The sequence below is a fragment of the Pseudomonas laurylsulfativorans genome (assembly GCF_002906155.1).
In the GTDB taxonomy this organism is placed as follows: domain Bacteria; phylum Pseudomonadota; class Gammaproteobacteria; order Pseudomonadales; family Pseudomonadaceae; genus Aquipseudomonas; species Aquipseudomonas laurylsulfativorans.
Map to the genome: position 1 here is coordinate 685,788 of NZ_MUJK01000002.1, position 54,444 is coordinate 740,231.

Sequence of the window (54,444 nt, forward strand, 5' to 3'; positions counted from 1 at the left end):
TCGGCCTCCCTCGGCATACCCCAATCCGCCCACGGCAATGGCGCCAAGCATCAGCAAGTCACCGGCCTGGATACTGCCGGCGCCGCTGATCAGTGCATAACCGAGCACCAGCGCGCTGCCCAATGCGGCGCAGGCCCAGAAGGCTTTCGAAGGCCGTTCATGGGACAGCCATGCGGCGTACAGCGCTACGCACAGCGGTTGCAAACCGTTGACCAGCGCGCCATGGGATGCCGGCAAGGTTTGCATGGCCCATGCCGACAATACCGGGAAGCCGAGGATCACCCCGGCCATCACCAGCGTGAGGCCTTTTACCTGCTTCCAGGTCGGCCATTTTTCCCGGCGCCACAGCAACAGTAACGCCGCAGGAACCGCCGCAAACAATGCCCGGCCCAGGCCGTTCAGCAGGGGGTGGAGTTCCTGCACGACAATCCGGGTGAAGGGCAGGGTGAGGCTGAAGATCACAACGCCGAGCAGGCCCAGGGCCATGCCGGTGTTTTCGCGCGAGGACATGATGGCAACCAGAATCGTGGGTGATGGGGGATGTCGTTATATAGCCATAAACCTGGTGTAAGCCGCTGTTACAGCTAGGTGCAGAGTTATCCGTACAGTTGCAAACAAACCTTTGTGGCGAGGGGGCTTGCCCCCGTTGGGCTGCGCAGCAGCCCCTTTCCGGTTTCATCAATCGAACCGTGGTGTCCGATTTTGCGCCTGCTTCGCAGGCGAACGGGGGCAAGCCCCCTCGCCACAAGGTAGTAGCCGGTTGTTACCCACCCAGCCGGATAAGGACTACCTTGAATACTCCTGCACGCCCACTTCCAGAGGAGTCCTCCCCATGGCTGCGAAAAAGATCCTGATGCTGGTCGGTGACTATGTCGAAGACTATGAAGTGATGGTGCCGTTCCAGGCGCTGCTGATGGTCGGCCATACGGTGCACGCCGTTTGCCCGGACAAAACCGCCGGCCAGACCGTGCGCACAGCGATCCATGACTTTGAAGGCGACCAGACCTACAGCGAAAAACCCGGTCACCTGTTTGCCCTCAACTTCGACTTCGCCAGGGTTAACGCCGCCGATTATGACGCCGTGCTGATTCCGGGTGGCCGTGCGCCGGAGTACCTGCGCCTGAACGAAAAGGTCCTGGAACTGGTGCGCGCGTTCGACCAGGCCGGCAAGCCGATCGCCGCCGTCTGCCATGGCGCGCAGTTGCTGGCGGCCGCGGGTGTACTCGAAGGTCGCGAATGCAGCGCTTATCCAGCCTGCGCACCAGAAGTGCGACTGGCGGGCGGTACGTACATCGACATCCCGGTGACGGACGGCCATGTTCAGGGCAATCTGGCCACGGCGCCGGCCTGGCCTGCGCACCCGAACTGGCTGGCCGGCTTCCTGGGGTTGCTGGGTACCAAAATCACGCTGTAACGAGGGACATGTCCATGTGCGAGCTGTACGTCAAAGCCGACCCGATACTCTACGAATCGCGCTCCCGCTCGCTGCGCATCTGCGGGGTGGTGACCACTCTGCGGCTGGAGAATCAGTTTTGGGACATCCTCAGCGAAATCGCCGAAGTCGACGGCATGACCACCAATCAGTTGATCGCCAAGCTGTATGAAGAGGTGATGGACTATCGCGGCGAGGTGGTCAATTTCGCTTCGTTCTTGCGGGTCAGTTGTACGCGCTACCTGAGTCAGCGGCGGACGTCAGCGCCGGAGTTGTCGGTGGTGCGGGCTGCGGCGAAGTAAGGAAGGTCCTGTCGACGCCATCGCGGGCAAGCTCGCGATGGCGATGGTGCAGGCGACAGAAATCCCGGCTTGGTCTTTACTCTGATGCGCGCAACCTCTCAATCGCCAAGGAGAATCAGCATGTCCGGATGGTATGAAGTGAGCAAAAGCAGCAATGGCCAGTTCAGGTTTGTCCTCAAGGCGGCCAACGCCGAGACCATTCTGACCAGCGAGCTGTACACCACACACGCCGCCGCCGACAAAGGCATCGCCTCGGTCCAGGCCAACAGCCCGCTGGATGAGCGTTACGAGAAGAAAACCACCAAGGATGGCCACCCGTATTTCAATCTCAAGGCGGGCAATCACGAAATCATCGGCAGCAGCGAGTCCTATTCCTCTGATGCCGCCATGGAGAAAGGCATTGCTAGCGTGAAGGCCAACGGCTCGACAAAGGTGGTCAAGGACAAGACGTTGCCGGTGCTTTGATCGCTATCTTCAAATCCAGTACAAATCCCTGTGGGAGCGAGCTTGCTCGCGATGAGGCCATAACATTCAACATTGATGTTGACTGGAAGACCGCCATCGCGAGCACAGGGGTAATGAACTCCAAAGCGGGAGCGAGCTGGCTCCGGGCGGCGTTCCGACGAATGCGTCAGATCAGTCGCCGCTAAACCTCGACGGGAACCGTGAGCTTCGGACCACCCAACGCATGGCTCTTGGAATCAAAAAACCGCAACTCAACCCCCGTTCCCTCAAACACCTTCGCGTAATGCCGCTTTTGATGCTGGATGAACGCCTTGCTGCGCGGATAAATCGAGATCGCCACCACCTGCGGTTTCGCCAGGCGCAAGGCGTGGATGATGTGGCTGTCCTGCTCCCCCAGTGCATGGCCGAAGATGCACAGCGCCTGGCCGTGACCGAGTAATTGCTCGTAGCAGAACGACAGATAGTCCGAACTGCGAATGGTCTTGAGCTTGTCCGCGCTCGGCCCTTCGTTGACGAACAGCGGCACGTCGTCGAGGGTCTTGATCGTGTTGTTGATGGCGAAATTGCCCAGCAGCGTGCCCTCGGTCGACATCAGCTTGCGCGCCGTGCCGTCCTGGTTGCGCACCAGGTGCAGACCGCCGTGCAGGTACAGCAAACGGGTCTTGTCGGTGGCCGTTTCGCTCAGGTCGAAAGCGGGTTCGGCGCCGTGGAACAGATCGGTAATCGCCTCAGGCTGGTGTTGCACCGCCCAGTAGTTGAGCAGATCGTAATTGGTGGTGAACACCGTGCGATAGCTGGCCAGTTCCTGATTGATCGTCGCCAGCGTCGAAGGCACCACCAGCCGCCACGGGATATGCACCGCATGCACGGTGTTGATCAGCGCTTCCTTGATCGCGTAGTAGCGATTGCGCGGGGCGGCGGAGCTCACAGCCAGGGCCTTGTTGACCCGGCTGGTGGTTTTCAGGGCGCTCAGTACCTGCTCGAAGCTGCGGGTCTGCATCGCATCGAATACGCTCAGCTCGGACGGGCTCAGGGGTTTTTCTTCAACAGAGCGGGCGTTTTCGAACAGCGACTCGTAGCCGAAATCGTCCCACACCGCGCGACTGGCGCCGTTGCCCACCAGCAATCCACTGAACGAAGCGCTGCTGCGCAAGGCGTCCCAGTCTTCAAGTTGGGCATCGACATCCAGGAAATCGGTCATTGCGGTCTTAGTCTCACGGCAAAAGGTCTACGGGCGGCGACTTTATCACGACCGGGTGCCCGGACCACGGCACGACTCGGGCAAAAACCGGCGAAGCCATTGCCGGCGCGGCGGCGTGCAAACGCTTGATGGAGCTGGAGGAGGCGCTGGGCATCAGCTTGTTGGGCGCGGCGGGCGGGATGCGGTGATCAACACCCTGGGCCAGTGCGGCGGCAACTCCTGCTCGGAACACGTATCCTCTCAGCACCTGCCGCCTGGCGATGTCCGACTATGGCGCTGCCATCGTTCTGCCGGGACTGATCCGAACCTTGCGCAGCGAAAGCGCCGGGCATCGACCTGCCAACCTACCTGGCAAGACCTCACGTCCTGCTGGAGATGCGCGGCAGTGGCACCCTGGAAATCGAGCGGGCGCTGACGGCATTGCGCGAGCGTCGCCGCGTTGCCATCAGCCTGCCGCACTGGAGCGTGGACCCGGAATTCATCAGCGGCACTGATCTGATCCTGACGGTGGCCTCGCGTGGGCTGCGCGATATTGATGAACAGTCGTTGATCGTCGTGCTGCCACCCTTTGATATTCCGTCGTTCACCTTTGTGTTGGCGTGGCATGAACGGCGGGGTGGGGATCAGGCGTTGAATTGGCTGAATGAGCGGATCGTGCAGGGGACCCACCGTTGAAGAGTTTCTGTCGCGATCAGGCAGTCGGCAGCTGAAGACCTGATATAGACTGGCGACCATTCACCAAGTAGTTCAAAAGGACTTCCCATGACCCCATCGTTGCTAATGGCCGTGCTTGCCTCGGGTTTTATCTACGGCATCACCCCGGGGCCGGGTGTGCTGGCGGTGTTCGGCATTGGCGCGGCCCATGGGCGACGTGCCGGGGCGGGGTTTCTGTGCGGGCATTTGCTCGGCGATGTGGTGTGGTGCAGCACGGCGCTGGTCGCGATTGTCGGTGCGCGGGAGATCGGCAGTACCGCGTTCGACGTGCTCGGCGTACTCAGCGGCCTGTACCTGTTCTGGCTCGGCTGGCGTGCGGTGCGCGCCCGGCGCAGCAACGGTGATGCGCCGCAGGGCCCGGCGCGGCAACCGTTCTGGCACGGCATTCTGTTTGGCCTGACCAATCCCAAGGCCTATCCGGTGGCGGTGGCGACGTTCACGGCGCTGTTGTCGAGCCGCGCAGAACTGCTCAACTGGTCGATGCTGCCAGCGCTGATCGGTCTGAGCTTCGTCGGTGGATTGCTTGCCTACGCTATTCTCATCGGCATCGTCGGTGCGCGGCGAGTGCGCACCTTGTACCAGCGTCATGAACTGGCAATCACCCGGTTGTGTGGGGTGATGTTCATCGGTTTTGCCATCAACGCGCTGGTCCATGCGCTGCCGGGGCTGATGCCGAACAAAGCTTGAATGTGATGACAAGGAGGCAAGGCCGACTGGGCAGGGATGATTGATGAGCGCTGCATTATCGGGACACCCACGCTGAACCATGGAAAACCGGAATTCCGCGCCACTGGCGAGCTATATCGATCTGTTGCTGGATGCCGTATGTGCGGTGGACAAACAGGGCCGCTTTGTCTTTGTCAGTGCGGCATGCGAGCGTATTTTCGGCTACAGCGCCGATGAGATGATCGGGCGGCTGATGATCGATATGGTGCACCCGGGCGATCGCCAGCGCACCCTCGACGCCGCCCGGGAAATCATGGGGGGCGAACCCAAGCTCAACTTCGAAAACCGCTACCTGCGCAAGGATGGTCGCGTCGTGCACATCCTCTGGTCGGCACGTTGGTCCGAGGTCGACCAGTTGCGCATCGCCGTGGCTCGCGACATCACCGAGCGCAAGCAGGCCGAATCCCGACAGGCCGCGCTGTATGCGATTTCCGAAGCGGCTCACGCGGCGGAGGATCTGCTGGCGTTGTTCAAACGCATCCACATGATCATCGGCGAATGGCTGCCGGCACTGAATTTTTCCGTGGCGCTGTACGACGAGCACTGCGCGCAGCTGAATTTTCCTTATCACGTCGATGACCACGAGCCACAGCCCGAACAGCCCGGAACCATGACCGGGCGCCTGTGCGCCGAAGTGATCCGCACGGGGCAGCCGATTCTGTTGACCCCGGACCAATGCACGCCTCCTGCCGGCTTCGAAGTTCTGGTGACCGAGCAGAACGCACCCTGTTGGCTGGGTGTGCCGCTGAACTCGCAAAACGGCACCATCGGCGCATTGATCGTCAAAAGCATTCCGGGTGGCGAGCGTTACACAGAGCAAGACAAGGAACTGCTGCAATACGTCTGCGCCCAGGTCGCGACCGCCATCGAGCGCAAGCAATTGCACGCCCGTCTGCAACACATGGCCCAGTACGATCAACTGACCCAGTTGCCCAACCGCGAGCTGCTGCGTGACCGGCTCAAAGACTCACTGCAAGTGGCCCGGGAGGACGGCGGGTACATGGCGCTGTTGTATGTCGACCTCGACCGCTTCAAGCAAGTCAACGACACCCACGGCCATGCGGTCGGCGACATGCTGCTGCAAGCGGTGGCCAACCGGCTCAAGGGCTGCGTGCGGGAAACCGACACTGTGGCCCGCATTGGCGGCGATGAATTCGTGGTGCTGCTGCACAGCATTCACGCGGCGCACGATACCGACATCGTGGTCGAGAAAGTTCGTCAGGTCCTGGCCCAGCCCCTGCGGCTGGACGGCCTCAGCCTGAACATCCAGCCCAGTATCGGCGTCGCCCGATACCCAGATCACGGCACCGAAGAGAAGCAACTGTTCCGGCATGCCGACGACGCGATGTACTGCGCTAAACGCGAGAACCACCTGCGCCTGGTCTGAAAGCCCGGGCACCGTTCGTCGTACTAACCACGCTTTTTTTTAAACCTTTTGGGACGCGCAAATTCAGATTCTATGCGGGCGCAAGCTCGCCGCGACTACCACCAAGAGGAAGAGAATCATGCCTAACTCAAGAAACTCGAACTCGGGGAACTTCGCCAACGATCGAACGAAGGCCTCTGAAGCCGGTCGCAAGGGTGGGAAAACCACCACCACGACCGTCGAAAAAGAACCGGCGAAACCCGATATGAGCCGTAAGGGCGGTCAGAAATCCCGCTAAAGGATGCAGGTGGTTTTGATTGAGAAGCGGGGGCGAAAGCTCCCGTTTGAATTTGAGAAGAGGAGGGCGCGACCATGAAACGGATGGCCACCCGATTATGTAATGCCAGTATTGCCACGTTACTGGGCCTGTTTGCTGGCGGCGCCTTTGCCCAGTCGCCCGCTGAATTCATCGACGAGGCCTCGGCCCAAGGCATGGCCGACATCGAGGCCAGTCGCCTGGCGCACCAGAAATCCGAGTCCAAGGAGGTCAAGGACTACACCATTGTCGTCATCAATGACCGCACCACCGCCAACCAGCACCTGGCGAAAATCGCCAAACAACTGGATTTGCCCGTGGCCCCGCGGGAAGAAATTGTCGAAAAAGCCAAAGCCCTGATGCCACAAGCCATGGATGGGGCGACCTTCGATGAAGCCTACGCGGCCAGTCAGGTGAAGACCACGCAGGAAACCATCGATCAGTTGCAACAAGTCGCTCACACCACTGACGTGCCGCAGATCAAGGCGTTCGCCGAAGAAACCCTGCCGAAACTGCAAAATCATCTGCAAATGGCCAAGGTGTTGCAGGCCAGAAGTTGAGCGCAAGGTTTGAACACAAACGGCGCGGGGCTTCAGTCACGCGCCGTTTTTCTATTCAGCACTGATCCGGATGCGGCTTGGGATTGCGTGTTGGTTTTTCATAAAACGGCGGGAAAGTGAAAATTCGAAATGACCGAAAAGGTGATTTTCTGAAACCTTTGGCGGTGCTCGCCGCGGTATCGTAGCGACCCGAGGACAACACACCGACAGGAGAACGCAATGAGTTGGTCCGCCAAACAGTACGTCGCTTTTGAAGATGAGCGCACCCGTCCCGCCCGTGACCTGCTGGCGGCCATCCCCGCCGGGGACGTGCGTTCGGCCATCGATATCGGTTGTGGCCCCGGTAACTCCACCGAGTTGCTGGTCGAGCGTTTTGCCAATGCCACGGTGCGTGGGCTGGACAGTTCGAGCGACATGATCGACGCCGCCCGCAAGCGCCTGCCGCAGGTGCAGTTCGATATCGCCGGTATCGACACCTGGAACGACAACGGCCCGTTCGACGTGATATTCGCCAACGCGGTGTTGCAGTGGCTGCCTGATCACGCAGCGTTGCTGCCTTCACTGGTTAGCAAACTGGCACCGGGTGGCAGCCTGGCGATCCAGATGCCCGACAACCTCAATGAACCTTCACACCGTTTGATGCGCGAAGTGGCCGGTGACGGCCCATGGGCTGGCAAACTGGCAGGCGCTGCCAGGCAGCGCACGGAAATGGACAGTGCCAGCGGTTACTACTCGATCCTCAAGGCCTGTTGCACCCGCGTCGATGTGTGGCGCACCACCTACCATCATCCGCTCGAGGGCGGTGCGTCTGGTGTGGTGGAGTGGTTCAAGGGCAGCGGTTTGCGGCCATTCCTCGAACCGTTGGACGAGATGGAGCGGGCGCAGTATCTGAAGCAGTATCAGGCGGCTGTCGAACAGGCGTATCCGGCCTTGGCCGATGGTTCGGTGCTGTTGCCGTTCCCGCGACTGTTTATCGTCGCGACCCGCTGATGCGATCTCCTGTAGGAGCTGGCTTGTCGGGTCGCCGCATCGCAGCGATGGTCGTTAACGATGACGAGTATGAACTGGATAAACGCGGCGCCCTTGAGTCCATCGCCGGCAAGCTGGCTCCTACAGTTTGGCGTTCACACCATTTCGACCAGGACTCGGTCCCTTGTAGGAGCCCGCTTGCGGGCGATGGTCGTTAACGATAACGCGTGTGAACCGGATAAACGCGGCGCACTTGAGTCCATCGCCGGCAAGCCGGCTCCTACAGTTTGGCGTTCACATCATTTCGACCAGGACGCGGTCCCTTGTAGGAGCCCGCTTGCGGGCGATAGTCGTTAACGATAACGCGTGTGAACCGGATAAACGCGGCGCACTTGAGTCCATCGCCGGCAAGCTGGCTCCTACAGTTTGGCGTTCACATCATTTCTACCAGGACGCGGTCCCTTGTAGGAGCTGGCTTGCCAGCGATGGTCGTTAACGATGACGAGTATGAACTGGATAAACGCGGCGCCCTTGAGTCCATCGCCGGCAAGCCGGCTCCTACAGGTATTGCGTTATCGGTGTTTCCCGGGATTGCGCGAAGAGTTTTTTTACCGTCTGTTCTTTTTCGAGCGCCGGGCACTCAGGTATTCAAAAGCAAACGAGGCAAAGCCGAACAACCCGATCATTGAAATGATCATGATTCCCAACTCTGAATTGTGCATGTTGATCTCGGTGCGAAGGGTGAGCCTGGATCATAAGGGAGCAATTGCCTGGCTCAACGCTGCGCTACGGCTTCTTTATTCGCGTAGTGGGATCCATACGCAAAAGATACGAGCGTACAGGCGATGGGGGCAGCGCTGAGCGCGAACCTACATCATCAGCGATTTCCACCAGTGCCCACGTGCAACCTGCGTACTTTGGATTTGCTGCATGCAGGGCAACGCTGCTGGCTGAAGGGAAGGGCGCACCATCCACAGCGAGCATCTCGAAATGCCCCTCAATGGCTTGTTGAACCATGGCTATTGCATCTTCCAGATCTTCACCGGCGCTAAAACAACCCGGCACATCCGGGACTTCCACGCCCCACGCCTGTTCGTCGTCTCCCATGGAAATCGCAATCGGGTAAAACATGTTCATCGTCCTCCATGGAAAAGGCTGATGGGGTATGTAACGCACAAGGCGCCTGAATAGGCGCCTTGTGGTTCGTCAAGATGGCTCTGCGATTACATCCAGCACATCGCAACCGTCACGCAACGGCACGCAGCAGAGCAACGCGAAGTCACTGAGTACAACGGCGTCAGAGGTCAGGTCGCCGCGAATCGCGAGGTTTTCAAGAAGCTGCGTCACGGCGCGAATTCGGTAGCTGGCGGTGCTGAGCAGGGAGTGCAGGGGTTGTGTGGTGTTGACGAAGAGGGAGGGGGAGATCGTCGGCGATGCTGGTTAAAGCCATGAATTCTTTCATGAGTGAGTTCCAATTGTAGGTGGAAGACCTACCACTCAATTGTCGCCAAACAATAGGGTGGTAGCTGTACGCGGGTTGGCGAACCGGACAATGGTGAAACCGGCAGACCCGAAGGTCTCCCACGCACAGCTACCGAAAAAGCAGCCAAGCGTGATCAAAAGTGCTCCGAGAAATCCTCGGAGCCTTCTGTACCGTTGTTACCGAGTCGCCAAACCCGACACGCCATTTGGGCGCGGTCGGACTATAGGTCTCATGACAAAGGCACAGCAATGCGCAAGTGTACGGACAATTCCCAGCGTAGTGTAGGACGTTGCTTGTTCTCGTGTTGATCTCCGTTGGGCCCTTAAAAGTGGGCCTTGGCACTAACTTTGGCAGGCGCATCACCAGATCCCGCGCACAAAAAAACCGGCCACTTGGACCGGTTTTTTTTTCTCTACATCCCCCGTCAAAACCACCCTGACGTGAGATCAAAATTCGATTGGAGCGGGTGAAGGGAATCGAACCCTCGTTATCAGCTTGGGAAGCTGGAGTAATGCCATTATACGACACCCGCTCAGAGCGGTGACTTTGTACCAGATGTGCGCGTGGAAATGAAGTTTTTCTTTGCGCCAGATGGGTTTAGCGCAGGTGAAACCAAGTCTCGACCGCATGACGGTCGATCGCGGGCAAGCCTCGCGCCTGCGGAATACGTTTAATCCGGCAGGGCAGGGCTTGCTCGCGATGACTCTCTTTCAGCTTGCCAATGCATGGTGGTCCTGGACGTAGTGGTAACGCGGTCGGCTTTCGTATTGCGCAGGTTTCAGGAAGCCCATCAGTGCGTTGCGGCTGTCCCGGCAGGCGGCTTTGTGTTCCATGTCGAGAAAGTGGCCGGTGGCCTGAAGGGTACTGAACGTGCTGTGTTGCACGTGGTTGGCGAACAACCGGGCGTCGTCGGCGGCGGTGTATTCGTCCCATTCGCCGTTGAGGAACAGCACTGGCACATCAATTTTCTTCGCCGCGTGCAGGTAGCACTGGCGGTCGCTGTGCAGCACGTCGTTGATGTGGAAGTGCATCTGCCCGTACTCATGTTCGGCCAGGGAGCTGACGTGGCGATAGTTGAAGCGCTTGAACAACGACGGCAGGTGTTTGCCGATGGTGTCGTTCACCAGATGTCCGACGCGGTCACCATCCAGGTTGCCGAGGTGTTCGACGCCGCGTTCGAGGTAATCGAGCATGTGCGCGTTGATCACCGGGGAGAACGAGCTGATCACGGCTTTTTCGATGCGCCGTGGCCGTTGCGACAACGCCATCATGGTCGCCGCGCCACCCCAGGAAAACGACAGCACGTGTTCGGCGGCGAAGTGGTCGATCAGCTCAAGAAGGATCTGCCCTTCGATTTCCTTGGTGAGCATTTTTTCATGCAGGTTGTGGGCTTTTGACCGACCCGCGTAGGGCTGGTCGTAGCAGACGACGTTGAACTGCGGATGGAGGTTTTTCACGGTTTGTGCAAACGACGCAGTCGTGGCCATCGACCCGTTGACCAAGATAATGGTCTTCTCTGCGGCGTCTGCGCGATAGAACTCCGTGTAGACCCGATACTGACCCTGTATATCCAGCACAGCGATTTCTGGCCTCATGTCATAAGACTCCTGGCAAGCGGGTATGCGCGCAATAGAGATTGCACGAGCTTTGTGACAGGTAGGCATACGCCTGGAATTTGAGAGGCCCATGTCGATCCATTGCAGTCCGGTCGACGGGTATTGTTATTGGCGGGCAGTCTGCCGGATGAGGCCGGAACCCTTGGGTTCCTACCGGCAAAAAGTTTCTTAGAAGTATGGGGTGACTCGTCGGTCACATTTCGGCCGACGTCCTGATTCAAGCAGGGGTCACGTCATCGCGCAAGTGCCGTTGGTAAATTGTTCGACAACTTCTGCTCAGCGGTCGCGTGTTTAGATCAATCCGATCTCTTCTACGGTCAGTGGGCGGTATTCGCCCGGTTTCAACGCATCGTCGAGCACCAGCGGCCCCATGCGTTCGCGATGCAGGCGCATCACCTTGTTGTTGAAGTGGCCGAACATGCGCTTGACCTGGTGATAGCGGCCCTCGACGATGCTCAGGCGTGCGCACTTTGTCCCGAGCAGCTCTAGCCCGGCCGGTTGCGTGGTGAGGTCTTCGAAGGCGAAGTACAGCCCCTCGCTGAATTTGATCGCGTATTCGGGGCCGATGGCATGCTCGGTTTCGACGTAGTAGACCTTGGGCAGCTTGGTCTGCGGTTGGGTCAGACGGCGCGACCAGCTGCCGTCATTGGTGATCAGCATCAAGCCGGTGGTGTTGAAATCCAGGCGTCCGGCGATGTGCAGTTCGTCCTTGTCCGGCTCGTGGATCAGATCGAGTACGGTGGGGTGCTGCGGGTCTTTGGTGGCGCTGACGCAACCAGCGGGCTTGTGCAGCATGAAGTGGCGCAGCGGTTTGCCGACTTGCAGCACATCGCTGTCGACTTCGACGCGGCTGAATTCGCGGACTTCGCTGTGCGGGTCGCTGACGACTTTTCCGTCAATCCTGACGCGCTTTTCCACCAGCAACAGGCGTACCTGCTTACGGTTGAAGCACGGCAGGTTGCTGAGGAAACGGTCGACGCGCATGACTCAAGGATCAGTGAAGTTAGGGGCGCGCATCTTACTTGATCGATTCGGGCGCTGCTTGCAACTGTGCCTCGACTTCGGCGCAGCGTGGGCACAGGCACGAGGCGTTGCGCAGTTCAGCCGGCAGCGCCTGGAGCACGGCCGGGTCGATGCTGACGCCGTAGCACCAGCAGGCGCGGTCGGCTGTTCGCGGGTCGGCCAGGGTGCAGTCGTTGGGCGCGCCGCAGGCGGGGCAGAGGTCAGGCTGGTTCATGGACAGAGTGAGACCTTTCCACGCAGGTTCGGTTACGGCCAGTTTGCTTGGCCCGATACATCGCATGATCCGCCCGCGACAGCAGGCTGTGCAAGGTGTCATCGGGCTGCAGGGTCGTGAGACCGATGCTGACCGTCACATGCAAGGCTTGACCGTTGTAGGTATAGCGCTGCTGTTCCACGTGCAGGCGAATTTTCTCGGCAATCATCAGACCGGTCTTGCCGTCGGTGTCCTTGAGCAGCACGATGAACTCTTCACCGCCCCATCGGCAGACGATGTCGGATTGACGCAGACAACTTTCCAGATCCCGGGCGAAACCGATGAGTACCTGATCGCCGGCCAGGTGGCCGTAGGTGTCGTTCAGCGCCTTGAAGTGGTCGAGGTCCAGCAGCAAAGCGGTCAGCGGCTTGGGTTCACGCTGGGCTTCTTGCAAGGCCTGCGCGGCCAGCAGGTCGAAGCCGCGACGGTTGGGCAGTTCGGTCAGGCTGTCGAGGATGGCCTGGACCTGGATCTTGTCTTGATAGCGCTTGACCACCCGGTTGAGCAAGGCCAGCACGATCAACGTGACCAGCAGGCAGATCAGCAGATTGAGGTACAGCGACTGGCGGATTTCACCGAGGGCGCTGTCTTCGCGTTTGTCGACGAACAGGTACCAGTTCAGCTCCGGGATAAACCGCACGTTGAGGAAATGCCCCTGGCCCTGCACGGAGTATTCATAGCTGCCGCTGTGAGGCTTGGGCAGTCGGCTGATCAGGTCTTTCATGCTGTCGAGTTCGCCGAGTTTCTGCCCGATGTGTGCACCCTGCGGACCCCCTTCGGCGCCGGTGAGCACCAGGCGTCCGAAGTTGTCGACGAAATATACGCTGCGCTGATAACGCTGCTGGTACTTGTCGATCAGCTTGATCACAGCGTCGACGGTCAGGCCGACGCCGGCCGCGCCGATGAACCGGTCGTTGTAGTCGTAGACCTTGTAGTTGATGAAGAAGGTCAGGTTGTCCTTGTTGGCGAGGTCCGGGTCGACGTTGATCTCGTACGGGTCCTTCATGTCGCGCACGCGAAAGTACCAGGCGTCGCGGGGTTCGGTGGCCTTGACCTGTTTGAGCACACCTTTGGCGTGGTAGTAGGTCAGGCTGGTGTTGGAGACGAAGAACGCGGTGTAGGCGCCGTAGTGGGTCATGACTTCGTTGAGGTAACGGGTCATCTGGTCGGAGTCCTTTTCACCGTTGACCACCCAATCGCGCATGAAGGTGTCGCGGGCCATCATCGAGGAAATCAGGATCGGCCTGACCAGGTCTTTCTGGATTTCCGAGTAGACGGTGTCCGACGTCAGCGGCAGTTCGGTGTTGACGATGTTGTCGCGGATCGATGCCCGAGAGGCGTAGTAACTGAGAAAGGAGGTAGCGAGAAAACCTGCGCCCAGCAATGCGACCAGCGTGAGGACCAACGAGCGTTGAGAATACAGCGGCGAGCGAAGCGGCATGGCAGTTCCATTGGCAGTCATCCGATGGCAAGCATTCTAAGGGTACTGCGGGGAAATAACTGCTCCATGTGCGCCGCGAATGGTCGCTCCTATGTTCCACGGAGGTTGCGCGTGGTCATTGTGGGAGCGGGCTTTTGTGGCGAGGGGGCTTGCCCCCGTTGGGTCGCGAAGCGACCCCCCAACGCCCAGGCCCGGTTTGTCTCAGGCAAACCGCATGGCAGGATTTGGGGACTGCTGCGCAGTCCAGCGGGGGCAAGCCCCCTCGCCACAAGTGCTCCCACAGGGTTGAGTGCGTTTAAGCCAGTGTTTTCAGATACATCCGCCACCCGCCCAAATGACTGATATTCACCGCGCCCTCCAACCCATACGCCTCGCAGATAAACCCGCTCTCCCAGCGGCCGTCCGCCAGTTGCACCTTGCCCAACCCCAAGGGTGCCGGAATCCCGGTCAGGAACGAGCCCAACTCGCTGCTCGGCAACTCCCAGACTTCCACCGCAATCGCCACGCCGCCATCCTTCACGCGGACCATGCCCGGACGAAACGGCGGGCCGCCGGCCAGGGCATAGAGTTGGTAATCCGGCGAGCTGACGGTCGACTCCAGCAAACGGGCGCCGCGCTGCTTGAGTTGCCAGTTCAACGCCAACCCGTCCAGGTGCGCGCCGCAGACCACCAGCCGCGCCCGATCATGACGTGCCGCCGTCGCCGGTTCTGGCGCGGCCAAGCCTTGTTGACGCTGCAAGGCATCCGCCACGCTCAACAGATATTGATCGGTAAAGGCCCGGCCAAACAGCGTCACGCCCCAAGGCAGGCCGTTGTCCATGAAGGCGCTGGGCACGGCGACGGCGGCGTAGTCGAGCAGGTTCATGAAGTTGGTGTAGTAACCCAGTTCCGAATTACGCAGTACCGGTTCGGCCTTGAGCTGCGCCAGCGTCACCGGCCGGCCGATGGTTGGCGTGACCACACAATCGAGGCCTTCCAGCGCTGTGTCGCACAGGGCTTTGAGCGCTTGCAGGCGGTATTGGGCGCGGAAGGTTTGCACGCCGTCGACGGCGGGAGCCTTGGCCAGTACGGCGCGAATCACCGGCAACACAGCCTCGGGATTTTGCGCCATCAACTCACCGGCCACGCTGTAGCGCTCGGCTACCCACGGGCCTTCATAGAGCAAGCGGGCTGCCTCCAGAAAGGGCGACAGATCCAGTTCCACCGCTTCGCCACCCAGGGCCTTGAGGCGGTCGATGGCATCACCGAACAACAGCGGGCCTTCAGGGCAACCGAAAAATTGCAGGTCCTGTGCACGGGGTACGCCGAAACGGAATGGGCGTGGTGTGCCGAACGCTGAGCCGTCGTTCCACAGCGGGTTGCTGCGGCTGTATTCGTCCCGTGGGTCCAGGCGTGCGGTGAGCGCCAGCAATTGACTGGCCTCCCGCGCCGTGGCGGTGAAGGTGGTGACGCAATCGAGCGTACGACAGGCCGGAACCACGCCGGCTGTCGAAATCAGGCCCTTGGTGGCCTTCATGCCGACCAGATTGTTCAACGCCGCCGGCACGCGCCCGGAGCCGGCGGTATCGGTGCCCAGCGCAAAGCTCGCGACGCCGAGCGCCACCGCCAGCGACGAACCGGCGCTGGACCCCCCCGACGGATACTCCGGCAACACGCTGTTGGGGCAGGCGCCGTAGGGTGAGCGGCTGCCGTTGAGCCCTGTGGCGAACTGGTCGAGGTTGGTTTTGCCCAACGGAATCGCACCGAGGGCCAACAGTTGCTCGACGATGGTCGCCGAGCGCTCCGGCACGTAGGCAAATGCCGGGCACGCCGCTGTGGTCGGGATGCCGGCCAGGTCGATGTTGTCCTTGATCGCGAACGGCACGCCATACAGCGGCAGGCTGTCGGGGTCGCGACCGTCGAGGGCGGCGAGGTAAGGCTCCATTTCCTCGGCGCTGAGCAAGTGGATGAACAGGTGATAGTCCGGGTTCAGGGCGGCGGCTTTGTCCCGCAGTTGCAGCAGCAACTGCCGTGGCGTGGTGCGGCCTTCGCGATAAGCGCTGCGCAGGGCGTCGAGTTGCAGATTGATGTTCATGGTGTCAGTCCTTTTCAAAATGGGCTCAGTCGAGTTCCAGCACCACGACGCGCTGTCCGGCGCGCACCGCCGAACCCGGTTGCACGCGAATCTCGCGCACCACGCCGGCCATCGGTGCGAGCAGGGGGATTTCCATCTTCATCGACTCCAGGATCACCAGCACATCACCGGCCTCGACGCGGCTACCGGTCTCGACCTGGACCTGCCAGAGGTTGCCGGCAATGTGGCTGTCGACGCTCTGTTGGCCGCTCGCCAACGGTGCATCTTCGGTGGCCTCCGGGGCCAGTTCTTCACTGTCGAAATGCGCCTGGCCGCTGGCGATCCAGCGTTCGCGTTCGGCGTTGAACGCCCCTTGTTGCTGCGCACGAAAAGCGCCGATGGATTCGGCTTCCCGGGCCAGAAATGCCTGGTAATCCGCCAGGTTCAACTGACTGTGCTCGATGTTCAGGTCGAAGCGCCCGAGGGGGAAATCCCGGCGGATGCGCAGCAGTTCATCGGCGCTGACCGGGTAGAAACGGATCTGGTCGAAAAACCGCAACAGCCACGGTTTGCCATCGAACGCGGCCACTTCGCGATAGCGGTTCCACATCTGCAGCGTGCGTCCGACAAACTGATAACCGCCGGGGCCTTCCATGCCGTAGACGCACATGTAGGCGCCCCCGATGCCCACCGAGTTTTCCGCGGTCCAGGTGCGCGCCGGGTTGTACTTGGTGGTCACCAGGCGATGGCGCGGGTCGAGCGGGGTGGCGACTGGTGCGCCGAGGTAGACGTCTCCCAGCCCCATCACCAGGTAGCTGGCGTCGAACACAGTGCGTTGTACTTCATCGAGGTTCGGCAGGTCGTTGATGCGGCGGATGAACTCCAGGTTGCTCGGGCACCACGGCGCGTCCTTGCGCACGGTGGTCATGTATTTCTCGATGGCCAGCTGGCACGCCGGATCATCCCAGGACAGCGGCAGATGAACGATGCGCGACGGTACTTGCAGGTCTTTGGCGGCGCACACCGCGTCCCATTCGCCGGCGACTATGCCGAGCAGATCGGACAGCGGCAGTTGCTCGGGCTGGTAGTGGATTTGCAGTGAGCGGATGCCGGGGGTGAGGTCGATCACGCCGTGCAGGTGTTTGCTTTCCAGGGCTTGCATGAGGGCGTGGGCGCGGAAGCGCAGGACCAGGTCCAGTTCCGGGGCGCCGATTTCAAGCAGCAAATGCGTATCGCCCGACAGCCGTGCAACCAGCCGCGTATCCCCCTGCTCGATATCCAGCACCACAGGCGACACAAGACCTTGTAGGCGCTGGCTTGCCAGCGATGAAGTTGATGCGGTGTCTGGTCGGGCCCCATCGCTGGCAAGCCAGCTCCTACAGAGTTTTCGCGCGTCCTCGATATTGACGGGCAGGAACTGGATTTTGTCTCCCGCCTTGAGTTGCCCCAACTGCCAAAGATCCGCCTCGATCACCGTCACCGGGCACACGAACCCGCCGAGGCTCGGGCCGTCCGGACCGAGGATCACCGGCATGTCACCGGTAAAATCCACCGCACCGATCGCATAGGGATTGTCGTGGATGTTCGACGGGTGCAGACCCGCCTCGCCACCGTCGGCGCGCACCCACTCAGGTTTCGGCCCGATCAGGCGTACACCGGTACGGCTGGAGTTGAAATGCACTTCCCACGGCGTGGCGAAGAAGGTGCCGATGTAGTTTTCGGTGAAGTATTCCGGGGCGCCGTGGGGGCCATAGATCACTCGAATTTGCCGAACCGTCGGCAACTCGGCGATCTGTTCTTCAGCCAGTTGTTGACCGGCGCTGCGGTCAATCAGGGCTGGCACATGCAATACGTCACCGGCGCGCAAGGCGCGGCCACCGTGGCCACCAAACTGACCCAGGGTGAACGTGCTTTTACTGCCCAGATAATCCGGAACCTGCAGGCCGCCGCGCAGGCACAGATAGCTGCGGGCACCCGCACCGGCAATCGTGCCGAGACTCAATGTGGCGCCTGCCGGAATCAGCAGCGCAGTGCTCATCGGCACGGCTTCACCGTTAAGCAGTAATGGAATCACCGCCCCGGTCACCGCCACCACCGCCTCGCAATTGAAGCGCAGCAGGGGCCCGCTCATGGTGATTTCCAGCGCTGCCGCGCCTTCGTCATTGCCCAGCAACCGGTTGCCCAGACGCAGCGCGCGACTGTCCATCGGCCCCGATGGCGGCACGCCCACCGCCCAGTAGCCGAGACGGCCGGGGTAGTCCTGAACGCTGGTCTGGGTGCCTGCACTGAGCACCTCGAACGTGTTGGCCTGATAGACCAGTCCTTCCAGACACCGGGTCCATGGCTGCCCGCTGGCGAAAGGCGTATCCAGCAGAATCTGCCGCAGATAATCGCGGTTGGTTTCCACGCCGTAGAGCACGCTGGCACCCAGCGCTTGATGCAGTTGCGCAGTCGCTTCTTCGCGAGTCGGCGCCCAACTGATGACCTTGGCGATCATCGGGTCGAAATACGGCGGGATCTCGCAGCCAGCCTCGACCCAGGTGTCGATGCGCAGTTGCATGCCATTGGCCGCCGGGAAGTCCACGGCGGTGAGCAGGCCTGGGCTCGGTTGAAAATCGCGACCCGGATCCTCGGCATACAACCGCGCCTGAATCGCATGCCCCTGCGGTTTCAGATCCTGTACCAGATCGCTAAGCGACGGTAGATCACCGGCTGCCAGTTGCACCATCCAGCGCACCAGATCGACACCCCATACCTGTTCGGTGACACCGTGTTCCACCTGCAAGCGGGTGTTCACCTCAAGGAAATAGAAACGCTGGGCATCGCTGTCGAATACGAATTCGACGGTGCCGGCACTGCGGTAATTCACCGCTTTGGCCAGTTTGATCGCCGCCGCGCACAGTTCATCGGCCATGCCGTCGGGCAGGTTCGGCGCCGGGGTTTCTTCGAGGACTTTCTGGTTGCGTCGTTGCACCGAGCAATCACGCACGCCGAGGGCGATCACCTCGCCGCGACCGTCGCCGAACACCTGAACTTCCAGATGGCGGGCACGCTGGATGTACTTTTCGATGAACACTCCGGCGTCGCTGAAGTTGTTCTGGCCCAGGCGTTTGACTGCCTCGAAGGACTCGCTCAACTCGGCCGCGCTGCGGCACACGCGCATGCCGATGCCGCCACCGCCGGCGGTGCTCTTGAGCATCACCGGATAGCCGACCTGTTCACCGGCCAGCAGCGCGGCGTCGAGGCTGTCGAGCAGTTCGGTGCCTTCGAGCATCGGTACGCCGTGTTGCTTGGCCAGTGCGCGCGCTGTGTGCTTGAGGCCGAACACCCGCAGTTGCTCTGGTGTCGGGCCGATGAAGGCGATATTGGCGGCCTCGCAGGCTTCGGCGAACGCGGCGTTTTCCGAGAGAAAACCGTAGCCGGGGTGGATCGCCGTGGCACCGGTGGATATGGCGATAGCGAGGATTTTATCGACCGCCAGGTAAGTGCCGGCGGCCGCGCCCTCACCAAGGCTGTGGGCCTCGTCGGCTTGCAGGATGTGCAGGCTGGCGGCATCGGCTTCGGAGTACACGGCAACACCCTGCACGTGCAGTTCGCGCAAGGTGCGCAGGATGCGGCAGGCAATGGCGCCACGGTTGGCAATCAGGACTTTTTCGAACATGGCATAACCCCCGGAGGCGATAGCGCATCAGCCTCGACTGGGATGCGGGCCGTCCCGCAGTTTTTCGAAATGCGCCAGGGTCGTCCCCGACGGCAGAATCACCAGATTTGAAACGCCGGGCCCTTGTAGGAGCGAGCTTGCTCGCGATGGTCGTTAACGATTACGCGTAAACCCAGATGCCCAGCGGTGCTCTTGGGTTTTTCGCGAGCAAGCTCGCTCCTACAGGGGGTGGTGGTTTTTACTTTTTCAGGCACTGGCCAGAACGGGCCTGGCACAAGGCAAACAACCAGCGGCGCAATGTCGGGAGTTTCAGTTCCATACCAGCAGCTCCGCCGGGGTCGGGTTGTAGGCATTGCACGGGTTGTTCAGTTGCGGGCAGTTGGAGATCAGCACGATCACGTCCATCTCGGCCCGCAGGTCGACGTACTTGCCCGGCGCGGAAATGCCGTCTTCGAAGGTCAGCCCGCCGTCGGCAGTGACCGGTACGTTCATGAAGAAGTTGATGTTCGGCCCTATGTCGCCCTTGCCCAGTCGACCATCGTGAACACAGGCGCGCAGGTAGTTGTCGCGGCAGCTGTGCATGTAGCGTTTCTCCAACGCATAGCGCACGGTGTTGCTCTCTTGCGCACAGGCGCCACCCAGGGTGTCGTGGCGCCCGCAGGTGTCGGCGACGATGGTCAGCATCGGCTTGCCGAGGTTGGAATACAGCACGCTGCCAGTGCTCAGGTACACGCTGTTCTGTCGGCGCAGGGTACGCTGCACGTCGTAGCGTTCCTTGGGATTGGCGACGCTGTAGAACAAGGTGTCGACAGCCTGGTTGCCCTCAAGATCGAGGATGCGCAGGGTCTGGCCGGCCTTGACCTCCATCAGCCAGGGTTCACCGGCGGGGATGGTGGCGCGGTAGACCGCGGTTTCAGGCAACGGTTGTGCAGTGGCGATTGCGAGTGACATGGCAGCGATCCTCAGGCGAACAGGCGGTCGGTGTTGATGAAGCCGCGCTCGTTTTCCGGGCGCGAGGTGCGGCAGTGTTCGGCGACGCTTGGGTCGGCGTTCATCCAGCTGAGCTTCAGCGGTTTCGGTGCGTATTGCGGCGACGGGTCCATCGGATGCTGCAGGGCGGTGAGCACCACCAGGGTGTCCATCGGCGCGTACAACTCGATGTAGTCACCCGCCCTGGAGTGGTCTTCGACAAAGTGAAAACGCCCGGCGTCATCGACGTTCACGCGGCTGAACAGGTTGAGGGTCATCAGCAGGTCGGACAGGCCCAGCCCCCACTTGCCCAGCTCCACCAACAGGTTGTCGGTACCGTTGCGCAAGAAGCCGTTGCGCAGTTCCTGATAGCGGCCGGCGCCGTATTTTTCCGCCACTTCTTCAGCGCAGAGCACGCCGCCGAGGCTGTCGCTCCAGCCGCAAGTGTCGGCGGTGATGGCGGCCAGCACGCGACCCATGTCCGAGTACAGGCAATGGCCGGTGGTGAGCTTGGCGGTGTGTTGGCATTTGAGGCTGTCGGGCAGGTTCAGCCGTTCGGTTTTTTCATTGGCGTTGAGCAACGTCAGGCTGACGTTGGCGCCGCCACGCAGGTCGGTCAGGCGCAGCAGTTGGCCGCGTTTGAGCACGAAGGAACGATGGCCGCCACCGGGGAGCATTTCTTCGGCGAAGGGCGGGAACAGTTGGGTCGAATCAGTCATGGGCAAAACCCTCTCAAGCGGTTCGAAGTGAGCCCGCCAGTTGCACTGGCAGAGCGTCGACGGCGGCACGTTCGGTGCGGCGGTCGCTGTTCAAAGGGATGTCGTAGGTGATGCGTGCGCCATAGGCACCAGGGGCATGCGGATCGAGACGGACCTTGTCGAACACCAGCAGGCGTGTGCCGAGGCTGAACCCTTCGGACAGGTCATGGGTGACCATGAACACCGTCAGGCGGGTCTCGCGCCACAGCTCCAGCAGCAAGGCGTGCATGTCTTTGCGGATGCCCGGGTCGAGGGCGCCGAACGGTTCGTCGAGCAACAACACTCGGGGCTTCATGATCAGCGCCTGGGCAATGGCCAGGCGTTGTTGCATGCCGCCGGAGAGTTGCGCCGGGTATTTGTCCAGCGAGTGGCCGAGGCCGACTTTGTGCAGCAGCACCGAAGCCTGTTCGCGAGCCTCTTTTTTCGCACTGCCAAACAGGCGTCCAAGCAAACGCGAGCGGGGCAGTTCGAGGCCGAGGGCGACGTTGTCCAGCACGCTCAAGTGCGGGAACACCGAATAGCGCTGGAACACCACGCCACGGCTGGCATCCGGCTCAGCGGCCAGCGGTTGGCCGTCGAGCAGGATCTCGCCGCGACTGGCGCACTCCTGGCCCAGCAGCAGGCGCAGGAAGGTCGATTTACCACAACCGGACGCACCCACGAGCGTGCAGAACTCACCCTCGTTGACGTTCAGGTTCAGGCCTTCGAGCACCACCTGATCGGCGTATTGTTGCCAGACGTTTTTCACCGTGATGAAGCTCATTTGGCCGCTCCTTCATACCAGGGGAACGCGCGGCGGGTCAGGTACTTGAGCCCCCAATCCATCAACCAGGCGAGCAGGGTGATCCACACCACGTAGGGCAGAATCACGTCCATCGCTAGGTAGCGGCGCACCAGGAAGATCCGGTAGCCGAGGCCGTCGGTGGAGGCGATGGCTTCGGCGGCGATCAGGAACAGCCACGCCGAGCCGAGCATCAGGCGCAGGGAAATCAGCAGTCGTGGCAGCAGTTGTGGCAACACCACCCGCAGCATCAGGGTCCAGGTAGACGCGCCGAGGGTCTGGGCCTTGATCAGCAACTCCACGGGAATTTCCCGGGCGCGCTGTTCCAGGTCCCGCGCCAGCGCCGGGGTGATGCCGATGACGATCAGCATCACTTTCGACAGTTCCCCCAGGCCGAAGACGATGAACAGGATCGGCAGGATCGCCAGCGGTGGCACCATCGACAGCACCGTCAGCAAGGGTGACAACGGCGCACCGAACAGCGGCAAGGTGCCGGCGGCGATGCCCAGGCACAACCCGGCCAAAGCGCTGATACCCAGGCCAATGGCCAGCCGCTGCAGGCTGGACGCCGTGTCCTGCCAGAGCAGGTATTCGCCGGTGCGGCTGTCGGCCACGAAGGCCAGGCGTTTCACCGCATCGGTCATCTGCACGGCGCTGGGCAGCAGCTTGTCGTTGGGGTTATCCGCCAGTCGCTCGGCCGAGCCCATGAAGTAGGCGAACAGCACCAGGGCGAACGGCAGGATCACCAGCAGCAGGCGACTCGGGCGATCCGGGTGACGGTTGATCAGGCGCATGGCCAGTTCTCCTGATTACAGCTTGGCGTCGGCGGCCATCTGCACGTAACTCGGGTCGAAGCGCAGTTTCAGGTTGCCCTTGTCACCACTGGTCACGCCGTTGGCGAAGGCCATGCCGACGGCGCTGGTGTCCTTGGCGCCTTCACCGAGCAAGCCGTGCTGGAAGGAGAACTCGGCGACCTTGCGCATGGTTTCCGGCAGTTGCTTGCTGGTGGAAAACGCCAGGGCTTCCTTGGGCGTGGCGAACAATCTGGTGGTGTCCAGTTGCGCCTGAAAACCCGCCAGGTCAGTGCCCGAGGCCTTGGCCATGTGCTCCAGGGCAGCTTTGCTGGCGGCGTTTTTCGCGTTCATCAACTCGACCACTTCGAACCAGGCGCCGGTCAGTGCCTTGCCGAGGGCCGGGTTGTCTTTGAGGGTGGCGCTGTTGACCACCATCATGTCCATGATTTCGCCGGGGATCTGGCTGGAGTTGAACACTTCGGTCACCGCAGGCTTGGCCTTGATGTCCGAGAGCATCGGGTTCCAGGTGGTGACGGCGTTGACCTGATCAGTGTTGAAGGCGGCCGAAATATCGGCGTCGGAGGTATTGACCACTTTCAGGTCTTTCTCGGTGAGGTCCACCGAATCCAGGGCCCGGGCCAGCAGGTAGTGGGAGACAGAGAGCTCCACCAGGTTGACGTCCATGCCCTTGAGGTCGGCGACTTTCTTGCCTTCGCCCTTGAGCACGATGCCATCGTTGCCGTTGGAGAAATCGCTGACGATCAGTGCAGTGCTGTCGACGCCGCCAGCGGCCGGAATGGTCAGCGCGTCCATGTTGGTCATGGTGCAGCCATCGAACTGGCCGGCGGTGTACTGGTTGATCGATTCGACATAGTCATTGAGTTGCACCACGTCGATCTTGATGCCGTACTTCTTCGCCCATTTGTCGACGATGCCTTGGCTGCCGGCGTATTCCCAGGGCATCCAGCCGGCATAGATCGTCCAGCACACGCTGAAGTGGTCTTTCTGGGCGGCCTGGGATGAGACGCTGACGAGGGCTGCGAACGCAGCGGCGAGCAGGGTGGGTAAACGAAGCTGGGACATGGTGGTTCTCCAGTTGATCAAGGACGGACAGGAAGGCAGCGGCACCGCTTACGGTGGCTTGTCTCCCGGGCTTTTGTCCCGCCGTGTAACCTCAACTGGAGGTCGCCAACTCTCGGACCAGTCACTCGCGATTGCGAGCCGGAACCCTAGTCAGCCATTTTCAAATTGTGGTGCCGCGAACCTGTAGTGACTCCTGCACGGTGTTACTAAAGCGAGAGGCGTGCCAACTTGGCCCGAGCGCTCTAGCGTGGGGAACGGGGTGGCCGACGGGTTTGATCGGGAGGGCGGGCTGCCTTGTGATGGTGCGCAGGTGCACCGCATTGGAACGTGTTTGCCGCTGATCCGAAGGTGCGGGGCGGCGTTGCACTTGGCACGGGTTTACCAGTCAAAACAGATGTCAGCCGGTCTGTGCCGACTGCTGTCACAGGTCTTTACGGAGGCCGCCATGTTACGTCGATTGTTGTTGGGTGCAGTGCTCGGTTTTGGATTGTCTGGCTGCTACTACTACGACGGTCCTGCCGATGTCTACGGGGGATCTTATGACTACCCCGGTTACTACTCGCCTTATTACTACGGTTACTACGGCCCACGTTATTACGGTGGTTATCGCTCCTATTACTACGGTGGGCATGGTTACTACCGTGGTCATGGGTATTACGGCGTTCACGGCGGTGGGCATCACGGCGGCGGTCACGGCGGCGGTCACCGTTAATCAGGGCGTGAATGGATGAAAAACCTTTCATCGGGCAGATGTTTCTACTTGTTTCTGTGACGCACCAGATTCCGAATTCGATGTCTGATCTTTCGACAGTCACCGAACTTTTGACTGTCGCCTGCCAGCGTCGCTGGTGTGGCTCACCCGCGGTCCAGGAGGCCGCTATGCTCTGTCGAATTCTTCTGCTAGCTGTGTTGGGATTATCCGTTGGTGGATGCGTGCCTTATTACGATGAAGGAGGCAGTTACTACAGTTCCGAGGTCTATACCTCGCCATCGCCAGCCTATTACGCCGGGGGGAGTTCCTACTACTCCAATGGTGGCGGTTACTACACGCCACCGCCCCGGTACTACGCACCGCCAGCACGGTATTACCAGCCGACACCGCGCTATTACTCGCAGCCGCGAATCTATCAACCGTCCCCGCGCTATTACCAGCCGGCCCCTCGTTACTATCAGCAGTCGCGGGGCGACTACCGCATGCATCAGAACCATGGCTGGGACGGCCGTAACCGCAGGGGCTGGAATAACGACAATCGCGGTCATGACGGGCGCGGCTATCGCAGCGGGCGTGGTGATCACAACGGGCGGGGCAATCACCGCTAATCATTCAGCTAAATACAAAACCTGTGGGAGCGAGCCTGCTCGCGAAGGCGGTGTGTCAGACAGCTATAACGTCGACTGACACTCCTTCATCGCGAGCAGGCTCGCTCCCACATTGTTATGCCCAGACTTTAATACTCAGACAAATCCGCCAGCGGATGCCGACCTTCCCACGCCTTGTGGAAATGCGCCTCTACCACCGCGTCCGGCACGTTGTTGATATCCGGCCAATGCCAGTGCGGCTTCTGATCCTTGTCGATCAACCGGGCTCGTACGCCTTCGCTGAATTCCGGATGACGACAGCAGTTGAGGCTCAGGGTGTATTCCATCTGGAAGACTTCGGCCAGTGACAGGTGTCGGGCACGGATGATCTGCTCCCACACCAGACGGGCGGTCAGCGGTGAGCCTTCGCTCAGGGTCCTGGCGGCGCGGCTCAGTAATAGATCGGTGTGATCGCGCAAGGCACTGATGGCCTTCCAGGCGCAACGCACGTCGCTGACATCCAGCAACTCGTCGATTTGCTGTCGGCGTGGCAGCCACTGGGCTTCGGGCATCTGCGCCACGGCTTCCTGCTGCAAGGCCTTGAGCAGGCTGTTGAGCTGCATGGGTGTTTGTTCCTGCCAGTTCAATTGCAGCAGTCCGTCGATCAATTCCGGCTGCTGTTCGTCGAGAAGGAAACGATCGGCCAGGTCCAGGTCGATGGCATCGCGGCCGTTCATGTGCGCACCGGTCAGGCCCAGGAATAACCCTAGCTTGCCGGGCAGGCGCGACAGAAACCAACTGGCGCCAACGTCCGGGTACAGGCCGATGCTGATTTCGGGCATCGCCAGGCGGCTGCTCGGCGTGACGATACGAACGCCTGCGCCTTGCAACAACCCCATGCCACCGCCAAGCACATAGCCATGCCCCCAGCAGATCAGCGGTTTCGGGTAGGTATGAAGTTTGAAGTCCAGGCGATATTCCGCCGCAAAAAACTGCGCGGCCAGTGGCGGTACTTCACCGGGATGGACGCGACAGGCTTCCACCAGGCTGCGCACTTCACCCCCGGCGCAAAAGGCCTTGGCGCCATTGCCGCGCAACAGCACGCAGACGATTTGCGGGTCCTTGGCCCAGGCGTCCATGCGGTCGCGCAGGGCGTTGATCATCGGCAGGGACAGGGCGTTCAGGGATTTTTCGGCATCCAGGCTGGCGACGCCGATGCGGGCGCCGTCGGTGCCGGTGAGTTCTTCGAAGTGCAGATTCATCGTGACCTCGATCGGGAATTTGAGGGTTAAGTATGATCGCTGTGTGGGAAAGTGCCGGATCTGCGTCAGATCAATTGACAAGCGTGATGCGCTTTCCTAGGGTTCGCCCCATTGTTTTTGCCGGATGTAACCATGACTGCTGACGACCGTATCAAACTCGAACCGAGCTGGAAGGAAGCCCTGCGTGCCGAATTCGACCAGCCCTACATGACAGAGTTGCGAAACTTCCTGCAACAGGAACGGGCGGCCGGCAAGGAGATCTATCCGCCGGGGCCGATGATTTTCAACGCGCTCAACTCCACGCCGCTGGACAAGGTCAAAGTGGTGATCCTCGGTCAGGATCCTTATCACGGCCCGGGCCAGGCCCATGGCTTGTGCTTCTCGGTGCAACCCGGCGTGCCGGCGCCGCCGTCGCTGGTGAACATCTATAAAGAACTCAAGCGCGACCTGAACATCGACATCCCCAACCACGGCTACCTGCAGAGTTGGGCCGACCAGGGCGTGCTGATGCTCAACACCACCATGACCGTCGAGCGCGCCAATGCCAATGCGCACAAGGACAAGGGCTGGCAGTTTTTCACCGATCGGGTCATTGAAGTGGTCAGCCAGCAGCAGCCGCACCTGGTGTTCATGCTGTGGGGCGCCCATGCCCAGAGCAAGCAGAAGCTGATCGATGCCACCAAGCACCTGGTATTGACCTCGGTGCACCCGTCACCGCTGTCGGCCTATCGCGGCTTCCTCGGTTGCGGGCACTTCGGCCGGACCAACAAGTTTCTGGAACAGAATGGCGAGACGCCGATCGAGTGGCGGTTGCCGCCGGTTTGATTGGTTGACCTTACTGGCCCCATCGCGAGCAAGCTCGCTCCCACAGGTTTTGTGAGCACCGCAAATCCAATGTGGGAGCGAGCTTGCTCGCGATGCAGTCGACTCGGTCTTACTCCGGATTCCGGTTCCAATACTTGAACAACGGCTCCGCCAGAAACAGCACAAACAACAGCCGCATCACCTGCATCGCCGTGACCAGCGGCACCGACAGTTGCAAGGTTTCCGCCGTCAGGCTCATCTCGGCAATCCCGCCGGGCATCATGCCCAACGTCAGTGAACGCAGATCCAGATGGGTCAGCGCACTCAAGCCCAATGCCGCCGCCGTGGCGATCAGCATGGTCAACACCGTGCTGATCAAGGTACGGCCCATGAACGATGGTGCACGCCGGAAAAACTGCCGGTTGAAGTGACAGCCCAGACCGCTGCCGATCAGCCACTGGCCGATCTGACTGCCGCCGTTGGGCAAGCCGATGTGCAAATCCCAGCCGATACTGACGGCCGCACTGACCAGCAACGGCCCGAACAGCCAGGGGTTGGGTTGACGCAGGCGTTCCCAGATCCAGGCTGCCAATGCGCCAGCAGGAAACAGTACCGCCAGCCAGCGCCAATCGATGCTGCCCGCGTGGGAAATCGGCGCACCGTCGCCCAACAGATACTTGAAAGCCGCCGGCACACAAAGCACCACGACCAACACCCGCAAACTCTGCCCCGCCGCCACACGGCTGAGCACCGCGCCATTGCGGGCGCCGAGGTTGACCATCTCCCCGGAGCCGCCGGGCATGCTGGAAAAGAACGCCGTGGCGCGATCTTCACCGGTGCGACGCATCAGCCAAACGCCGACGACCGCCGACAGGCTGGTGACCAACGCACCGAAGAAGATCAGACCGAAATGACTGAGTACCTGCTCCATCACCACTGGAGTGAAATGCAGGCCGATACCGATACCGACGATCCACTGGCCGCACTTGCGGCCGCCAGGGATTTCGGCCAATTGCCAGGGTGTCAGGCAGCGCACGAGGATGATCGCCAGCAACGAGCCGACCATCCACGGCAAAGGCCAGCCGACCTGGCTGGCGAGATAGCCGCCCAGCAGGCCGACCAGCGGGGTTCCCCACCAGGCTTTGAAAGGTGTTCGATCAGACATCGGCGATAGCGCGTTGCGCGGCCGAACGTTTGCGCCAGATGCGGATAAGCGGCATCAGTAGCATGATCGCCGTGAGGACCCAGCAACCGAAGGTGATCGGGCTCGACCAGAGGATTTCCAGCGCACCGTTGGAAATCGACAGGGCACGGCGCAGGTTCTGTTCCATCAATCCTCCGAGGATGAAGCCCAGCAATACCGGCGACAGCGGGAAGTCCAGCTTGCGCAGGATGTAACCGAAGATGCCGATGCCGATCATCAGGAACAGATCGAACGTTGTCGCGTGGACCGCGTAGACGCCGATCCCGGTAATGATGGCGATCACCGGCACCAGTGCCCAGTTCGGCACGGCGAGGATACGGGTGAAGATGCGGATCATCGGAATGTTGAGGATCACCAGCATTACGTTGGCGATGAACAACGAGGCGATCAGGCCCCAGACGATGTCCGGTTGCTGTTGGAACAGCAGCGGGCCCGGGGTGATGTTGTACAGCGACAGCGCGCCGATCATCACCGCCGTGGTGCCGGAACCTGGAACGCCGAGGGTCAGCATCGGCACCAGCGCACCGCACGCTGCGCCACCGATAGCGGTTTCCGGTGCCGCGAGGCCGCGCATGTCGCCCTGGCCGAAAGTACCCTTGGCACCCGCCATGCGTTTTTCGGTCATGTAGGCCACGGCACTGGCCAGGGTCGCACCGGCACCCGGCAACACGCCCATGATGAAGCCCAGTACGCCGCAACGGATGTTCACCACGAACACCGACGCCGCTTCCTTGAAGTTGAACATCATCCGGCCGGTGGCTTTCACCGCTTCCTGGCCGTGGTGGGTTTTTTCCAGCAGCAGGAGGATTTCGCTGATGGAGAACAGGCCCAGCACCAGCACGACGAACTGGATGCCGTCGGTCAGGTGAATGTTGTCCCCGGTGAAGCGATACACACCGCTGTTGGCGTCGATGCCGACGGTCGACAGGAACAGGCCGATCAGCGCCGCGATGAACGTCTTCAGCGGACGGTCACCGGCCATGCCGCCAAGGCAGACAATCGCAAAGACCATCAGTACGAAATATTCCGCCGGGCCGAAGGCAATCGCCCATTTCGCCAGCAGCGGGGCGAACAGCACCATGCCGCAGGTCGCGATAAATGCACCGATGAACGAGCTCCATGCCGACAGCGACAGCGCTACACCGGCCAGGCCTTTGCGGGCCATCGGGTAACCGTCGAGAGTGGTCATCACGGTGGACGCTTCGCCCGGGATGTTCAGCAGGATCGAGCTGATCCGGCCGCCGTATTCGCAACCCAGGTACACCGCCGCCAGCAGGATCAGTGCCGATTCCGGTGGCAGGCCGAGGGCGAATGCGATCGGGATCAACAGTGCCACGCCGTTGATCGGCCCCAGGCCCGGCAACAGGCCGACCACGGTGCCGATCAGGGTGCCGCACAGTGCGGTCACCAGGTTGTACGGGCTCAGCGCGACGCCGAAACCCTGACCCAAATAGCCAAGAGTATCCATATCAGTTCTCCAGAACGTCGAGCACGCCAAGTGGTAGCGGCACGTCCATCAACTTGTCGAACAGCAGGTAGAGGCCGACGGCCATCAGGCTGATGATCACGATGCTTGGCAGCCATCGACCGCCATACAGACGGGCCATGGGCACGCCGATCAAGATGCTGGCGACGATGAAACCCAGGGGTTCGAACGTGCCGGCGAACACTAGCAACAGCACTACGCAGATGCCGATCTTGGTCAGGGTTTCGCGGTCCAGTGGCGGCTCGTCAGCACTGTGCTTGATCGGTGCCGGACGGAACACCATGTACAACAGCGCCGAGCCCATCAGGCCAAGCATCAAAAGCGGAAAGGCCCGAGGCCCCACCGGTTCGTAGGAAAAAGCCGCTTGGTACGGCCACGCCATCAATGCCAGGCCGAGACAGGCCAGCAACAGCACCGAGGCGAAAATGCGTTGTAAGAGCATGGGGAACTCCTGTGCCGCGACTCCGTGAAGGGGAGTCGCGGCTGCTAGACAGAGGCGATCACTGGATCAGGCCGAACTCTTTGGCCAGCACTTTGTAGTCGGCAACTTGCTTCTTCACATAGGTGTCCAGTTCCGGGCCGGTCATGGCGAACGGAAACAGTTCACGCTGGTCGCGCAGCTTGGCGAACTCAGGGGAGGCCAGCAGTTTGTCGAAGGAGTCTTTCCACCAGGCGTAGTCTTCGTCGCTGACTTTTGGCCCGAGGTAGAAGCCGCGCACCACTGGCCAGACGATGTCGTAGCCTTGCTCGCGGGCAGTCGGGATGTCCTTCATTTCCGGCTCGTCCAAACGCTTGTCGGAGAACACCGCCAGCAGGCGCATGTCGCCGCTCTGGATGTGCGGCATGGAGTCGGAGATGTCGGTGCTGCCAACCTGGATGTGGCCGCCGAGCAGCGCGGTGGCAATCTCGCCGCCACCTTCGAGGGCTACGTAACGCAGGTCACGGGGGTTGATCCCGGCGGCCTTGGCGATCAGCGCAGTCTGCATCCAGTCCTGGCTACCGACGGTGCCGCCGGAGCCGATCACCACTTTGCTCGGATCTTTCTTCAGCGCCTGGACGAGATCGTCGAGGGTCTTGTAGGGCGAATCGCTCTTCACGGCGATGGCGCCGTAGCTGGTGCCGACGGCGGCCAGCCAGCGCACGTTGCTTTCATCGAAACGACCGAACTTGCCTTGGGCCAGGTTCAGCAGCGAACCGCTGGACCAGGCCACCAGGGTTCCGGCATCGGCCGGACGCTGGGCGACCACCGCGTTGTACGCCACCGCGCCGACACCGCCGGGCATGTAGGTCACGCGCATCGGTTTGGTCAGCAGTTTTTCGTTGATCAGCGCGCTTTGCGCTAGTTTGCAGGTCAGGTCGAAACCACCGCCGGGCGAGGCCGGGGCGATGCATTCCGGGCGTTTTGGCTCGGCCATGAGTTGGCCGGCGAACAGCACACAGCTGGCGGCGAGGGCGAAACGGCGCATTGATCGACTCATTTTTGTCTCCACTGGAGTTTTTGTTTTTCGGAATGATTCAGGTGCGACGATTTCGCACGGTGCTGGCGCGTTCGAATCCGTACGGACTGAACGACGAGCAGCCGGCTTCGGCGCTGGCAAGCGTAAACATCGGGGAGCGAGAGAAGGGGTGGGGCGGGCAAGCCTGAAGCTGTGTAGACAGCATGGTGCAATACCTCGGTTATTGTTCTTATTGACGAAAACGCTTCGAGGCGTTTTTCGGTAGTTACATGTCAAGGCACGTTTTCAAACTACGATTCGATGGTCGGCAGTCGAAACCATCCGTGGGACGACTCTAACGACCCAACCTTTCGCTAACCTTTCAGCGGGCTTTCACGGTTTTTCGGGCTTCACAGCGACGATTGCGGCTGTAAACTCCGCGCCAAAGAATGGCGTCGACCATCCCTGAATGAGGTAAAGATCCATGCGTGTTCTGCTCGTCGAAGACCATTTGCAGCTCGCCGAAAGTGTTGCCCAGGCGCTCAAGAGCACCGGGTTGACCGTGGACGTCCTGCACGATGGCGTGGCAGCCGACCTCGCGCTGGGCAGCGAGGAATACGCCATGGCGATCCTCGACGTCGGCTTGCCGCGCATGGATGGTTTCGAAGTGCTGGCGCGACTGCGGGCGCGGGGCAAGAATCTGCCGGTGTTGATGCTGACCGCCCGCAGCGACGTCAAGGATCGGGTCCACGGCCTGAACCTCGGCGCCGACGATTACCTGGCCAAGCCGTTCGAACTGACCGAACTCGAAGCCCGGGTCAAAGCCTTGCTGCGACGCAGTGTGCTGGGCGGTGAGCGCATTCAGCGTTGCGGTGTGCTGGCCTATGACCTGGAAACCCGGCGCTTCACCCTCGGTGAAGAATTGCTGACCCTGACCTCCCGCGAACAGGCTGTACTCGAAGCCCTGATCGCGCGCCCCGGTCGGGTGATGAGCAAGGAGCAACTGGCGTCGCAAGTGTTCGGTCTCGATGAAGAGGCCAGCCCTGATGCGATCGAAATCTACGTGCACCGCCTGCGCAAGAAACTCGATGGCCAGCCCGTCGCCATCGTGACCTTCCGCGGCCTCGGTTATTTGCTGGAAAGCCGCGATGCATAAGCCCAGCAGCCTGCGCTGGCGGTTGCTGTGGAACCTGGCGCTGTTGCTGGTGGTGTTGATGCTGGCCAGTGGTTTGAGCGCCTACTGGAACGGCCGAGAGGCCGCCGACACGGCCTATGACCGGACCCTGTTGGCCTCGGCGCGGACCATCGCCGCCGGCGTCTCCCAGCGCGACGGTACCCTGAGTGCCGACGTTCCTTACGTGGCCCTCGATACGTTTGCCTACGACAGTGCCGGGCGCATTTTCTACCTGGTCAACGACATCAATCAGAAGCTGATTTCCGGTTACGAAAACCTGCCCGCGCCACCGCCGGGAACGCCGCGCACCGATGACTATCCGGCGCTGGCGCGTTTCTACAACGCCCAGTACCGCGGGCAGAACGTGCGTGTGGTGAGCCTGCTCAAGCCGGTGAGCGAGCCGAACATGAACGGCATGGCGGAAATCCGCGTGGCGGAAACCGATGAAGCGCGCGTCAGTATGGCCCGCAGTCTGGCGGCCGACACCTTGCTGCGCCTGGGCATGCTGGCAATCGGTGCGTTGATGCTGGTGTGGTTTGCGGTGAGTGCCGCGTTGCGTCCGCTGGAGCGCTTGCGCACGGCGGTGGAGGAGCGTCAGCCGGACGATCTGCGCCCCCTGCCATTGGTAGAGGTGCAGCGCGAATTGTGGCCGTTGGTGCGTGCACTCAATCACTTTACCGAGCGTTTGCGCGGGCAGTTCGAGAAGCAGGCGCAATTCATCGCCGATGCCGCCCATGAATTGCGTACACCACTGGCGGCGCTCAAGGCGCGACTGGAGCTGGGCATGCGCTCGGCCGAGCCCGATACCTGGCGCAGCACGCTGGAGACCGCCGCCCAGGGCACTGATCGCTTGACCCATCTGGCCAATCAGTTGCTTTCCCTGGCACGGGTCGAAAACGGCGCGAGGGCGATTGCCGAGGGTGGTGCGCAGTTACTCGACCTGAGTCAATTGGCTCGGGAGCTGGGTATGGCCATGGCGCCACTGGCCCACAAGCGCGGCATCGCACTGGCGCTGGAAGCCGATGAACCTGTCTGGTTGCGGGGCGAACCGACGCTATTGAACGAGCTGCTGAGCAATCTGGTGGACAACGCACTGGCTCACACGCCGCCGGGTGGCAACGTGATTCTGCGGGTCTCGGCGCCTGCCGTGCTGGAAGTCGAAGATGATGGCCCCGGCATTCCTCTTGAGGAGCGCGATCGGGTATTCGAGCGCTTTTACCGGCGCAATCAGCAAGTGGCCGGATCAGGGTTGGGATTGGCGATTGTCGGCGAGATCTGCCGCGCGCATCTGGCGCAGATCAGTCTGCATGATGGTGAGCATGCAGGGTTGAAGGTGAGGGTGAGTTTTGTAGCGGGAGAATAGCCACAACACCTGTGGCGAGGGGGCTTGCCCCCGTTGGGCTGCGAAGCGGCCCCGAATCAAGCACCGCGTATTCTCGGGTAAACCGCATCTATCGATTTTACGGCTGCCTTGCAGCCGAACGGGGGCAAGCCCCCTCGCCACAAAGATCAGTAAAACATCGTGCGTGTTTCTTCCAGGTCGGCGCACATCGCCTCGTCGTCAAAATCGATTCCGAGCGTCCTGAAGGCCGGCACATTCAAGGCATCGAGACTGGCGAGCGGATGTTCGGTGTTCCGCAGGCAATACAGGCTGGCCACCTGCACCAGATCCACATAGTCGATCTGCGCAGACTGGCGATTGAAGTTCAGGTATAGCTGTGGCACTTGCACCAGCATGTCGGGAAATTCCCAGACCCTGAGCAGTTTTTCCCCAATCAGTGGATGAATCTGGTCGATCACATGGTTGAGGCTGACCGGGTCGGACAGCAGCTCATAGTGATCTTCGGCGTAGGTCAGGATCGGCAGCACGCCGATCTGATGCACCAGCCCGCCAAGGGCGGCCTGGTCAGGCTTGAGCCGGGTGTAACTGCGGCACAGGGCATAGCTGACGCCAGCGATTTCCAGGCTTTCGCGCCAGACTTCCCGCATCTTTTTTTCCACCACCTCGGAGCGGGCATGGAAAATCTGCTCCATGACCAGGCCGATCGCCAGATTGCAGCTGTAGTTGATGCCCAGGCGCGTGATCGCGGTATGCAGGTCGGTCACTTCCTGAGTCGCGCGCAACAGCGGGCTGTTGACCACTTTGATCAGGCGTGCCGACAACGCGGTATCACGGCCGATCACTTTGCTCAGGGTGCTGACGCTGACTTCCGGGTTTTCCGCGGCCTTGCGAATCTGCAGGGCCACCTCCGGTAACGTTGGCAGAACCAGGTCATCGTTATTGATGGCCTCAACCAAATCCTGTTGGACCTTTTCCGCCAGCTCGCTCATTTAGTCTCTCTAGGTGTTGCGCAAAGTGCTGCCGTTATTGCTGGATTTCGCGATCGCGGTCCAGTTCATAAGGCAGGTCGAGCAGCTGCAAGGACGGCCCTTCGAGGGCGCCCAGGTGGATGTCTCCACTTTCTGCTGCTTCGGCTTGCAACACAGCCAGGAGTTCAACGTTTTGCCCGGTGCGGGCAGCCAGCACCACTTCGCCGATGGAGCTGCCGTGGGTCGGGGAAAACAGCGCGATACCCGGTTCAGGCAGCTCGCTGGCAGCCAGTTGCAGGCGATACAGGCGGCGCTTGAGTTTGCCCAGGTATTGCATCCGCGCGACGATTTCCTGCCCGGTGTAGCAACCTTTCTTGAAGCTCACGCCGCCGACCGCTTGCAGGTTGAGCATCTGCGGGATGAACAACTCGCGGGTGCCGGGCATGACCTGGCCGATCCCTGCGCGGACCTGGCCCAGCAGCCATTGATTCAGTTCAGCTTCGCTCAGCACCGCCGATAGCTTGCCTTTGACCACATCGGCTTGACCGGCGTCGACCCACAACTCGGCGCGTTGCGGCGAGACACGGATGGCGATCAGCCCATCGTTGCGCACGACGCTGTCGGTTTCTGCCGGCAGGTCCAGGCCGAGGCTGACCAGTGCAGCATCGCCATGATCAACGCCGAAACGGACCCAGGCGGCACTTTCGTCGGTCAGTTTCGACTTGGAAAACACCGCGTATTTCTTCAGGTCCGCCAGTTGCGGTTCGAGCAACTCGGTGGCCATGGCCAGGACCACGCCGTCCCCTTCGAGCAAGATGCGGAAACTCGATTGCATCCGGCCTTTTTGCGTGCAGCGCGCCCCAAGGCTGGCCCGGGTTTCGCTCAAGTAATTGAGGTTGCAAGTCAATTGGCCTTGCAGGAATTTGCTGGCGTCCGCGCCGCGGACCGCGAGAACGCCCTCATGAGAAAGGGTGCAGAAAAAAGCAGAATCGGCCATGGGTCATCGCAGGGTAAAGAGTCTGGCGGACATCATAAGGGGGCGCCTTCGAAATGGGTAGTTCACAAAGGATCACCGGTCCCGACCAAAGCCGACTGTTCGACGGGGCGCGGGCCTGTATACTTGCGGCCTATTTGAGGAGCGCTCCATGGTCGAAGATGTTGAACTGAACCGCCTCTTTTGGCACAGCCGCCGCGGCATGCTTGAGCTTGACGTGTTGCTGGTGCCGTTCACGAAAGAGGTTTACGCAACGCTCAATGAGGTAGATCGCGCGTTGTACGTCCGACTGCTGACGTGTGAGGATCAGGACATGTTCGGCTGGTTCATGGAACGCAGCGAATCCGAGGATCCTGAGCTGCAACGCATGGTTCGCATGATCCTGGATCGTGTCCAGCCCAAGTAACGGGTTCGAATGCCGCTGGCATGCCTCTCGGCAGTTGCTGGCGGCGTATCTTTTTGTCCAGCTGTTCGCGCTGGGTTCTTTGTTTTTACTGTCGATTCCGGTCTGGGCCAGTTCGCTCGGCGTTGTGCTGTGCGTGGCTCACGGGTTTTGGTCGCTGCCCCGGCAGATCCTGCTGACGCACCCACAGGCCTTTTGCGGCTTGCGGCGCGATGCCGATGGTTGGCAGTTATGGAGTCGAGCGAAAGGTTGGCAACCCGTACAATTGCGACCGGACAGCCTGGCATTGCCGTTGATTGTGGTACTGCGTTTTCGTCTGCATGGGGAGCGCCGGGTCAGGGCCATTTGCGTGCCCCGGGATGCGCAGGCGGCGGATGTGCACCGACGCCTGCGGGTCCGGCTCAAATTCAGCCGACGTAGGTGGGCGGCACCAGAATAGTGTCCAGCGCGACCGGCAACATGTCCGGGTAGTCGAGGGTGTAATGCAGGCCACGGCTTTCCTTGCGCTCCATGGCTGACAGAATCATCAGCTCGGCCACTTGGGCCAGGTTGCGCAGTTCAATCAGGTCTCTGCTCACTTTATAGTTGCTGTAGAACTCGTCGATTTCATCCAGCAAAAGTTGCACGCGGTGTTGCGCCCGTTGCAGGCGCTTGTTGGTGCGCACGATGCCGACGTAGTCCCACATGAACCGCCGCAGCTCATCCCAGTTGTGCGCAATGATCACGTCTTCATCGGAATCGGTGACCTGGCTTGCGTCCCAGGCGGGAAGGGGGGCTGGCATCGAAACACGGGGCAACTGTTCGATAATGTCCGCGGCCGCCGAGCGGGCATAGACGAAACATTCCAACAGCGAGTTGCTGGCCATGCGGTTGGCACCGTGCAGGCCGGTGAAACTGGTCTCGCCAATGGCGTACAGCCCCGGCACATCGGTACGACCCTGTTGATCGACCATCACGCCGCCGCAGGTGTAGTGCGCCGCTGGGACCACCGGAATCGGTTGCTTGGTGATGTCGATGGAAAATTCCAGGCAGCGTTCGTACACCGTCGGGAAGTGCGTCTTGATAAAGGCTTCAGGCTTGTGGCTGATGTCCAGGTAGACGCAATCGACACCCAGGCGTTTCATTTCATGGTCGATGGCCCGGGCGACGATGTCCCGTGGTGCCAACTCGGCCCGTGGGTCGAAGCGCTGCATGAAACGCTCGCCGTTGGGTAGCTTGAGGTGCGCACCTTCGCCCCGCAGGGCTTCGGTGACAAGGAAGCTCTTGGCTTGCGGGTGATACAGGCAAGTGGGGTGGAACTGATTGAATTCCAGGTTCGCAACCCGGCAGCCCGAGCGCCAGGCCATGGCGATGCCATCGCCGCAGGCACCGTCAGGGTTACTGGTGTACAGGTAAACCTTGGCCGCGCCACCGGAGGCGAGGATCACAAAACGGGCGCCATAAGTGTCGACTTCACCGGTGCCGCGATTGAGCACATAAGCACCGAGGCAGCGATCACCTTCCAGGCCCAGGCGTTTCTCCGTGATCAGGTCAACCGCAACCCGCTGTTCCAGCAGTTCGATGTTCGGGCGTTTCCTGGCCTGGTCGAGCAGGGTGGTGAAAATGGCGGCGCCCGTGGCATCGGCGGCGTGGATGATGCGCCGATGGCTGTGACCACCCTCGCGGGTCAGGTGGAACTCGAACCCGCCATCTTCGTTACTCGACTGTTCATCGCGGGTAAAGGGCACGCCCTGGTCGATCAGCCATTGAATCGCTTCCTTGCTGTGCTCGACGGTGAAGCGCACGGCGTCCTCGTGGCACAGGCCGCCGCCGGCATTGAGCGTGTCATCGACATGGGACTCAACGGTGTCGGTGTCATCCAGCACGGCTGCAACGCCGCCCTGGGCCCAGAAAGTCGAGCCATTGGCGAGGTTGCCCTTGCTCAGAACGGCAATGCGCAAATGACCGGGCAAGGTCAGCGCAAGGCTCAAGCCGGCAGCCCCGCTGCCAATTACCAGAACATCGTGTTGAAACTGTTGGCTCATTTCAGGATTCCGCTCAAAGCGACCCGGGTCGGGGGTGGCGCAGCTGGATTGGCGAGTCAGCTCAGCCGCACAGCCCACTAGTATATAGAGGGGGGGAGCGGCACAATACCCGAGCTAGCATGGCATTGTGAAACTACTGTGACGCAAAACATTGGACGCTTCGTCGGATGTTTTTCTGCCCGTTGGGCGCGAGAATGACTGTATCGCCGATTTAACAGTCTTTTTCCCATCACGGTTGCACAATGTCGGTTCGGCACAGCTATAAATATTTGGAACTTTTGCCAAAGGGCCAAGATCAATAGACGGATGCCTGAAACAAGGGACAGTGTCGGCTTCAGTGCGGGATTGCAGTGCGATCCTTGCCGAAGAGTCCGATGACAAGATTATTCGCGCAGCCGGGTCAACTCGCGCTGCGCTTTTCGTGCGTGCCAAATTAGAGCCCGCAGGAAACTTGCCTGGAGGGGGAGAACTTTTGCGAAAAGCCCGAGTCTATGTTTGCAAGTCTGGTGGTTTACTTCTGCAAGCCTCCTCCGAGCTCATCGAGGAGTGTTCATGCTAACCCAGGAAGAGGATCAGCAACTGGTCGAACGCGTTCAGCGCGGCGACAAGCGTGCTTTCGATCTGCTAGTGCTGAAATACCAGCACAAAATTCTCGGGTTGATCGTGCGTTTTGTGCACGACACCCATGAAGCCCAGGATGTGGCACAAGAAGCCTTTATCAAGGCGTACCGTGCACTTGGAAATTTTCGCGGAGACAGCGCGTTTTATACGTGGCTTTACCGCATCGCCATTAACACGGCGAAAAACTATCTGGTTTCACGCGGCCGCCGGCCGCCGGATAGCGATGTCAGTTCCGAAGATGCAGAGTTCTACGATGGCGATCATGGCCTCAAGGATCTCGAGTCGCCAGAACGGGCTTTGCTGCGGGATGAGATCGAAGGCACCGTCCATCGAACCATTCAGCAACTGCCGGAAGATTTGCGTACGGCTTTAACTTTACGTGAGTTTGATGGTCTGAGTTACGAGGACATTGCGAGTGTCATGCAATGTCCGGTAGGCACCGTGCGCTCCCGGATCTTCCGCGCCCGGGAGGCCATCGATAAAGCCCTGCAGCCGTTGTTGCAGGAAAACTAAAGACAGCGGCGATAGCCAAGAGAGGAACGCCATGAGTCGTGAAGCCCTGCAGGAATCGCTGTCCGCAGTGATGGATAACGAAGCGGACGAATTGGAATTGCGTCGGGTATTGAATGCCTGCGACGATGTTGAAACCCGTGACACATGGGCTCGTTATCAGATCGCTCGGGCAGTGATGCACAAGGATCTGCTGCTTCCACGCCTGGACATCGCCGCGGCTGTTTCCGCTGCCCTGGCTGACGAAGCCTCGCCGGCAAAAGCTTCTCGCGGTCCATGGCGCAGCCTGGGTCGTCTGGCTGTCGCTGCCTCGGTGACCCTGGCGGTACTGGCCGGTGTGCGTCTTTACAACCAGGATGAGATCGCCGGTGTCGAACTGGCCCAGCAATCCAGTCAACCCGCATTGGCTGTTCCTCAAGTAAAAGGCCCTGCTGTTCTGGCAGGCTACAATGAGAGTTCGGAAGCTACTGGCCCAATGGCCAATGGCGTTTTGCAAGGTCAACCAGGCTGGCATGATCAGCGTCTGCCAGGCTACTTGCGCCAACATGCTCAACAGGCTGCACTGAAAGGCACTGAGAGCGCTCTGCCTTACGCTCGTGCCGCAAGTCTGGAAAACCGTTAAGGAGGATCATGCGCGCCATACCTCTACTTTCGCTTCTGCTCAGCGGCTGGTTCATCGTTCCAGCCCAAGCCGACGATGCCCAGGACTGGTTGACCCGCCTGGGCCAGGCAGAGCAGCAGCAAAGCTTTCAGGGTACTTTCGTCTACGAGCGTAACGGTAGTTTTTCTACCCATAACATCTGGCACCGTGTCCAGGATGGAAAGGTCCGCGAGCGTTTGATTCAGCTCGACGGCTCCGCTCAGGAAGTCGTTCGCATTGATGGGCATACTCAATGTGTCAGCGGCACACTGATAGCAGGTCTGGGGGACTCCCCCAACTCCGCTGCCCGTGCGCTCGATCCTCAAAAGCTCAAGAATTGGTATGACCTTGCCGTCATTGGCAAGTCGCGTGTTGCCGGGCGTTCGGCGGTGATCGTATCGCTGACACCCCGCGATCAACATCGCTACGGCTTTGAACTGCATCTGGATAAAGAAACCGGCCTGCCTCTGAAGTCTTTGCTGCTGGACGACAAGGGGCGGTTGCTGGAGCGCTTCCAGTTCACGCGCCTGGATACGGCTGACGCTCCTTCCGAAAACGACCTGCGGGCCAGTAACGATTGCAAGCCAGTCAACCTCGATAGTGACAAGGCCTCTGCCGTCAAGCCTGCCCAGACCTGGCGATCCGACTGGTTGCCGCCTGGCTTCGAGTTGACCAGCAGCACCGCGCGCAAGGATCCGGAGACCAAAACCCAGGTCAATAGCCTGATGTATGACGATGGCCTGGCGCGTTTTTCGGTATTCCTTGAACCGTTAAATGGCGCAACCGTCACCGACACCCGTACTCAGTTGGGGCCGACCGTTGCGGTTTCCCGGCGCTTGGCCACGGCACAGGGTGACATGATGGTGACCGTCGTCGGCGAGATACCGGTCGGTACCGCTGAACGGATAGCACTTTCGATGCGTGCCGACGCCGCTGCAACCAAGCAGTGAGCTAAATTCGAAATGTTTCGTGAGCATTTCAATTTGCAAAAAAACCTTAAATTTTTTATAGGTCAGAGCCCCTCGGCTCTGGCCTTGTTTGTTGTTCCCGGAACAAAAATACCGGCGTATTGTTCCCGGTGTTCCTTGCTCCATATCGCTTAACCATGCTCGTCGTAACGGGAGCCGTATGTCGATACCACGCTTGAAGTCCTACCTTTCCATTATTGCCACCGTGCTGGTGCTCGGTCAGGCGGTCGCCGCCCAAGCGGTCGAATTGCCTGACTTTACGCAACTGGTCGAACAGGCCTCGCCTGCGGTCGTGAACATCAGTACCACGCAAAAGCTGCCGGATCGCAAAGTCAGTCAGCAGCAGATGCCCGACCTCGAAGGCTTGCCGCCAATGCTGCGCGAATTCTTCGAGCGGGGCATGCCGCCGCAATCGCGCTCACCTCGCGACCGTCAGCGTGAGGCAACTTCCCTGGGCTCGGGTTTCATCATTTCTTCTGATGGCTATATCCTGACCAACAACCACGTGATCGCCGATGCTGACGAAATCCTCGTTCGTCTGGCTGATCGCAGCGAAATGAAAGCCAAGCTCATCGGTACCGATCCACGATCCGACGTGGCGCTGCTGAAAATCGAAGGTAAGGATCTGCCCGTGCTCAAGCTCGGTAAATCCCAGGACCTGAAGGCCGGCCAGTGGGTTGTCGCGATCGGCTCGCCATTCGGCTTTGACCACACCGTGACCCAAGGCATCGTCAGCGCCGTCGGTCGCAGCCTGCCGAATGAAAACTATGTGCCGTTCATCCAGACCGACGTGCCGATCAACCCAGGTAACTCGGGCGGCCCGCTGTTCAACCTGAACGGTGAGGTGGTCGGGATCAACTCGCAGATCTACACCCGCTCCGGCGGCTTCATGGGTGTGTCGTTCGCGATCCCGATTGATGTGGCCTTGGATGTTTCCAATCAGCTGAAATCCGGTGGCAAAGTCAGCCGTGGCTGGCTGGGTGTCGTGATTCAGGAAGTGAGCAAGGACTTGGCCGAGTCGTTCGGCCTGGAGAAGCCGGCCGGTGCGCTGGTTGCCCAGATTCAGGATGATGGCCCGGCTGCCAAGGGCGGGCTGCAGGTTGGCGACGTGATCCTGAGCATGAACGGTCAGCCAATCGTTATGTCGGCCGACCTGCCGCACCTTGTTGGCGCATTGAAGGCTGGCGCCAAGGCCAATCTGGAAGTGATTCGTGAGGGCAAGCGCAAGAACGTCGAATTGACGGTTGGCGCGATTCCGGATGAAGACAAGGACCTGGATGCGCTGCCAAAATCCAGCATCGAGCGCAGCAGCAATCGCCTCGGGGTTTCCGTGGTCGAGCTGACTGATGAGCAAAAGAAAACCTACGACCTCAAAGGCGGTGTGCTGATCAAGGAAGTGCAGGACGGTCCTGCCGCCATGATCGGCCTGCAGCCAGGTGATGTGATCACTCACCTGAACAACCAGGCCATCGGTTCCACCAAGGAGTTCGCGGACATCGCCAAGGCGCTGCCAAAGAACCGCTCGGTGTCGATGCGGGTGCTGCGCCAGGGACGTGCGAGTTTCATCACCTTCAAACTGGCTGAGTAATCCGGTTGTTGGCTGAATAAAAAAACCGCCTCGCAAGAGGCGGTTTTTTTGTCCGGACTTTTTGTCCCCGAGGGCGTCAGCCCATCATGTCCTTGATCATGCGCTCCTGCTCCATCAGCTCGCGTTGCCGCGCGTCGATCCGCGAAGACAGCGGGAAGTTGCTGCCTGCCTTGCGTTTGGCGAAGTCCAGTTGCTGAATGGCCTGTTTGTAGTCACCGACCAGGGCAAAATACTCGGCGCGAGCCTGATGCAGGCCGATGATATTGCCCGACAGGCCGCGCGTTTCGGCAACCTGATACCACACGTCCGGATCATCCGGGCGCGACTTGAGCAGGCCTTCGAGGGCTTTCTCCGCATCCGCGGTGCGGTTTTGCTTGAGCAGCAGGTCGACGCGCACCTGGTTCAGCGGGTAGTTGCCGGGGTACTGGCTCATCAAGCGATCAACCCGGGACTGGGCATCCGCCAGGCGATTGTTGGTGATATCCAGATCGACCTGAGCCAGGTTGTAGATGATTTCGTTGGGTGACTTGGCCAGCAGCTGCTTGAGGTTTTCCCGTGCTTCGTTCAGTTGGCCGCCCTTGATCTGGGCGATCGCCAGGCCGTAGCGTGCCACGTCGTTTTTCGGGTTCTCGTCGAGCTGGGCGCGGAAGCGCTTGGCGCCGAGCCCCGGGGTTTCCTCATAGATCAGCTGTACGCGTGCGCGGATCAGTTGGTAGCGCATGCTGTCTTCGATACCGCCCGTTGGAAACTGTTCCGCGCGGTTACGGGTATCGGCGATACGCGATTCGGTGACCGGGTGAGTCAGCAGGAATTCCGGCGGCTTGGCATCGTAGCGGTACTGACGCCCCAGGCGCTCGAACATGGTTGGCATCGAGCGGGGATCGTAACCGGCCTTTTCCAGATTGAGGATGCCGATACGGTCGGCTTCCTGCTCGTTCTGGCGGGAGAATCGCCGCTGCTCCTGGATGGCGGCGGCCTGTGTGCCGGCAATGGCTGCGATCCCGGCGTCACCGCCACCAGCGGCTGCCACCACGATACCTGCCAGCAATGCAGCCATCATCGGCACTTGCATGCGTTGCTGCGCTTCGACGCCACGGGCAAAGTGGCGTTGCGACAAGTGAGCCAATTCGTGGGCCAGTACCGAGGCATATTCGCCTTCGGTCTGGGCGTTGAGGAACAAACCACCGTTGACCCCGACGATCCCGCCCGGCGCCGCGAAGGCGTTGAGCTGCGGGCTGTTGATCAGGATGAACTCAAGGCGCCGGTCGGTAACCTGGCTGGTCTCCACCAGTCGGTAAACGCTCGATTCCACGTAATCCTTGAGCTGCGGATCGTTGAGCTGCGAAACCTGACTGCGCAACATGGCCAGCCAGGCACGGCCGAGCTGGTATTCCTGTTGAGGCGAGACAATGGCAGAACTGGCGTCGCCGAGTGACGGCAGGTCGTCGGCGAAGCCCGGTGAGGCGAGCAGGCAAGCGAGCGTCAGCAGGGTAGGGCGCAAAAATGTCATGCACAAAGCCTTAGTCGACAAAGACCTTACTGTAGCCGGACACCGGCGTTGCGACCAGATATTCTAGGCAGCTCAACCACCTGACCCGGAGTGATGCAATGATCGACGCTGTAGAGCATGACGTTGAACTGGACGCCAGCGGCCTCAATTGCCCGCTGCCGTTGCTCAAGGCCAAGATGGAGCTCAACCGGCTGGCCAGTGGCGCGGTGCTCAAGGTTATCGCCACCGATGCAGGTTCACAGCGCGACTTTCGCACCTTTGCCCGATTGGCCGGTCATACCCTGCTTCGTGAAGAAGAAGATGCCGGTGTATACCGCTACTGGTTGAAAAAAGCCTGAAATTGGCTGCGTTTGCCCCTAAGGATTATTGATGTTCAAAGTGTTACGCGACTGGATTCAGCGCTATTTTTCCGATGAAGAAGCGGTGGTGCTGGCTGTCCTGCTGTTTCTGGCGTTCACCGCCGTCCTGACCCTGGGCGGTATGCTGGCACCGGTGCTTGCCGGGATGGTGCTGGCGTACCTGATGCAGGGATTGGTGGTGACGCTTGAACGCCTGCGGGTGCCGGGAGGGGTCGCGGTAGGGTTGGTCTTTGCGTTGTTCATGGGGTTGTTGCTGGTGTTTATCGTGGTGGTCGTGCCGTTGCTGTGGCATCAACTGATCACGTTGTTCAACGAGCTGCCCGGCATGCTCGCCAAGTGGCAGTCGCTGTTGTTGCTGTTGCCCGAGCGCTATCCGCACCTGGTGTCTGATGAGCAAGTGTTGCAGGCCATCGAAGTGGCGCGGGGCGAAATCGGCAAGTTTGGTCAGTGGGCGCTGACGTTTTCGCTGTCGAGCCTGCCGTTGCTGGTGAACATCATGATCTACCTGGTGCTGGTGCCGATCCTGGTGTTTTTCTTCCTCAAGGATCGGGCCATGATCGGCCAGTGGGTACGCGGTTACCTGCCCCGTGAGCGGGCGCTGATCACCCGGGTCGCTCATGAAATGAACCGGCAGATCGCCAACTACATTCGCGGCAAAGTCATCGAAATCTTCATTTGCGGTGGCGTGACCTACATCGCCTTTGTTGTTCTTGAACTCAACTACGCGGCGCTGCTGGCATTGCTGGTGGGGATTTCGGTAGTGGTGCCTTACGTCGGCGCAGTCGTCGTAACGGTGCCCGTGTTTCTGATTGCGCTGTTCCAGTGGGGCTGGAGCGATCAGTTCATCTACTTGATGGCGGTGTACGGGATCATTCAGACGCTGGATGGCAACGTGCTGGTGCCTTTGCTGTTCTCGGAAGCGGTCAACCTGCACCCGGTGGCGATCATTTGCGCGGTGCTGCTGTTTGGCGGGCTGTGGGGGTTCTGGGGAGTATTCTTTGCGATTCCCTTGGCGACGCTGTTCAAGGCTGTGCTGGATGCATGGCCGCGCAAGGAGCCAGTGGTGGCGCCGCTGCTTTAATCCAGAAAGTGGATTTATGCAGTGAGGCGAAGGACCTCATCGCGAGCAAGCTCGCTCCTACAATGGATCACGTGAATCCTGTGGGAGCTTGCTCGCGATGGCGTCCGAAAGAACGCCCAGGTAATCAGGCTTTATTCAGCGCCTGAGCCGCAGCCAAAACCGCATCAACATGCCCAGGTACCTTAACGCCGCGCCATTCCTGGCGCAGCACGCCTTGGGCATCGATCAGGAACGTACTGCGATCCACGCCCATGTACTCCTTGCCGTAGAGCTTTTTCAGCTTGATCACGTCGAACAGCTGGCAGATGGCTTCGTCCTTGTCGCTGATCAGCTCAAAGGGGAACTCCTGTTTACATTTGAAGTTCTCGTGGGATTTAAGGCTGTCGCGAGATACGCCGAACACTTCGGTATTGGCGGCCTTGAACGCGGTGTACTGATCACGAAAACCCTGCCCCTCGGTCGTGCAGCCCGGCGTGCTGTCCTTGGGATAGAAGTAGATCACTACCTGCTTTCCCTTCAGGCCGGCGAGGCTGACGGTCTGCCCGCTGGTGGCGGGGGCTTCGAAATCGGCAACCGGTTGGTCGATGGCAACGGCCATGAAAGCTTCCTTACATTGGGTTCTGTGGGCGCCAGGGTTCGATCAGGGCATCCAGGTTCAGCGCGTCGGCAAAATCCAGGAACTGATCGCGCAGCCAGCTGATCTGCACGCCGGCCGGCAAGGTCACGGTAAACGTGGCGTTGAGCATGGTGCCGCCGGTCTGCGGAGCCTGATAGGTGTCGCAGGTCAGGTTTTCCAGTTCGACATTGTGGTCCATGAAGAACTGGCACAGCTCGTTGATGATGTCCGAGCGGTAGGCCGAGCTGACATAAGCGACATACGGCAGGGCCTGGGGACGGTTTTCCAGAGCAGCGCTGCGTACCACGTTGACCGTGAACGCATGTCGCTTGGCCAGCACTGGCAGGCTGCCTTCCAGGCGTGCCAGGGCATCCCAGCTACCGGAGATTTCCAGCACTAGCGCACTGCATTCGCCATGACGGGTCAGGCGAGAGGTGACAACGGCGCAGCGGTTTTCATGGCTGGCGCGGCACAGGACGTTGGTCAGCTCCATGGGGTTGGCGCCGAGGGCACTGATAACAAGGAATTGTTCGCGAACTGTGGGGGTGGACATGCAGCATTCCTAAAGCGATGAGCGGTCGGTACGTCAATGGGCTGATTTGCCGGGAGCGAGCCTGCGGATGCGAACTCAGAAAGCCCCGAGTGACAGGTTGCAACGAGCTCCGGCAGGGCGGGAGCGAGACGTGGCAAGGCTGGGTCAGGACTTGTGATGCCGAAAATGAAGGCTGAAACCCGACGGACGAGCTTGTCTGTACCGATCAAAGTCTGAAGGGTAGCGAAAACCGGCGCCAAGGGGAATGGCGGCAGCACAGTACTTCGCTTGTGCAAGCATCTTGGCGCCAGTACCATTACGGCTCTCTTTTTCCGGCAGGAGCGGTTTCATGATTGCGGGCAGTATGGTGGCACTGGTCACACCCATGGATGCACAGGGGCGTCTTGACTGGGACAGCCTCAGCAAACTCGTGGACTTCCACCTTGAAAACGGCACCCATGCCATTGTTGCCGTCGGTACCACCGGCGAATCGGCAACCCTTGATGTCGATGAACATATCGCCGTCATCAAGGCGGTAGTCAAGCAGGTCAATGGTCGTATTCCGGTGATTGCCGGTACCGGCGCCAACTCGACCCGCGAAGCCGTCGAATTGACCCGCAATGCCAAGGAGGCTGGCGCCGACGCCTGCCTGCTGGTCGTGCCGTACTACAACAAGCCGACCCAGGAAGGCCTGTACCTGCACTTCAAGCACATCGCCGAAGCGGTCGACATCCCGCAGATTCTCTATAACGTTCCCGGCCGCACCTCCTGCGACATGCAGGCCGAGACCGTGATCCGCCTGTCCACCGTGCCGAACATCATCGGCATCAAGGAAGCGACCGGCGACCTCAAGCGCGCCAAAGCCATCCTTGATGGCGTCAGCAAGGACTTCATCGTTCTGTCCGGCGATGATCCGACCGCGGTCGAGCTGATCCTGATGGGCGGCAAAGGCAACATCTCCGTCACCGCCAACGTCGCTCCGCGTGAAATGGCCGATCTGTGCGAGGCCGCCCTCAAGGGTGATGCCGAGACTGCACGGGCGATCAACGAAAAACTGATGCCGCTGCACAAGGACCTGTTCATCGAAGCCAACCCGATTCCGGTGAAGTGGGCTTTGGTTGAAATGGGCCTGATGCACGAAGGTATTCGCCTGCCGCTGACCTGGCTGAGCGCACCTTGTCACGAAACGCTCCGCACGGCCCTGCGCCAGTGCAGCGTCCTGGTTTAATTGAGGAAGTACAACGCATGAAGCGAATGGCCGGACTTTCCGCACTTGCCTTGATTATCTCCAGCACCAGTGGCTGCGGATGGATCTGGGGCCCGGAAGGTTATTTCCGTGACCGTGGTAGCGATTACCTGGAAGCGCAACAGACCGCACCGATGCAAATACCGCAGGATGTCCGTACCGCCAAGCGTCTGGATCCGCTGTTGCCGATCCCGCGCAACGTGGCCGATGACACCGCCACGGGCGAATACGTGGTTCCTCGTCCTCAGCCGCTGACGGCGGCTGCCGACGCCAGTGCCTACTCGCTGCAGAAGAGCGGCGGCACCAGCTCCATCCTGGCGCAGAACCCTCCGGCCGAAGTCTGGCCTGTGGCCGTTCAATTCTTCCAGGACAACGGTTTCCGCCTGGATGAACAGCGTCCGCAAACCGGCGAATTCACCACGACCTGGCAGCATTCCGACGAACTGTCCGCCGCCGTGGCCAAGCGCCTGAGCGCGGCCGGCGTCAGCACCGACAGCGAAACCCGCGTGCGGGTGCGCATCGAGCCGGGCGTGCAGCGCAACACCAGTGAAGTCTATGTGGTCAGCGCCGAGCGTCCTGCCGGCAGCACCGCTGACGTGGCTTTCACCAACCGTTCGGTCAACACTGGCCTGGACGCGGCACTGGTCGACGACATGCTCGCGAGCATGAGCCGTATCTCGGAGAAGGGCGGTTCGGTCTCGATGCTGGCTTCGCGTGATTTCGACGCGCCTAGCCGTGTCAGCCTGAGTGAAGACGGCAGCGGCAACCCTGTGCTGAACGTCGGTACCGACCTGGATCGTGCCTGGTCGAGCGTCGGTCGTGCGCTGGAGCAAGGCGAGTGGCGTGTTGAAGACATCAACCGCAGCCTGGGCCTGTACTACATCAACCTGGCCGAAAAAGCCGAGAAGAAAGACGACAAGCCAGGCTTCTTCAGCAGCCTGTTCGGCAGCGCGCCGAACAAGGAAGAGCTTGAAGCCCGTGCCGAGCGTTATCAGGTTCGCCTGAGCAAGGTTGGCGAGAACGTCCAGGTCACCGTCGAGAAAAACATCAACACCGTGGCGCCGGCAGATGTGGCGCGTAAAGTGTTGAGCAAGATTCAAGACAACCTGGGTTGATTCTATGCGTTTTGCCGTTCTCGGCAGCGGTAGTCAAGGGAACGGCACGCTGATAGCCAGCGATGACACGTATGTCTTGGTGGATTGTGGTTTTTCCCTGCGGGAAACCGAAAAACGCCTGCTGCGCCTGGGTGTGAACCCGGCGCAGTTAAGCGCGATACTCGTGACCCACGAACATGCCGACCACGTGCATGGCGTGGGTTTGCTGTCTCGGCGCTACAATCTGCCTGTCTACCTCAGTCGCGGGACCTTGCGCGGGATGCGCAAACCAATTGAACCCGCAGGCTTTCTGGCCGGCGGCGAGCAGCTGCAAATCGGTGCCTTGAGCATCAGTGTCATTGCCGTGGCCCACGATGCACAGGAACCGACGCAATATGTCTTCAGTGACGGAGAACGGCGTTTCGGCCTGTTGACCGACCTGGGTTCATATTGTGACAAGGTGCTGGACGGTTACCGGGACCTCGATGCGTTGATGATCGAGTCCAACCATTGCAGGGACATGCTGGCTCGCGGTCATTACCCGTACTTTCTCAAGCAGCGGGTGGGCGGTGAACTGGGACATTTGAACAACCACCAGGCGGCATTCCTGGTGGCCGAGCTGGGCTGGAAAGACCTGCAACACCTGGTCCTGGCCCATCTGAGCAGCAAGAACAACCTGCCGCAGCTGGCCCGGCAATGTTTTGTCGACACCCTCGGGTGCGACCCGGACTGGCTGCAACTGGCCGATCAAGATTCAGGGCTCGACTGGCGTCACATCGCCTAGCCCATCTACTTAGCAAGCGGAGCCCATCATGGAAAAACGTGAAGAACTCTACCGCGGCAAAGCCAAGTCGGTTTACAAGACCGACGACGCTAACCGTTTGATCCTGCTGTTTCGCAACGACACCTCGGCGTTCGACGGTAAGCGTATCGAACAGCTCGACCGCAAAGGCATGGTGAACAACAAGTTCAACGCCTTCATCATGCAGAAGCTCGAAGCTGCCGGCGTGCCGACTCAATTCGACAAGCTGCTGGGCGACAACGAATGCCTGGTGAAGAAGCTGGACATGATCCCGGTCGAGTGCGTCGTGCGTAACTACGCCGCTGGCAGCCTGGTCAAGCGCCTGGGTGTCGAAGAGGGCATGAAGCTCAACCCTTACACCTTCGAACTGTTCCTGAAGGACGACGCCAAGGGCGACCCGTTCATCAACGAATCCCACGTCGTGGCATTTGGCTGGGGCACCGCCGAGCAACTGGTTCGCATGAAAGAACTGTCGCTCAAGGTCAACGAAGTCCTGAGCAAACTGTTCGACGACGCCGGCCTGCTGCTGGTCGACTTCAAGCTGGAATTCGGCGTGTTCCACGATGGCTCCATCGTGCTGGGCGACGAATTCAGCCCGGACGGCTGCCGTCTGTGGGACAAGGCTACCGGCAAGAAAATGGACAAGGACCGCTTCCGCCAGGGCCTCGGTGACGTCATCGAAGCCTACGAAGAAGTCGCCAATCGTCTGGGCGTACCGCTTTAACCGACGCAAGCTTCTGAAAGCACAGAAATATTTCGCTTAGGGGGTTCGCTTCCGGTGAAAGTGTTGATATGATGCGCGCCGTTGGAGAGATGCCAGAGTGGCCGAATGGGACGGATTCGAAATCCGTTGTACCTTCACCGGTACCTAGGGTTCGAATCCCTATCTCTCCGCCATTACATAGAAAAAGCCCCGTAGCTGAAAAGCTCCGGGGTTTTTTCGTTTCTGAAGCTTTTTTTCAGTGGTCTATCGCTGCCGGCATCTGATCAAAGGAACCTGCGATCAGACTCCGATCAAGGAAATCCAGTTACTGAAGCGTGAACCGCGTCAGGCTGTTGAACTTGAGTTGGATAGACGGCAGTTGCCCCAGCTACCTAAACTGTCAGCAGATTAGGGGATCGGGGGCAATGGATGAATCGTAACGAACTTCGCAAGGCGGATATCAACCTGATGGTGGTATTCGAAACGCTGATGCTCGAGCGCAATGTCACTCGGGTGGCGGAGAAGCTGTTTCTCGGTCAGCCGACCATCAGCTCTGCACTCAACCGCTTGCGTGCGATGTTCAACGATCCGCTGTTCATACGCGTTGGTCATCGCATGGAGCCGACAGCGCGGGCAGAGGAGATCATCAGGCACCTGTCGCCGGCACTGGATTCCTTGTCCGTGGCCTTGAGCCTGACCCATGATTTTGACCCGGCCAGCAGCACGATGACGTTCCGCATCGGGTTGTCCGACGATGTTGAGTTCGGTCTGTTGCCGCCATTGTTGCGAGCCCTGCGCCAGGAAGCGCCAAAAGTGGTGTTTGTGGTGCAGCATGTCGATTACTGGCGGATTCCCGACTTGTTGGCGTCCGGCGATATCACGGTGGGTATCAGCCAGACTCGTGGCTTGCCGGCCAATGCCAAACGCAAGTTGTTGCGGCATATCCAGCCGAGCATATTGCGCGCCGATGCCAGCGACACACCGCTGACCCTCGATGAATATTGCGCGCGCCCCCATGTGCTGGTGTCCCACACTGCCAACGTCAGTGGCTACGCCGACGAGTGGCTGGCGGAAATCGGCCGTACGCGCCAGGTGGTGCTCTCGGTACCGCAATACAGTTCGTTGCCGGCACTGCTCGCCGGGACGGACCTGATTGCCAGCCTGCCGGACTACACCGCCGAGGCGATGGCTGCATCGGGAATGCTGTACAAGGAACCCTTTCCCTTCAAGACGCCGACCCTGGATTTGTCCATGGTTTGGCTCAGTCATGTCGATACCGACCCCGCCGAGCGCTGGTTGCGCTCGCGCCTGGAGGCGTTCATGAGTGAGCGTGCCGTTTTGCCACTGCCCGAATGAACCGGGCGGCGCTCTGTTATACGTACGACCTTTCCATTTCCTTAGGAGTCAACTCATGCCTCACCTGCACATGGAATACACCGCCAACCTGACTGACCTGAATGCCGAGGTGGCATTGATGCGGTTGAACAATACGCTGGTGGGTTCCGGTCAGTTCGCTGCCGAATTCGACATCAAGAGCCGCGCGGTCAAGGTCGATACGTTCAAGGTCGGTACGGCACTGGCTGAACGGGCGTTCGTGCATGTGAAATTGGCGCTTTTGAGTGGTCGTTCCGCAGAGATCAAGAAACAGCTGTCTGAAAGCTTGCTGGCAGTGGTGCGGGACCTGTGTGAATGGCCGAGCAGCATTGAGGTCCAGTTGTGCGTGGAAATTCTCGACATCGATCGCGACTCCTACAGCAAGACCGCCATCAATAACTGAACCTCAGGCTGATTCCTACCCGACGCAGGCCTGGATCACTTGTTCTCGTAGCCAGGTGTTGGCGCTGTCCTGATCGACATGCTGATTCCACTGCATGTCGAGGGTGAAACCCGGCAAGCCTTCGGGGACTTCACAGTGATTGAAGGTGTCTGCACTGGCCAGCAGTCGCTGGATGCGCCGCGGCAGGGTCAGGGCATAGTCGGTGCCGGTAATCAGCTTCAGCGCTGCACTGTAGCTGTTGGCGCGTGCGACGATCTGGCGCTGTTGTGCCTGCTGTGCGAGCCAGCCGTCGACCATGTTGGTCGCGGACGTCCAGGGTGTCGGGAACACGTGTCGACGCTCGACATAGGTTTGCAGACTCAAGCGTGGTTCCGCCGGCGCGGCGCGTTTGTCGAAAACACACACCAGATCATCTTCGAGCAGTGTTTGCGATTTGAAATCGACGTGACGGCGATGAAAGTTCGGACCGAAGCACATCACCAGATCGAGGCTGCCGTCGCGCAACGCTTCGGCAGGGATATCGGCTTCGAGTTTGAATACATTGACCATCACCGGAAGATCGGCGAGATCGAAGGTTTTCAACAAGCGCGGCAGGATCAACTGCTCGAAATATTCCGGTGCGCAGATGTTGAAGGTCACGGTTTGCAGGCTCGGGTCGAATGCGGGTGAGCTGGCGTGACACAGGTTGATGCTTTCGAGGATTTTCAGCGCGTGGGGGTACATCGCGCCAGCCTTGCCGGTGGGCTGCATGCCGCCGGTACGGGTATTGATGAACAGCTCGTCCTCGAAAATAGTGCGCAGTTTTTTCAGGCAGTAACTCACCGTGGACTGGCTGACGCAAAGCGTCTCGGACACGCCGGTGACGCTGCTCTGCTCATACACGGCGACGAACACCAAGAGGTCCTGCATGTCGAGTTTTCTAAGCGAATTACTGTTCAGCATCCATTGCGTCTCGCTGCGCCCCTTGCGCTGACCGTGTGCAAGGGTGAGCGAATGATCCTAGCGGAATGAGAGAGCAGGGAAAATGCCTCGCAGGAAGTTTCGCCCAAGGACCTTTCAGCTCTGGACCATCGCCAACACGGCGCGGCGGCTGGACATCAATAGCGCGAACATGCCGATACCCACCAGTCCCGCGCCGGCCAACTCCAGCGGAAGCGGCATCTGGCGCCCCCAAAACCAGTGAAACAAGGTGATGAACAACGTACTCAGATAGATGTAGGAAATCACCGAGGACGGCGCGATCACGCCGATGGCCCGATGCAGCAGCCAAAACGTCGCCAGGGTAGCGAACACCGCCAGGTACATCAGCCAGTAGAAATCCTTGAGCGTCAGTAACGATGCCGAGCGCCAACCGCCACTGAACCCGCAGAACACCAGCAGGAACTGCGCGCCGAACAGCATGTTCCAGAACGTCATGGGTACTGGCCCGCGCCCCTTGAGGCTGTTGGCTTTCAGACGCTGGCTGAGAGGGGCGTAGAGTGCCATCGCCAGGCAACCGATGCCGTACACCGTCAGTGCGTACGGCGATGGCAACTCGCCGGGGTCGGTGCCTTTCATGATCAGCAACACTGCCCCGGCAGCGGCGAGCAGCATCGGCACAATCCGTTGCTTCAGGCGGCTGTCCGGTGTCAGCACGGCTTCGAAACCCAGGGTCATCAGTGGCACTAGCGTGAACATCGTCCCGGTGTTGACGGCCGAGGTGTAGCGCAATGCTTCGAACAGCGAGCCGAAGTACAGCGCCAGCAGCAGGCCGAGCACAGCGTGGCCCAGCAGTCCGCGGGTGGTCATCACGGTGTCGCCTTTAAGCAGCAACAGCGGCAGAAACACCAATGCGCAAAACAGCAGGCGCAAACCGGTCAGCAGGATTGGGTCGATGGCCTGGCTGACTTGCGCCGCTGCGGAAAACGATGCGGCGATCAACAAGGCCCAAAGCAGCATGCTGGCGTGAGCGATGGCGAAACCGGTGGTTTTCATGGAAGGCTCCGGGTCAATGGATGTGGCGGGTGTAGTGCCTTGGGTTGAAACGCAAAACCAT

At 60.3% G+C, this 54,444-nt stretch carries 55 protein-coding genes, 2 tRNA genes, 4 pseudogenes and 1 riboswitch (2 of these 62 running past the window's edge); of the genes and pseudogenes, 31 read left to right on the forward strand and 30 right to left on the reverse strand.

Going from position 1 to position 54,444, the window contains the following annotated elements; all coding sequences use genetic code 11:
- A protein-coding gene (locus B0D71_RS09515; RefSeq protein ID WP_103394539.1) for a DMT family transporter crosses the window boundary here: on the reverse strand, positions 1-510 show its 5' portion. The gene continues 381 nt to the left of window position 1, outside the view; 510 of the gene's 891 nt are visible here — the first part of the coding sequence; its start codon is at positions 508-510; the stop codon falls past the left edge of the window.
- Between the two features lie 322 nt (positions 511-832).
- Between B0D71_RS09515 and B0D71_RS09520 the strand changes: the two genes are divergently transcribed.
- The 3 genes from B0D71_RS09520 to B0D71_RS09530 all read left to right on the forward strand — a co-directional run bounded on the left by B0D71_RS09520 (position 833) and on the right by B0D71_RS09530 (position 2,199).
- Positions 833-1,414, forward strand: coding sequence for a DJ-1/PfpI family protein (locus B0D71_RS09520; RefSeq protein WP_103394540.1), 582 nt, complete (start codon positions 833-835; stop codon positions 1,412-1,414).
- A 14-nt stretch (positions 1,415-1,428) separates the two neighbouring features.
- Positions 1,429-1,734 (forward strand): ribbon-helix-helix domain-containing protein, encoded by a 306-nt coding sequence (locus B0D71_RS09525; RefSeq protein ID WP_095945146.1) that lies wholly within the window; start codon positions 1,429-1,431, stop codon positions 1,732-1,734.
- A 120-nt stretch (positions 1,735-1,854) separates the two neighbouring features.
- Positions 1,855-2,199 (forward strand): YegP family protein, encoded by a 345-nt coding sequence (locus B0D71_RS09530; protein ID WP_103394541.1) that lies wholly within the window; start codon positions 1,855-1,857, stop codon positions 2,197-2,199.
- 181 nt (positions 2,200-2,380) lie between these two features.
- Here the strand turns inward: B0D71_RS09530 and B0D71_RS09535 are convergent, their stop codons facing one another.
- Complete coding sequence (locus B0D71_RS09535) at positions 2,381-3,400, reverse strand: DUF4917 family protein (RefSeq protein WP_103394542.1); 1,020 nt, start codon at positions 3,398-3,400, stop codon at positions 2,381-2,383.
- A 62-nt stretch (positions 3,401-3,462) separates the two neighbouring features.
- On the opposite strand from B0D71_RS09535, the pseudogene B0D71_RS32335 reads away from it, so the two are divergent.
- From B0D71_RS32335 to B0D71_RS31430, 8 genes and pseudogenes are all read left to right on the forward strand, one after another.
- A pseudogene (locus tag B0D71_RS32335) lies at positions 3,463-3,561 on the forward strand (LysR family transcriptional regulator); the annotation flags it as partial.
- Positions 3,562-3,645: 84 nt separating this feature from the next.
- Positions 3,646-4,075 (forward strand): annotated as a pseudogene (locus B0D71_RS32160) (type 2 periplasmic-binding domain-containing protein); the annotation flags it as partial.
- An 87-nt stretch (positions 4,076-4,162) separates the two neighbouring features.
- On the forward strand, positions 4,163-4,801 hold the full coding sequence (locus B0D71_RS09545; RefSeq protein ID WP_103394543.1) for a LysE family translocator: 639 nt from the start codon (positions 4,163-4,165) through the stop codon (positions 4,799-4,801).
- A gap of 79 nt (positions 4,802-4,880) precedes the next feature.
- Positions 4,881-6,227, forward strand: a complete 1,347-nt coding sequence (locus B0D71_RS09550; protein WP_103394544.1) for a sensor domain-containing protein — start codon at positions 4,881-4,883, stop codon at positions 6,225-6,227.
- A 118-nt stretch (positions 6,228-6,345) separates the two neighbouring features.
- Positions 6,346-6,504, forward strand: coding sequence for a KGG domain-containing protein (locus B0D71_RS09555; protein WP_103394545.1), 159 nt, complete (start codon positions 6,346-6,348; stop codon positions 6,502-6,504).
- 74 nt (positions 6,505-6,578) lie between these two features.
- Positions 6,579-7,082, forward strand: a complete 504-nt coding sequence (locus B0D71_RS09560) for a DUF4142 domain-containing protein (protein WP_103394546.1) — start codon at positions 6,579-6,581, stop codon at positions 7,080-7,082.
- A gap of 219 nt (positions 7,083-7,301) precedes the next feature.
- Positions 7,302-8,072 (forward strand): trans-aconitate 2-methyltransferase, encoded by a 771-nt coding sequence (gene tam / locus B0D71_RS09565; protein ID WP_103394547.1) that lies wholly within the window; start codon positions 7,302-7,304, stop codon positions 8,070-8,072.
- Positions 8,073-8,527: 455 nt separating this feature from the next.
- On the forward strand, positions 8,528-8,740 hold the full coding sequence (locus tag B0D71_RS31430) for a hypothetical protein (protein ID WP_205885989.1): 213 nt from the start codon (positions 8,528-8,530) through the stop codon (positions 8,738-8,740).
- A 193-nt stretch (positions 8,741-8,933) separates the two neighbouring features.
- Here B0D71_RS31430 and B0D71_RS09575 read toward each other — a convergent pair.
- From B0D71_RS09575 to B0D71_RS09640, 14 genes and pseudogenes are all read right to left on the reverse strand, one after another.
- Positions 8,934-9,182, reverse strand: a pseudogene (locus B0D71_RS09575) (type II toxin-antitoxin system HicB family antitoxin); the annotation flags it as partial.
- A gap of 75 nt (positions 9,183-9,257) precedes the next feature.
- Positions 9,258-9,513: pseudogene (locus B0D71_RS09580) on the reverse strand (short-chain dehydrogenase).
- Positions 9,514-9,992: 479 nt separating this feature from the next.
- Positions 9,993-10,066 (reverse strand) — tRNA-Gly (locus B0D71_RS09585).
- A 178-nt stretch (positions 10,067-10,244) separates the two neighbouring features.
- The gene (locus B0D71_RS09590; RefSeq protein WP_103394549.1) at positions 10,245-11,129 is read right to left on the reverse strand and encodes an alpha/beta fold hydrolase; all 885 of its coding nucleotides are present in this window, start codon (positions 11,127-11,129) and stop codon (positions 10,245-10,247) included.
- A 312-nt stretch (positions 11,130-11,441) separates the two neighbouring features.
- On the reverse strand, positions 11,442-12,134 hold the full coding sequence (locus B0D71_RS09595) for a pseudouridine synthase (RefSeq protein ID WP_103394550.1): 693 nt from the start codon (positions 12,132-12,134) through the stop codon (positions 11,442-11,444).
- 34 nt (positions 12,135-12,168) lie between these two features.
- Positions 12,169-12,387, reverse strand: coding sequence for a cysteine-rich CWC family protein (locus B0D71_RS09600; RefSeq protein ID WP_103394551.1), 219 nt, complete (start codon positions 12,385-12,387; stop codon positions 12,169-12,171).
- The gene (locus tag B0D71_RS09605; RefSeq protein WP_103394552.1) at positions 12,374-13,867 is read right to left on the reverse strand and encodes a sensor domain-containing diguanylate cyclase; all 1,494 of its coding nucleotides are present in this window, start codon (positions 13,865-13,867) and stop codon (positions 12,374-12,376) included. The genes B0D71_RS09600 and B0D71_RS09605 overlap by 14 nt, the downstream gene beginning before the upstream one ends.
- Positions 13,868-14,162: 295 nt before the next feature.
- Entirely contained in the window at positions 14,163-15,941 is a 1,779-nt protein-coding gene (gene atzF / locus B0D71_RS09610) for an allophanate hydrolase (protein ID WP_103394553.1), read from the reverse strand.
- Between the two features lie 25 nt (positions 15,942-15,966).
- Entirely contained in the window at positions 15,967-19,581 is a 3,615-nt protein-coding gene (gene uca / locus B0D71_RS09615) for an urea carboxylase (protein WP_103394554.1), read from the reverse strand.
- Between the two features lie 309 nt (positions 19,582-19,890).
- Positions 19,891-20,532: an urea amidolyase associated protein UAAP2 gene (locus tag B0D71_RS09620; protein ID WP_103394555.1), complete on the reverse strand. Its 642-nt coding sequence runs from the start codon at positions 20,530-20,532 to the stop codon at positions 19,891-19,893.
- A gap of 11 nt (positions 20,533-20,543) precedes the next feature.
- Entirely contained in the window at positions 20,544-21,269 is a 726-nt protein-coding gene (locus B0D71_RS09625) for an urea amidolyase associated protein UAAP1 (RefSeq protein WP_103394556.1), read from the reverse strand.
- A 13-nt stretch (positions 21,270-21,282) separates the two neighbouring features.
- Positions 21,283-22,071, reverse strand: a complete 789-nt coding sequence (locus tag B0D71_RS09630) for an ABC transporter ATP-binding protein (protein ID WP_103394557.1) — start codon at positions 22,069-22,071, stop codon at positions 21,283-21,285.
- On the reverse strand, positions 22,068-22,883 hold the full coding sequence (locus B0D71_RS09635; protein ID WP_103394558.1) for an ABC transporter permease: 816 nt from the start codon (positions 22,881-22,883) through the stop codon (positions 22,068-22,070). Before B0D71_RS09635 ends, B0D71_RS09630 begins: the two co-directional genes overlap by 4 nt.
- Before the next feature lie 15 nt (positions 22,884-22,898).
- Positions 22,899-23,966 (reverse strand): putative urea ABC transporter substrate-binding protein, encoded by a 1,068-nt coding sequence (locus tag B0D71_RS09640; protein WP_103394559.1) that lies wholly within the window; start codon positions 23,964-23,966, stop codon positions 22,899-22,901.
- Positions 23,967-24,026: 60 nt separating this feature from the next.
- Positions 24,027-24,127: riboswitch (guanidine-I (ykkC/yxkD leader) on the reverse strand.
- 284 nt (positions 24,128-24,411) lie between these two features.
- Here B0D71_RS09640 and B0D71_RS09645 point away from each other — a divergent pair.
- Positions 24,412-24,678, forward strand: coding sequence for a hypothetical protein (locus B0D71_RS09645; protein ID WP_103394560.1), 267 nt, complete (start codon positions 24,412-24,414; stop codon positions 24,676-24,678).
- A 167-nt stretch (positions 24,679-24,845) separates the two neighbouring features.
- Complete coding sequence (locus B0D71_RS09650; protein ID WP_103394561.1) at positions 24,846-25,286, forward strand: hypothetical protein; 441 nt, start codon at positions 24,846-24,848, stop codon at positions 25,284-25,286.
- A gap of 128 nt (positions 25,287-25,414) precedes the next feature.
- Here the strand turns inward: B0D71_RS09650 and B0D71_RS09655 are convergent, their stop codons facing one another.
- Positions 25,415-26,527, reverse strand: coding sequence for an enoyl-CoA hydratase/isomerase family protein (locus B0D71_RS09655; RefSeq protein ID WP_103394562.1), 1,113 nt, complete (start codon positions 26,525-26,527; stop codon positions 25,415-25,417).
- A gap of 132 nt (positions 26,528-26,659) precedes the next feature.
- Between B0D71_RS09655 and ung the strand changes: the two genes are divergently transcribed.
- Positions 26,660-27,352 (forward strand): uracil-DNA glycosylase, encoded by a 693-nt coding sequence (gene ung / locus B0D71_RS09660; protein WP_103394563.1) that lies wholly within the window; start codon positions 26,660-26,662, stop codon positions 27,350-27,352.
- 109 nt (positions 27,353-27,461) lie between these two features.
- On the opposite strand, the gene B0D71_RS09665 is transcribed toward ung, so the two are convergent.
- From B0D71_RS09665 to B0D71_RS09680, 4 genes are read right to left on the reverse strand one after another with little or no spacing between them, the layout of a single operon-like run.
- Complete coding sequence (locus B0D71_RS09665; protein ID WP_103394564.1) at positions 27,462-28,496, reverse strand: AbrB family transcriptional regulator; 1,035 nt, start codon at positions 28,494-28,496, stop codon at positions 27,462-27,464.
- The gene (locus tag B0D71_RS09670; protein WP_075947502.1) at positions 28,489-30,003 is read right to left on the reverse strand and encodes a tripartite tricarboxylate transporter permease; all 1,515 of its coding nucleotides are present in this window, start codon (positions 30,001-30,003) and stop codon (positions 28,489-28,491) included. The genes B0D71_RS09665 and B0D71_RS09670 overlap by 8 nt, the downstream gene beginning before the upstream one ends.
- Position 30,004: 1 nt before the next feature.
- The gene (locus B0D71_RS09675; protein WP_103394565.1) at positions 30,005-30,463 is read right to left on the reverse strand and encodes a tripartite tricarboxylate transporter TctB family protein; all 459 of its coding nucleotides are present in this window, start codon (positions 30,461-30,463) and stop codon (positions 30,005-30,007) included.
- A gap of 58 nt (positions 30,464-30,521) precedes the next feature.
- Positions 30,522-31,499, reverse strand: a complete 978-nt coding sequence (locus B0D71_RS09680) for a Bug family tripartite tricarboxylate transporter substrate binding protein (protein ID WP_103394566.1) — start codon at positions 31,497-31,499, stop codon at positions 30,522-30,524.
- A gap of 442 nt (positions 31,500-31,941) precedes the next feature.
- On the opposite strand from B0D71_RS09680, the gene B0D71_RS09685 reads away from it, so the two are divergent.
- A complete protein-coding gene (locus tag B0D71_RS09685) occupies positions 31,942-32,613 on the forward strand; it encodes a response regulator (RefSeq protein ID WP_007979804.1) in 672 nt (223 codons plus the stop codon).
- Entirely contained in the window at positions 32,606-33,994 is a 1,389-nt protein-coding gene (locus B0D71_RS09690) for a sensor histidine kinase (protein WP_103394567.1), read from the forward strand. The genes B0D71_RS09685 and B0D71_RS09690 overlap by 8 nt, the downstream gene beginning before the upstream one ends.
- 146 nt (positions 33,995-34,140) lie before the next feature.
- On the opposite strand, the gene B0D71_RS09695 is transcribed toward B0D71_RS09690, so the two are convergent.
- Both B0D71_RS09695 and ygfZ read right to left on the reverse strand, forming a co-directional pair.
- The gene (locus B0D71_RS09695) at positions 34,141-34,962 is read right to left on the reverse strand and encodes an HDOD domain-containing protein (protein WP_103394568.1); all 822 of its coding nucleotides are present in this window, start codon (positions 34,960-34,962) and stop codon (positions 34,141-34,143) included.
- A gap of 34 nt (positions 34,963-34,996) precedes the next feature.
- Positions 34,997-35,938 carry a CAF17-like 4Fe-4S cluster assembly/insertion protein YgfZ gene (gene ygfZ / locus B0D71_RS09700; RefSeq protein ID WP_103394569.1) on the reverse strand — a complete coding sequence of 314 codons (942 nt, stop codon included), beginning with the start codon at positions 35,936-35,938 and terminating at the stop codon, positions 34,997-34,999.
- A gap of 148 nt (positions 35,939-36,086) precedes the next feature.
- On the opposite strand from ygfZ, the gene B0D71_RS09705 reads away from it, so the two are divergent.
- Both B0D71_RS09705 and B0D71_RS09710 read left to right on the forward strand, forming a co-directional pair.
- The gene (locus B0D71_RS09705) at positions 36,087-36,341 is read left to right on the forward strand and encodes an FAD assembly factor SdhE (RefSeq protein ID WP_007979797.1); all 255 of its coding nucleotides are present in this window, start codon (positions 36,087-36,089) and stop codon (positions 36,339-36,341) included.
- On the forward strand, positions 36,325-36,777 hold the full coding sequence (locus tag B0D71_RS09710; protein ID WP_103394570.1) for a protein YgfX: 453 nt from the start codon (positions 36,325-36,327) through the stop codon (positions 36,775-36,777). The genes B0D71_RS09705 and B0D71_RS09710 overlap by 17 nt, the downstream gene beginning before the upstream one ends.
- On the opposite strand, the gene nadB is transcribed toward B0D71_RS09710, so the two are convergent.
- Positions 36,746-38,362 carry an L-aspartate oxidase gene (gene nadB / locus B0D71_RS09715; protein WP_103394571.1) on the reverse strand — a complete coding sequence of 539 codons (1,617 nt, stop codon included), beginning with the start codon at positions 38,360-38,362 and terminating at the stop codon, positions 36,746-36,748. The two genes, B0D71_RS09710 and nadB, sit on opposite strands and share 32 nt — an antisense overlap.
- Positions 38,363-38,914: 552 nt before the next feature.
- Here nadB and rpoE point away from each other — a divergent pair.
- The 4 genes from rpoE (at position 38,915) to B0D71_RS09735 (ending at position 42,689) form a co-directional block, all read left to right on the forward strand.
- Positions 38,915-39,496 carry an RNA polymerase sigma factor RpoE/AlgU gene (gene rpoE / locus B0D71_RS09720; protein WP_003172477.1) on the forward strand — a complete coding sequence of 194 codons (582 nt, stop codon included), beginning with the start codon at positions 38,915-38,917 and terminating at the stop codon, positions 39,494-39,496.
- A gap of 31 nt (positions 39,497-39,527) precedes the next feature.
- Positions 39,528-40,115: a sigma-E factor negative regulatory protein gene (locus B0D71_RS09725; protein WP_103394572.1), complete on the forward strand. Its 588-nt coding sequence runs from the start codon at positions 39,528-39,530 to the stop codon at positions 40,113-40,115.
- 8 nt (positions 40,116-40,123) lie between these two features.
- Complete coding sequence (locus B0D71_RS09730; protein ID WP_103394573.1) at positions 40,124-41,083, forward strand: MucB/RseB C-terminal domain-containing protein; 960 nt, start codon at positions 40,124-40,126, stop codon at positions 41,081-41,083.
- Positions 41,084-41,261: 178 nt separating this feature from the next.
- The gene (locus B0D71_RS09735) at positions 41,262-42,689 is read left to right on the forward strand and encodes a DegQ family serine endoprotease (protein ID WP_103394574.1); all 1,428 of its coding nucleotides are present in this window, start codon (positions 41,262-41,264) and stop codon (positions 42,687-42,689) included.
- A 76-nt stretch (positions 42,690-42,765) separates the two neighbouring features.
- Here the strand turns inward: B0D71_RS09735 and B0D71_RS09740 are convergent, their stop codons facing one another.
- A complete protein-coding gene (locus tag B0D71_RS09740; RefSeq protein ID WP_103394575.1) occupies positions 42,766-44,199 on the reverse strand; it encodes a M48 family metalloprotease in 1,434 nt (477 codons plus the stop codon).
- 98 nt (positions 44,200-44,297) lie between these two features.
- On the opposite strand from B0D71_RS09740, the gene B0D71_RS09745 reads away from it, so the two are divergent.
- The gene (locus tag B0D71_RS09745; RefSeq protein ID WP_103394576.1) at positions 44,298-44,537 is read left to right on the forward strand and encodes a sulfurtransferase TusA family protein; all 240 of its coding nucleotides are present in this window, start codon (positions 44,298-44,300) and stop codon (positions 44,535-44,537) included.
- Positions 44,538-44,568: 31 nt separating this feature from the next.
- Positions 44,569-45,639: an AI-2E family transporter gene (locus B0D71_RS09750; protein WP_103394577.1), complete on the forward strand. Its 1,071-nt coding sequence runs from the start codon at positions 44,569-44,571 to the stop codon at positions 45,637-45,639.
- Positions 45,640-45,763: 124 nt separating this feature from the next.
- On the opposite strand, the gene B0D71_RS09755 is transcribed toward B0D71_RS09750, so the two are convergent.
- Together B0D71_RS09755 and B0D71_RS09760 are read right to left on the reverse strand one after the other, a co-directional pair.
- Positions 45,764-46,237 carry a peroxiredoxin gene (locus B0D71_RS09755; RefSeq protein ID WP_103394578.1) on the reverse strand — a complete coding sequence of 158 codons (474 nt, stop codon included), beginning with the start codon at positions 46,235-46,237 and terminating at the stop codon, positions 45,764-45,766.
- 10 nt (positions 46,238-46,247) lie between these two features.
- Positions 46,248-46,808, reverse strand: coding sequence for a glycine cleavage system transcriptional repressor (locus B0D71_RS09760; protein WP_007979776.1), 561 nt, complete (start codon positions 46,806-46,808; stop codon positions 46,248-46,250).
- Positions 46,809-47,136: 328 nt separating this feature from the next.
- Here B0D71_RS09760 and dapA point away from each other — a divergent pair, with 328 nt between their 5' ends.
- From dapA to B0D71_RS09800, 7 genes are all read left to right on the forward strand, one after another.
- Positions 47,137-48,015 carry a 4-hydroxy-tetrahydrodipicolinate synthase gene (dapA, locus tag B0D71_RS09770; RefSeq protein WP_007979774.1) on the forward strand — a complete coding sequence of 293 codons (879 nt, stop codon included), beginning with the start codon at positions 47,137-47,139 and terminating at the stop codon, positions 48,013-48,015.
- 17 nt (positions 48,016-48,032) lie between these two features.
- Positions 48,033-49,148: an outer membrane protein assembly factor BamC gene (gene bamC, locus B0D71_RS09775; RefSeq protein ID WP_103394579.1), complete on the forward strand. Its 1,116-nt coding sequence runs from the start codon at positions 48,033-48,035 to the stop codon at positions 49,146-49,148.
- 4 nt (positions 49,149-49,152) lie between these two features.
- On the forward strand, positions 49,153-49,911 hold the full coding sequence (locus B0D71_RS09780; RefSeq protein ID WP_103394580.1) for an MBL fold metallo-hydrolase: 759 nt from the start codon (positions 49,153-49,155) through the stop codon (positions 49,909-49,911).
- Between the two features lie 28 nt (positions 49,912-49,939).
- Positions 49,940-50,653, forward strand: coding sequence for a phosphoribosylaminoimidazolesuccinocarboxamide synthase (gene purC, locus B0D71_RS09785; protein WP_007944067.1), 714 nt, complete (start codon positions 49,940-49,942; stop codon positions 50,651-50,653).
- Positions 50,654-50,736: 83 nt separating this feature from the next.
- Positions 50,737-50,826 (forward strand) — tRNA-Ser (locus B0D71_RS09790).
- A gap of 235 nt (positions 50,827-51,061) precedes the next feature.
- Positions 51,062-51,988 (forward strand): LysR substrate-binding domain-containing protein, encoded by a 927-nt coding sequence (locus tag B0D71_RS09795; protein ID WP_103394581.1) that lies wholly within the window; start codon positions 51,062-51,064, stop codon positions 51,986-51,988.
- A 55-nt stretch (positions 51,989-52,043) separates the two neighbouring features.
- The gene (locus tag B0D71_RS09800) at positions 52,044-52,409 is read left to right on the forward strand and encodes a 5-carboxymethyl-2-hydroxymuconate Delta-isomerase (protein WP_103394582.1); all 366 of its coding nucleotides are present in this window, start codon (positions 52,044-52,046) and stop codon (positions 52,407-52,409) included.
- A 15-nt stretch (positions 52,410-52,424) separates the two neighbouring features.
- Here the strand turns inward: B0D71_RS09800 and B0D71_RS09805 are convergent, their stop codons facing one another.
- From B0D71_RS09805 to B0D71_RS09815, 3 genes are all read right to left on the reverse strand, one after another.
- A complete protein-coding gene (locus B0D71_RS09805) occupies positions 52,425-53,351 on the reverse strand; it encodes a LysR family transcriptional regulator (RefSeq protein ID WP_103394583.1) in 927 nt (308 codons plus the stop codon).
- A gap of 114 nt (positions 53,352-53,465) precedes the next feature.
- The gene (locus B0D71_RS09810; RefSeq protein ID WP_103394584.1) at positions 53,466-54,383 is read right to left on the reverse strand and encodes a DMT family transporter; all 918 of its coding nucleotides are present in this window, start codon (positions 54,381-54,383) and stop codon (positions 53,466-53,468) included.
- A 13-nt stretch (positions 54,384-54,396) separates the two neighbouring features.
- Positions 54,397-54,444 carry the 3' end of a cyanate transporter gene (locus B0D71_RS09815; protein WP_103394585.1) on the reverse strand. It continues 1,137 nt past the right edge of the window, so 48 of the gene's 1,185 nt are visible here — the last part of the coding sequence; the start codon falls outside the window, past its right edge; its stop codon occupies positions 54,397-54,399.

What these genes read in the sequence shown, in the direction of transcription:
- B0D71_RS09745 (WP_103394576.1), top strand. Translation starts at nt 44,298, where the DNA reads ATGATCGACGCTGTAGAGCATGACGTTGAACTGGACGCCAGCGGCCTC.
- B0D71_RS09630 (WP_103394557.1), bottom strand. Translation starts at nt 22,071, where the DNA reads ATGAGCTTCATCACGGTGAAAAACGTCTGGCAACAATACGCCGATCAG.
- B0D71_RS09805 (WP_103394583.1), bottom strand. Translation starts at nt 53,351, where the DNA reads ATGCTGAACAGTAATTCGCTTAGAAAACTCGACATGCAGGACCTCTTG.
- B0D71_RS09620 (WP_103394555.1), bottom strand. Translation starts at nt 20,532, where the DNA reads ATGTCACTCGCAATCGCCACTGCACAACCGTTGCCTGAAACCGCGGTC.
- B0D71_RS09735 (WP_103394574.1), top strand. Translation starts at nt 41,262, where the DNA reads ATGTCGATACCACGCTTGAAGTCCTACCTTTCCATTATTGCCACCGTG.
- B0D71_RS09670 (WP_075947502.1), bottom strand. Translation starts at nt 30,003, where the DNA reads ATGGATACTCTTGGCTATTTGGGTCAGGGTTTCGGCGTCGCGCTGAGC.
- B0D71_RS09690 (WP_103394567.1), top strand. Translation starts at nt 32,606, where the DNA reads ATGCATAAGCCCAGCAGCCTGCGCTGGCGGTTGCTGTGGAACCTGGCG.
- purC (WP_007944067.1), top strand. Translation starts at nt 49,940, where the DNA reads ATGGAAAAACGTGAAGAACTCTACCGCGGCAAAGCCAAGTCGGTTTAC.
- B0D71_RS09625 (WP_103394556.1), bottom strand. Translation starts at nt 21,269, where the DNA reads ATGACTGATTCGACCCAACTGTTCCCGCCCTTCGCCGAAGAAATGCTC.
- B0D71_RS09595 (WP_103394550.1), bottom strand. Translation starts at nt 12,134, where the DNA reads ATGCGCGTCGACCGTTTCCTCAGCAACCTGCCGTGCTTCAACCGTAAG.
- B0D71_RS09755 (WP_103394578.1), bottom strand. Translation starts at nt 46,237, where the DNA reads ATGGCCGTTGCCATCGACCAACCGGTTGCCGATTTCGAAGCCCCCGCC.
- B0D71_RS09695 (WP_103394568.1), bottom strand. Translation starts at nt 34,962, where the DNA reads ATGAGCGAGCTGGCGGAAAAGGTCCAACAGGATTTGGTTGAGGCCATC.
- B0D71_RS09780 (WP_103394580.1), top strand. Translation starts at nt 49,153, where the DNA reads ATGCGTTTTGCCGTTCTCGGCAGCGGTAGTCAAGGGAACGGCACGCTG.
- bamC (WP_103394579.1), top strand. Translation starts at nt 48,033, where the DNA reads ATGAAGCGAATGGCCGGACTTTCCGCACTTGCCTTGATTATCTCCAGC.
- tam (WP_103394547.1), top strand. Translation starts at nt 7,302, where the DNA reads ATGAGTTGGTCCGCCAAACAGTACGTCGCTTTTGAAGATGAGCGCACC.
- B0D71_RS09530 (WP_103394541.1), top strand. Translation starts at nt 1,855, where the DNA reads ATGTCCGGATGGTATGAAGTGAGCAAAAGCAGCAATGGCCAGTTCAGG.
- B0D71_RS09635 (WP_103394558.1), bottom strand. Translation starts at nt 22,883, where the DNA reads ATGCGCCTGATCAACCGTCACCCGGATCGCCCGAGTCGCCTGCTGCTG.
- uca (WP_103394554.1), bottom strand. Translation starts at nt 19,581, where the DNA reads ATGTTCGAAAAAGTCCTGATTGCCAACCGTGGCGCCATTGCCTGCCGC.
- B0D71_RS09590 (WP_103394549.1), bottom strand. Translation starts at nt 11,129, where the DNA reads ATGAGGCCAGAAATCGCTGTGCTGGATATACAGGGTCAGTATCGGGTC.
- B0D71_RS09730 (WP_103394573.1), top strand. Translation starts at nt 40,124, where the DNA reads ATGCGCGCCATACCTCTACTTTCGCTTCTGCTCAGCGGCTGGTTCATC.
- B0D71_RS09560 (WP_103394546.1), top strand. Translation starts at nt 6,579, where the DNA reads ATGAAACGGATGGCCACCCGATTATGTAATGCCAGTATTGCCACGTTA.
- B0D71_RS09525 (WP_095945146.1), top strand. Translation starts at nt 1,429, where the DNA reads ATGTGCGAGCTGTACGTCAAAGCCGACCCGATACTCTACGAATCGCGC.
- B0D71_RS09640 (WP_103394559.1), bottom strand. Translation starts at nt 23,966, where the DNA reads ATGTCCCAGCTTCGTTTACCCACCCTGCTCGCCGCTGCGTTCGCAGCC.
- B0D71_RS09520 (WP_103394540.1), top strand. Translation starts at nt 833, where the DNA reads ATGGCTGCGAAAAAGATCCTGATGCTGGTCGGTGACTATGTCGAAGAC.
- B0D71_RS09550 (WP_103394544.1), top strand. Translation starts at nt 4,881, where the DNA reads ATGGAAAACCGGAATTCCGCGCCACTGGCGAGCTATATCGATCTGTTG.
- B0D71_RS09810 (WP_103394584.1), bottom strand. Translation starts at nt 54,383, where the DNA reads ATGAAAACCACCGGTTTCGCCATCGCTCACGCCAGCATGCTGCTTTGG.
- nadB (WP_103394571.1), bottom strand. Translation starts at nt 38,362, where the DNA reads ATGAGCCAACAGTTTCAACACGATGTTCTGGTAATTGGCAGCGGGGCT.
- B0D71_RS09685 (WP_007979804.1), top strand. Translation starts at nt 31,942, where the DNA reads ATGCGTGTTCTGCTCGTCGAAGACCATTTGCAGCTCGCCGAAAGTGTT.
- B0D71_RS09740 (WP_103394575.1), bottom strand. Translation starts at nt 44,199, where the DNA reads ATGACATTTTTGCGCCCTACCCTGCTGACGCTCGCTTGCCTGCTCGCC.
- B0D71_RS09665 (WP_103394564.1), bottom strand. Translation starts at nt 28,496, where the DNA reads ATGTCTGATCGAACACCTTTCAAAGCCTGGTGGGGAACCCCGCTGGTC.
- B0D71_RS09645 (WP_103394560.1), top strand. Translation starts at nt 24,412, where the DNA reads ATGTTACGTCGATTGTTGTTGGGTGCAGTGCTCGGTTTTGGATTGTCT.
- B0D71_RS09555 (WP_103394545.1), top strand. Translation starts at nt 6,346, where the DNA reads ATGCCTAACTCAAGAAACTCGAACTCGGGGAACTTCGCCAACGATCGA.
- dapA (WP_007979774.1), top strand. Translation starts at nt 47,137, where the DNA reads ATGATTGCGGGCAGTATGGTGGCACTGGTCACACCCATGGATGCACAG.
- B0D71_RS09760 (WP_007979776.1), bottom strand. Translation starts at nt 46,808, where the DNA reads ATGTCCACCCCCACAGTTCGCGAACAATTCCTTGTTATCAGTGCCCTC.
- B0D71_RS09795 (WP_103394581.1), top strand. Translation starts at nt 51,062, where the DNA reads ATGAATCGTAACGAACTTCGCAAGGCGGATATCAACCTGATGGTGGTA.
- B0D71_RS09545 (WP_103394543.1), top strand. Translation starts at nt 4,163, where the DNA reads ATGACCCCATCGTTGCTAATGGCCGTGCTTGCCTCGGGTTTTATCTAC.
- B0D71_RS09655 (WP_103394562.1), bottom strand. Translation starts at nt 26,527, where the DNA reads ATGAATCTGCACTTCGAAGAACTCACCGGCACCGACGGCGCCCGCATC.
- ung (WP_103394563.1), top strand. Translation starts at nt 26,660, where the DNA reads ATGACTGCTGACGACCGTATCAAACTCGAACCGAGCTGGAAGGAAGCC.
- B0D71_RS09680 (WP_103394566.1), bottom strand. Translation starts at nt 31,499, where the DNA reads ATGAGTCGATCAATGCGCCGTTTCGCCCTCGCCGCCAGCTGTGTGCTG.
- B0D71_RS09725 (WP_103394572.1), top strand. Translation starts at nt 39,528, where the DNA reads ATGAGTCGTGAAGCCCTGCAGGAATCGCTGTCCGCAGTGATGGATAAC.
- B0D71_RS09750 (WP_103394577.1), top strand. Translation starts at nt 44,569, where the DNA reads ATGTTCAAAGTGTTACGCGACTGGATTCAGCGCTATTTTTCCGATGAA.
- rpoE (WP_003172477.1), top strand. Translation starts at nt 38,915, where the DNA reads ATGCTAACCCAGGAAGAGGATCAGCAACTGGTCGAACGCGTTCAGCGC.
- B0D71_RS09705 (WP_007979797.1), top strand. Translation starts at nt 36,087, where the DNA reads ATGGTCGAAGATGTTGAACTGAACCGCCTCTTTTGGCACAGCCGCCGC.
- B0D71_RS09650 (WP_103394561.1), top strand. Translation starts at nt 24,846, where the DNA reads ATGCTCTGTCGAATTCTTCTGCTAGCTGTGTTGGGATTATCCGTTGGT.
- ygfZ (WP_103394569.1), bottom strand. Translation starts at nt 35,938, where the DNA reads ATGGCCGATTCTGCTTTTTTCTGCACCCTTTCTCATGAGGGCGTTCTC.
- B0D71_RS09605 (WP_103394552.1), bottom strand. Translation starts at nt 13,867, where the DNA reads ATGCCGCTTCGCTCGCCGCTGTATTCTCAACGCTCGTTGGTCCTCACG.
- B0D71_RS09535 (WP_103394542.1), bottom strand. Translation starts at nt 3,400, where the DNA reads ATGACCGATTTCCTGGATGTCGATGCCCAACTTGAAGACTGGGACGCC.
- B0D71_RS09800 (WP_103394582.1), top strand. Translation starts at nt 52,044, where the DNA reads ATGCCTCACCTGCACATGGAATACACCGCCAACCTGACTGACCTGAAT.
- atzF (WP_103394553.1), bottom strand. Translation starts at nt 15,941, where the DNA reads ATGAACATCAATCTGCAACTCGACGCCCTGCGCAGCGCTTATCGCGAA.
- B0D71_RS09600 (WP_103394551.1), bottom strand. Translation starts at nt 12,387, where the DNA reads ATGAACCAGCCTGACCTCTGCCCCGCCTGCGGCGCGCCCAACGACTGC.
- B0D71_RS09675 (WP_103394565.1), bottom strand. Translation starts at nt 30,463, where the DNA reads ATGCTCTTACAACGCATTTTCGCCTCGGTGCTGTTGCTGGCCTGTCTC.